The sequence below is a fragment of the Bradyrhizobium sp. B117 genome (genome assembly GCF_038969555.1).
Classification (GTDB): domain Bacteria; phylum Pseudomonadota; class Alphaproteobacteria; order Rhizobiales; family Xanthobacteraceae; genus Bradyrhizobium.
The window spans coordinates 6,651,391-6,707,388 of the sequence record NZ_CP152414.1; the positions used below are offsets into that span (position 1 = coordinate 6,651,391).

Here is a 55,998-nt window from a genome sequence, read left to right on the forward strand (position 1 = left end):
CGGCGGATCGGAATCGGGCCGCTTCCGCCATGCAGCGGGCCGCCGAAATCCAGATCAGTCTCGAGCTTGAGGAAATATGGCAGCACATCGCTCCAGCCCCAGCCGCGCGCACCGAGCTCGTGCCATTCGTCGTAGTCGCGCGGCAGGCCGCGATTGGCCGACTGCACGTTGATGCTGGAGCCACCACCCATCACCCGCCCCTGCTCATAGGCGCGGACGACCGGCTTGCCCTCGGTGTTACGGCCCGCCGCCGCCGACAGGCCAGGCCAGATGTACTTGTCGCCATAGAATAGCGGCATCGGATAGCTGTCGAGGACTTCCGCAGGCGTCGCCTCCGGCGGCGTGTCCATTCCGGCTTCGATCAGCAGCACGTGACGGCGCCCATCGGCAGAAAGCCGCTTGGCGAGCACGCAGCCCGCCGACCCGCCGCCGACGATCACATCGTCGAAATGCAGTCCATCCATTCCAGTCTCGTTGCGCAGTTCGATAGGCCGGCGCGGCCGCTTGTGCAGCCGCGCCGAATTTGGCTCAGCGGAAGTTGCCTTTGGTCTCGGGGATCACGACGGCTCCGATCAGATAGATCACGAACACGCCGACCGCGAAGTAAGCCAGCGACATCGGAATCTGCGCCGGGCTGGCGCTCACCAGCGAGACGAAGGTCGGCATCATGCCGCCCAGCGCAAAGCCGATATTCCAGGACAGGCCCGTGCCGCTCGCGCGCAGCGCGGTCGGGAAGCGCTCGTTCAGGAAGATCAGCACCGGCGCGTAGCCGGCATTGCCGATGAAGGCGATGGCGAGCGCAAGGAGCGTGATCTGCGTCGTGTCCTTGGTGGCCGCGAGGTTGAGGTAGCACAGCGGCAGCAGCACGGCCGCGAGGACGCCGATCAGGAGGAACGTCTTCTTGCGGCCGATCCAGTCGCTGAGCGCGCCGACCAGCACCGCGGAGAAGAACGCCGACACGCTCGCACCCATCAGGATCAGCGACGAGGTCTGGTTCGGCACCGCGTTGATCACCTTCAGGAAGCTCGGCAGATAGCCCGAGGTCAGGTAATAGCCGGCGCCGCCGCCGAACGTGATCAGCAGGTTGACCAGCAGCACGCCGCGATACTCGCCGGAGAACACGTCCTTGACCGGCGCCTTCGAGACCTTCGCCTGCTTGTTGCCCTGCTGGCGCTTGAGCTCCTTGAAGTATGGGGACTCCTCGAGGTTGCGAAAGATGAACCAGCCGAGCAGCGAGCTGAGCAGTCCCGAAAAGAACATGAAGCGCCAACCCCACACCGCGAAGGCATCGCCGGGGAAGACCGAGGACGTGATCAGGAAGATGAAGGACGCGAGCAATGCGCCGATGCCGGCGCCGCCGCCGCCGACCAGGCCCGACATCGCGCCGCGCCAATGCGGTGGCACGGATTCGGTGCCGATCGTGTGAGTGGACGCCACGACGCCGCCGACGAACACGCCCTGCACCAGCCGCAGGATCAGGAACACGATCGGCGCGATCACGCCGACCTGCGCAATGGTCGGCAGCAGGCCGAACGCCGCGGTGCTGAGGCCGACGCCGATGATGGCGATCAGCATGGCCTGCTTGCGGCCGTGCACGTCGGCATAATGGCCGAACACCGCCGAGCCGAGCGGCCGCATCAGCAGCGTCACGGCGAACGAGCCGTAGACGGCCGCCAGCGACAGCGCCGCGTTGCTGGACGGAAAGAACAGCGCGCCGACGACCGGCGCGACGTAGAGCAGAATGAACAAATCGAACAGATCGAGCGCCCATCCGAGCACCGACGCGATGATCGCATTGACCATCTGCTTGTTATCTGCGGATGCTTGTGCACCCGCGACCGGCATATCCATCTCAGCCATGTTGTTTTACCTCCCCCGTTTGAGTAGCGCCGCGGTCCGCGCCATTGCGAACCGCGGCCGTTAGTCCAGTCGCGTATCAGCGACCGACGAATTTCGGCGGGCGCTTGGCATTGAAGGCCTCGACGCCCTCCTTGAAGTCTTCCGACTGGCGCAGGCGGCTGTAGCAATGGCCTTCGAGCTCGATGGCGATGGCGAGGGTCGAATCCTCGGTGTCGTTGAGGAGCTTCTTGGCGGTGCGCTGCGCCAGCGGCGAGAAGGTGCGGAGCTCGTCGACCAGCTTGTCGGTCGCCTTCTCCAGCTCGGCATCTGGCACGCATTCGGTGGCGATGCCCCACTCATAGGCCTGCTTGGCCGAGATGCGCTTGGAGCGCATCACGATGTCCTTGGTGCGGGTGATGCCGACCATCTTCTGCAGGCGAGCCGAGCCGCCCGAGCCCGGGATCTGGCCGAGCTTCTGCTCCGGCAGCGCGTATTGCGTGGTCTCCGACGCGATGCGGAAATCGCAGGCCAGCGACAGCTCGAAGCCGACACCGAAGCAATAGCCGCGGTTGGCGACGATCACGGGCTTGGCGCAGCGCGCCGGCGCGGCGATGTTCCAGGCGAGCTTCGACACGTGTTCCGGGCTCGCCTCCATGAAGCCGCCAATATTGCCGCCGCTGGAGAAATGCTCGCCCTCGCCGCGCACCACGATCACGCGCACGCGCACGCGCGGATCCTCGTCCAGCGTTTCGAAGGTCAAGCGCAGCTGGTCGCGCTGAGGCATCGCCACGACGTTGTAGGGCGGCCTCCCCAAGATGATGTCGGCGCGCTCATGCGCCTCGTCGATCTCGACCTTGAACCCGTCGAGTTTGGCGAGCCGGGGGTCGGTGAATGCATAGGGTGACGGCATCTGTGCTTCCTTCTGTTGATGGGTGATGTTCAGGCCGCGTCCGACGGCGGCAGGCGCTCGGCCTGGTACTCTCCGGCAACGAGCAGTCGCCGCAGCAGCTTGCCGACCGGAGATTTCGGGATCGCGTCGACGAAGACGTAGCGGCGCGGCCGCTTGAAATTGGCAAGGCCCGAGGTGCGGCAGAACTGCTCCAGCTCGACTTCCGAGACCGCGCGATTGCGCTTGACGAAGGCGGCGACGACCTTGCCCCACTTCTCATCGGCGACGCCGACCACCGCGACCTCGTCGACGGCGGGATGCAGCGACAGGCAGCTCTCGATCTCGACCGGAGAGACGTTCTCGCCGCCGGTGATGATCATGTCGTCGACGCGGCCGGTGACGAAAAGATCGCCGTCGGGATCAACGAAGCCGGTATCGCCCGTGAAGTACCAGCCCTCGCGCAGCGATTTTGCGTCAGCCTCGGGGCGACGCCAGTAGCCTTCAAAAGCTTCGTCGCCTTTGAGCGTGGCGATGATCTCGCCCTCCTCGCCGACCGCGGCGAGCTCTGCGACCGACTTCGCGCCGATGCGCACGACCTTGACGTGCTGGTTCAGCCCCGCTTTGCCGGCCGAGCCTGGCTTTGCGGCAGCATCCTGATCGATCGTGAAGGTGTAGATCTCCGAGCTGCCGTAGTGATTGACGAACAGGTTTGGTTTGAACGCCTCGTTCAGCTTCTTCAGCAGGCCATCGGTCATCGACGCGCCGGCAAAGCCGAGCTTGCGCACGCTGGAGACGTCGGTTTTGGCAAAGGCCTCGTGATGGACGAGATCGTGATAGAGCGTCGGCACCAGGTAGAGGTTGGTGATGCCTTCCTGCTCGATCAGGGCCAGCGCCTGGCGGCTGTCATAGCGCGGCAGGCAGATGAAGGTGCCGCCGATCAGCGACATCGCCAGCAGCGAGCGGACGCCCATGGTGTGATAGAGCGGCATCACGCCGAGCGTACGCTCGCCGCGGCCGTAGAGATTTTGCGCGACATGGGCGATCGCCGCGGCGCGCTCGGCACGGTGGCGGCGCGGCACGCCCTTCGGACGCGAGGTCGTGCCCGAGGTGTAAAGCATGATCGACCAGGCATCGGCGCCGACACGCGGCTCGGCATCGGGCGCAGCGTCCTTGATCAAATCGGCAAAGCTGGTGGCCTCGCCCGTCCCGGGATCGACGGACACGCGCAGCAGCTTGCCTGACAGCGCCGAGCCCTGCACCGCCTCGGCGGAGATGTCCTGATAGAAGACCGCGCGGGCCTCGGCATTCTCGATGCAGTAATCGAGCTCGTCGGCCTTGGCGCGCCAGTTGATCGGCGTGATCACGAGGCCCGCGAACTGGCAGGCACAGTGCAGCGTCGCCGCTTCCCAGCGGTTCTGCAGCAGCGTGACGACGTGATCGCCGGGCTTGAGCCCAAGGCGGTCGAACGAGACCACGAGTGCGGAAATCTTGTCGTACCATTGCCGGTAGGTCAGACGGAGATCGCCGTCGACCAATGCAATAACGTTGGGATCGCGCGCGGCGCTGGCCATGAAGCTGCTGGCGAGATCAAGCATCGGACGTCTCTTTTTTGGATGAAGCAAGCTCAGCGGCGGCTTCCAGCGCCGCCTGGATGATCGGGGTGTAGCCGGTGCAGCGGCAGATATGCCCGCTGAGGAGATCGCGGATCTCCGCTTCGGTCGGCGCCGGATGCTTCGCGAGATAATGGTCGAGCGACATCAAGATTCCGGCGGTGCAGAAGCCACACTGGAGGGCGTGGTTGCGGCGGAACGCTTGCTGCAGCACGCCGAGCCGGTCGGCCGAAGGCGCGAGCCCCTCGACCGTCTTGAGCTCGCAGCCATCGACCTGCGCCGCGAGCGTCAGGCAGGACCGCGTCAGCATGCCGTCGACGACGACGGTGCAAGCACCGCAGACACCGTGCTCGCAGCCGACATGGGTGCCGGTGGCACCGAGCTGATGACGCAGGAAGTCGGACAGCAGCACGCGCGGCTCGGCCTCGCCCTCGACCGGCTTGCCGTTCAGCGTGAAGCGGATTGCATGGCGGTGATCAGCCTTGAGACGGGTCATTGCACCACCTCGCCGATCAGATCGCGGCCAATCATGCGCACGAGGTCGCGGCGGTAGCGCGCGGTGGCGTGGACGTCGTCGCGCGCGCCGAGCTCATAGGCGAAGGCGTTGAGGGCATCGTCGAGCGCACTGCCCTCCAGCCGCGGCCAGTCGCGCGCGGTCGGCACGTCGGCGACGCCGCCGACGGCGAGGCGAACGCCGATGGGCGTCTTCATCGCGGCGCAGGCAACGATGGCGAAATCGCCATGCCGGCGCGCGACTTCGCGGAAGGCGAAGCGCGATCCCTTGACGATGGGGAGCGAGATGCCCTCGATCAGCTCGTCGTCGGCGCGCGCCGTCAGCATCATGCCGGCAAAGAAGTCTTTGGCGGCAACGCGTCGGCGTCGTTTGGCGCTGCGGAGCAGCACTTCGCCGCCGAGCGCGACCAGCGCGAGCGGCATCTCGGCGCTGGGATCGGCATGCGCGAGTGAGCCGCAGATGGTGCCACGGCTGCGGGTCTGCATATGTCCGACCCAGGGCAGCGCCAGCGCCACCAGCGGGAGCGCCTCAGCAAGATCAGGCCAGGCCAGGAGATCGGCCTGGCGCACACCGGCGCCGATCACGACGGCATCGCCCTTCCGCTCGATCTGGCGGAGCTCCCTGATGCGCATGATGTCGATCAGCAGATTCGGCTTGGCGAGGCGCATGTTCAGCATCGCCATCAGCGACTGACCGCCGGCGAGCACACGGGCGTCGCCGCCTTGCTGTGCGAGGCCGTCAAGCACATCGCCGACGGTTTCGGCGCGGAGATAATCGAATGCGGGCGGTTTCATCGGCGCCCCCCGAACAGGCTCGCGACCTTCGCCAGCGGCGCGAACAGCGAGAAGCCGCCCCTCTCCGCCCCGCCACCGCCCGCCTTGCGGGCGAGCGCGGTGAAGAACTGGCCGATGATCACGCGCGTCGCGCCATCCAGCAGCCGGCCGCCAATGCTCGCGACCTTGCCGCCGATGGCGGCGTCATAGCTGTAGGTGAGCTTCGTCCCGCCGTTGCCGTCGGGCGCGAGCGTGATGCGCCCCTCGGCGTTGCCGAAGCCGAGCGCGCCAGTGGCGCCGCCGCGCAAGGTGACGGCGTGCGGCGGATCGAGATCGAACAGTTCGACGTCGGCGCGATAGCGTCCGGTGACGGGGCCGATGCCGAGCGTGACGTCGGCGCGGAAATGGGTGTCGGTGATCTTGTCGACGCGCTGGCAGCCGGGAATGACCGATTGCAGCGTGGCGGGATCGAGCAGCATCGCCCAGACCTGCTCGGGCGCCCCCTTGACTGAGGCCTGCCCCTCGCCGCGCAGCCGCCGGTCGCCTTCGCGCGCAGGCGCCGCGGTCGCGCCACCAGCCGGCGGCGGCGGCTCGGCGCCGCGCACGAGGTCCGCAAGCCGCGCCGGCACCAGCGGCAAGGTGATGTCGGCAACGCCGAGCGCATCCGCGACCGCATTGGCGATGCAGACCGGCGTCGACATGCAATTGCCTTCGCCGACGCCCTTTGCGCCGAGCGGCGTGAACGGCGACGGCGTCTCCATGTGGAAGATCTCGGGCTCCGGCACCTCGGTCGTGGTCGGCAGCAGATAGTCGGCGAGCGTTCCCGTCAGGAAGCTGCCGTCCTCGGCATAGGCGTATTCCTCAAGAAGCGCGGCACCGAGCGCCTGGGTGAAACCGCCGCGGATCTGGCCGTTGACCATGCCGGGATGCAGGATCGTGCCGCAATCATGCATGGTGACGTAGCGATCGATCCGCGTCTCCAGCGTGGTCCGATCGACCTCGACGCCGCAGAAGTCGAAGATGAAACCGTGGCAGAGCGAGGAGTTGATGCGGTCGTCATCATCAGGCGGCGTCAATTCCGGCGGCGTCCAGAACACGGTCTCGCGAATGGTCTGGCCGGCATCGTCAGGCAGCGAGCCCGGCGACCAGTGGCTAAGCGCGGCGACGCGCGAGAACGCGATCCGGTTCTCCGGATTATGCTTCGAGGCGACGAAACCCTTTGCGAACACGATGTCGGCGGCCTCGACATTCAGCCGACTGGCGGCGATGCGCGCGAGCCGACCAGCGACGCGTTCGGCGGCGAGCTTGGCCGTGCCTGCCACGGCGGCGGCGAAACGGCTGGCGTAATTCCCTGAGGCGATCGACCAGGCATCCTTGGCGGTGTCGATCTCGGTGTTGACGCGGATATCCTTGGGCTGGAGGCCGAAGACATCGGCGACGACCTGGGACAGCACGGTGCGGTGGCCCTGCCCCTGCGGCACCGAAGCGACATGAACCGTGACGCTGCCGACCGGATCGAGCCCGACGGTGGCGGTCGCCTGCGCGCCGTTCTTCGGCCCAGCCTTGCGGCGCTCGGCCGCCGTCAGCACGGTGGTAATGTAGCCCATGTTGGAGACGCTGGGCTCGACCACCGCGGTGAAGCCGATCCCGTAGAGGCGCCCCTGCGCCCGCGCCGCGTCGCGCTTCGTCTTCAGCTCCGAAAGCCTGCCCTGCTCGACCGCGCGCGCGACGGCATCCTGGTAATTGCCGGAATCGAGCAAGGCGCCGGTCGCCGTTCGATAAGGGAAAGCGCCCGCATCGATCAGGTTGCGCTTGATGACATCGAGCGGATCGAGCCCAAGGCTTATTGCGATCCTCTGAACCAACCGCTCCAGCGCGAAATAGACCTGCGGGCCGCCAAAGCCGCGGTTGAGGCCGGTCGGCGTCTTGTTGGTGACGACGACACGATTGCGGATCTTGACGTGGCTTATGTCGTAGGCGCCGGTCAGATTGCCGTGCATGCGATACAGCGTTGCCGGTTCGGGCGCGCGTAAGTGAGCGCCGCAGTCCTCGACCTGGTCCCAGTCGAGCGCGAGGATCTTTCCATCGGCCGCGACCGCCGCTGCCAGCGTCGTCGCGCGATTGGTCGCCGACACCGATGCGGTGAGATGTTCGAGCCGGTCCTCGATCCACTTCACCGGCCGTCCCGTGAGGCGCGCGGCGGCGGCGATCAGCACGATGTAGGGAAACACGCCCTGCTTGACGCCAAAGCTGCCACCGGAATCCGGCGGCGTGCGCAGCCGCAGCCGGTTGCCCGGCACCTTTAGCGCACGCGCAATCACCGTGTGGATGCTGAACGGACCCTGGAAATTCGCGAGCACCTCATAGGCGTCCTCACCGGCGTCGTGCGAGGCGACGACGCCGTAGGTCTCGATCGGCGTGCAGGAATTGCGGGGATAGCGGATATCGATGGAGAAACGATGCGACGCATCCGCAAAGGCTTTTTCGGGATCGCCATAGCGGAATGAGCGATCGCTGGCGAGATTGCCGGGAAAGCCGTCATGCAGCACCGGCGCGCCGGGCGCGATCGCGCCGAGCGGATCGACGACGGCGCCGCGCGGGCGATATTCGACATTGATGAGCTCGGCCGCATCCTCGGCGCGCGCACGATCCGAGGCGACCACCACGGCGACCGGTTCGCCGACATAGCGCACGCGGTCCATCGCAATGGGCCAACACTCCACGGGCGCCTTCACGCCGACGACGAGGCTCGCGGTGACGGCCTTGACGTCGCTGCCGGTCAGAACCGCCGCGACGCCCGGCAGACGCTTTGCAGCTTCAGTATCGATGGAGAGAATATCGGCATGCGCATGCGGCGAGCGCAGGATCGTTGCGTGCAGCGTGCCGGGCTGGACGCCGAGATCGTCGATGAAGCGGCCGCGGCCAGAGAGCAGCGCGGCGTCCTCGACGCGCTCGATCGAACGCCCGACCCACGGCTCATCGCCTCGTCCTGGATTTGCGGATTTGACCGCCTGCAACATATCCCGGCATACCTCCCGACGCGTTCTTTGACGCGACGGTGACGTTTGTCAGGACTGGGGGTACGCGGGCCATACCGCCCGCTCTCACGACTTACCAAATCGTCTCATTCGAGAGCGTGCAGCGCAATATCAGCCTGCAAGAATTAACCCGCAAGGCGCGAGACGTTGCGAAACTCGCGCGGGCTGACGCCGGCGTGATCGCGGAAGAAGCGCGTGAAATGCGCCGGCTCCGGGAAACCAAACCGCTCGCTGAGCTCGCCGAGCGGCGTGTCCTCGCGCATCACGGCTTCCAGCGCGCGCTCCATGCGGACGACGTTGAGATAGATCTTCGGCGAGACGCCGAGCGAGGTCTCGAACAGCCGGAAGAACTGCGCGCGCGACAGGCCGGCGCCCCTCACGAACTGGTCGACGCTGGCATAGGAATCCTGAGCGCGCATCGCGTCCATCGCGCGGCGGATGCGCCAGTCGCAGCTCACCGCGCTCATGCCACGGATCGAGGTCGGGAAGCTGCGCCAGGGCGTGAAACGCTCGATCACCGCGATCATCAGGTCCGACAGCGTCTCCTCGTGCGTCCGCACCGCATCCGGATTCGCCATCATTTCGGCCGCCAAATGCAGCGTGAGCTGGCGGATGCGCGGCGACACCTCACCCGACGGCCGCTCGAAAAAGCCGGGAGCGCCACTCGCGGCCCAGCCGGGGCGGAACTCCTTCAGCCATTCCGGCTCGATATACAGCGCCATGATGAGCGTGCGCGGGCGATTGACGTCATGCACATAGGCATGCGGCTTCCAGCCGTCGACGAGCACAGCGGCGGTGTCCGTCAGCGGCGTGACCTGGTCGCCGACCATGAAATGCGTGTCGGCGCCCTCGACCTTGAGCAGGACGTGGCAATGATGATGGGCGTGGCGAACCAGCGAACGGTCCATGTCGAGCAGAGCGACCCTGCCGAAAGCGCCATGAGCGATGCGCAGGGCCGTCGACATCAGTTCCTTCCTCCCAGCATTGCGCTGCAAAATGATCGGTTTGTTGGCGCGGCACTATAGGCTGCACCCGCTTCATATTCCAACGGCGCAAACCGACGCAAGCCGGTCATGCCAGCACCTCCGCAAGGAGACGCGCGATGGCGGCGCTGGAGTCGGCCTGCAAGGCGGTGGCGAGATCGACATCCTCCTCGCCCTTGACGCGGATGCGCTTGAAGGCGAGCTCGGGCGCGCCGAGCGGCGCGGTCGCGTCCAGGCCCATCTTGGCGCTGATGCCATTGTCGGTGGTCGGATCGAGCTTCGAGCCGAGCGCGCCTGACACGACCATGAGGTCGCGATCGGCCTGGAAGCGCGTCGCCACCGCCCATTCGATCTCCTCGGACGAGGAGATGTCGACATCCTTGTCGACCACGACCACCTGCTTGATGTCGTAATGCGCGCCGAAGGCGCACATCATGATGTTCTTGGGCTCGCCGTCATTGGCCTTGTCGATCTTGATCGCGAGGTGATAGCGGCAGGTGCCGCCGCGCGTGAGGCGGACGTCGAGCACATTGGGGAAACTGCGGCGCAGATGCTGGAGCAGCGTCGCCTCGCGCGGCACGCCGCCGAGGATGAGATGCTCGAACCCGCCGCCGACGATGGTGTGGAAGATCGGCGCCTTGCGATGCGTGATCGCGTCGACCTCGATCACCTCGCGGTTGGCGCGCGGGCCGTAATACTGGGGGAATTCGCCGAACGGCCCTTCCGGCTCGCGCACGCCCTGCAGAATGCGTCCCTCGATGACGATCTCCGCATGCGCGGGCACGCGGACCGAATTGGTACGGCACTTCACCACATCGACCGGCGAGCCGAGCAGCGCTCCGGCAATGGCCATCTCGTCCTCATCAAGTGCGGCGATCGCCTGCGAGGCCAGCATCAATGCCGGATGCGCGCCGATTACGATGGCTATCTCTAGTGGCTGCCCCAGCTCTTCGGCGAGGCGATAATAGGAGAAGGTATGGCGCGGCAGCAGCAGGACACCGATACGGTTCTTGCCGGAGATCTGGCAACGGTGGATCGAGACGTTCTGCACGCCGGTCTTGGGATTGCGGGCGATCAGCAGGCCAGCCGTGATGTAAGGACCGCTGTCGCGCTCATTATGCTTGGGCACCGGAAGCCGGCGGAGCAGATCGACATCCCTGTGGACGACTTCCTGCACCGGGCCGCTCGCGACCTCATGCGTCGGCAGCGGATGGCTCGCGGCGGCCAGGAACCGCGGCAGCAGTTGGTCCACGGTCACACCGATGGACTCCGCGACCCAGTCACGGCCGGCAAAGAGGTTGGCGACAACCGGAATCTCGTGCCCGTCGGGGCGCGGAAACAGCACGGCGCTATCGCGCTCGAGCCGCTTGGCGATTGCGGCGAGCTCATCGGCGAGGCCAATGCCCTCGCGGGCAATCGCGAGCTTGCCACGCTCGGCGAGATAAGCGAGCCAGGCGCGCAGGTCGGACGGCCCCTTTGCAGCCGTTCTGTCCGGAGTTTCCATTTGCATGTGACGGGTCTTTCCTTAAGCCTTCAGATCAGGGCACGATCTTGCGCAGCGTCAGCGAGCGGCGCTTGAGCGCCTCGTCCTCGCCCCAGCGGCGCACCACGCCGATATCGATGTCGTAGAGGTCGAGCACACGGCCGACGGTGTGCTCGACCATGTCTTCGAGATTCTCGGGTTTCGCGTAGAAGGCCGGCACTGGCGGCGCGATGATCGCGCCCATCTCCGACAGCGCCGTCATCGTCCTGAGATGGCCAGTGTGCAGCGGGGTCTCGCGCACCATCAGCACCAGGCGCCGGCGCTCCTTCAGCACGACATCGGCGGCGCGGGTTAGCAGCGTCGTGGTCACTCCGGAGGCGATCTCGGACATCGAGCGCATCGAGCACGGCGCCACGATCATGCCAGCGGTGCGGAACGAGCCGCTGGAAATTGCCGAGGCCATGTCGTCGATGGCATGGCAGACATTGGCGAGCGCCCTCACCTCGGCAATCTTCAGGTCCGTCTCGTAGGCGAAGGTCTGTTCGGCGGTCTTCGACATCACCAGATGCGTCTCGACGCCGGCATTGCGCAGCAGCTGCAGCAGCCGCACGCCAAAGGTGACGCCCGAGGCGCCGGAAATGCCGATGATCATCCGCTTGGGCGTGGCGTCCTGCATCTTTGGTTTCGCTCCCGGAGGGCGCGCGCCCTTCAGCCGCAAGACTAGGCAATCCAAACCATCACCACAAATAATGATTGATTATATCGTTCATCATCTGGGATGATGGTAACGAGCAAGACCGACGAACGAAGGACAGCCCCGTGGAACTCAGGCAGATGCAATATTTCCTGTGCCTCGCCGAAGAGAAGAACGTCACCCGGGCCGCGCGCCAGCTCAACATCGTTCAGCCGGCGCTGAGCATGCAGATCGCCAAGCTGGAGGCCGAGCTCGGCCAAAAACTGTTCGACCGCAGCGTCCAGGGCATGACGCTGACCAGCGCCGGCGAGGCACTGGTGCGACTGACGGCGCCGATCGTGCGCGATGCCGAACATGCGCGGCAGGAGATGGCGCAGCTCGGCGGGCGCATCTCCGGCCGGGTCTCGGTCGGCCTCATCACCTCGGTCGCGCAAAGCACCATGGCGAGCGCGTCTGCGACGGTCGCCAGCCGCTATCCCGAGATCACGCTGTCGGTCTGCGAGGGCTACACCGAGACGCTGGTCGACTGGGTCTACACCGGCCAGCTCGATTTCGCGCTGATCAACGTGCCGCGGCGGCGGACGCCGCTGGCCGCGCATCACGTCATGGACGAGGAAATGGTGTTCGCCTGCCGCAAGGACAACGCGATGAGGCCGCCAGCGAAACTGCGTTTCGACCACATCGCAGGCTTCGACCTGGTGCTGCCTTCCAAGCGCCACGGCCTGCGGCTGATCCTGGACGAGCACGCCGCGGCGGTCGGCATCGACCTGCGCCCGCGCCTCGAGCTCGACACGCTGCCCGCGCTCTGCGACGTGATCGCGACCACCGATTTCGCGACGGTGCTGCCGACCATCGCGCTCCGGCAATCGCTGGCGGGCGGGACCATCCGCGCGCACCGCTTCGACACGCAGCGGATCGTGCGCTCGATTGCCTGGGTGCATCACCCCAGACGCGCGGTGTCGGTCGCCGCCAAGGCCGTGCTCGATGTCATTAGCCACGATCTCGCGCAAGCCGCCGCCGTGGCGCGCGAATTCGTGGAGCCTGCCTCCAGTGGCATAAGCTCGTCCTCCCGCAAGGCTCGCAGGAAGCCGCGGAGGCGAGCAGGTTAGAACCAATCGAGATTCAATCCGACTGCGTTGAAAGTTTCGATGGCGGCCCGATATTGTTTGACGCACGCCACCGCGTCCGGACCACTCACCGCCCGCCATGCCCTTCTTCCGGCTCAACGACGACCAATTCCTCCCCGATGATCTCGGGGACTTCGACCCCGAAGCCGTGCCGCGCGCCATCGCCGCTTTCGGCGGCCGCATGGTCACCAAGGGCATGGAGCTCGCGATGCACAGGCATCGCAAGGACGAGCTTGTCCTGGCCTTGCGGGGCATCGTCAGGCTGGAGGCCGGACATGGCGTCTGGATCGTACCACCGCATTGCGCTGTGTGGATTCCGGGCGATGTCCCGCACGGCGTGAGCGTCGCCGGCGATGTCGAGATGCATTGCCTGTTCATCGATCCGGATGCAGTCCCGACGCTGCCGCGTCAATGCTGCACGCTGTCGATCTCGCCTTTGCTGGCGAGCCTGCTGGTGCATGCCACCCACATGCCTGTCATGTACGACGTCGACGGGCCCGACGGCCGGATCGCCACGGTGCTGCTCGACCAGCTCGCTGCCGCTCCGATCGAGGAGTTGCGCTTCCCGATGCCTACGGATGCCAGGCTACGCCGGATCGCGAGCGCGATGATCGAAAATCCCTCGGACCGCGCGACGATCGACGATTGGGGCCGGCGCATCGCCGTCGCCCCGCGCACCCTCACTCGCATCCTGCAACGCGAGACCGGCATGAGCTTTGGCCGCTGGCGCCAGCAGCTCCACATCCTCATCGCGCTTCAGCGCCTCGATCAGGGCGCCTCGGTGCAGGCTGTCGCGCTCGATCTCGGCTATGAGGGCGCGAGCGCCTTCGTCACCATGTTCCGCAAGGCGCTCGGCAAGCCGCCGGCGCGATATCTCGCCGAACGCCGCATCAGCGCACACTGACCGGAAATCGCAATCGATTGTCCCGTTCGCGGAATGCGCACCAAGGGACGATTTCGTATCCAGGCTCCGACGCGCCGATGGGCGCATTGCAGGGAGCCGACCAACATGGATTCACTCAGCAGCGGCCTCGTCGCCGACGTCCTCCATCGTCTTCATCAGGAAGCGGAGATCGCCGACGCGCCGCTGATGCAGGCCTTTGTGAATGAGGGCACGAGCCGCGAAGAGATGATCAGCCAGGCGATCGCGGCCGAGAGCCGCGATCTCAATGAGGTCTACCAGAGATTTGCGAACAATTTCCTGAGCGTCTCACCGCGGTTCGGGCGCTTCCTCTACATGTGCGTTCGCGCCAGCAAGGCCAAGCGCATCGTCGAGTTCGGCTCCTCGATGGGGATTTCGGCGATCTACATGGCCGCGGGCTTGCGCGACATCGGCGGCGGCCGCCTGATCGGGACCGATCTCGAACCCGGCAAGGTCGAGCGCGCACGAGCGAACGTCGCCGCGGCGGGGTTGGCGGACCTGGTCTCGTTTCGGGTTGGCGACGCGCGGGAAACTCTCCAAGCCGATCTCGGCGGCGAGATCGACATGGTGATGCTCGATGGCGCCTTCACGCTCTACCTGCCCATCCTCAAGCTGCTGGAGCCGCACTTGAAGCCTGGCGCGCTCATCGTCGGCGAGAACGCGTTCGAGGAAGCCTCGGGCTATATCGACTACGTCCGCGATCCCGACAATGGCTACCTCTCGCTGTCGCTGCCGTTCGATCCCGGCCGCGGCAACGAACTCACGATCAAGACCAGATAATCCGGGAGCCAGGCCTTGAACGATCCCGGGCAGCAGCCGCAAATCTCATCGCAGGCGCCACGAGGAAGGGTCACGCAGATGTTGCGGCGATGGCTGATGCGGTCCGCGCGCATCGCCGCAATCGAGACGCTTTCGCCGCACTTCCGGCTCGTCGAGCTCGAAGGCGAAGCGCTCAAGACCGTCGCCTGGGCGGCCGGCCAGAAGATTCAGGTCGCGATGGGCGCAGGCCTGAGCGCGCGCACCTATACGCCGATGTCGTGGAACGCGGGTAGCGGCCGGACACGCCTGCTCGCCTTCGTCCATGGCGATGGCCCCGGCAGCCGATGGGCGGATGGTTTGCATGAAGGCGACACCTGCCAGTTCTTCGGCCCGCGCCGCTCGCTCGATCTCACCGGCTTCGAGGCGCCCATCGTCCTGTTCGGCGATGAGACCTCGTTCGGTCTTGCGGCGGCATTGCGCGACAATCTGCAAGCCGGCGGTGCGCTCCACATGTTCGAAACCACTGATGTCGCGGCGTCGCGGCAGGTGCTGGAGGCGATCAGCCTCGGTGAAGCACGATTGATTGCCCGCAGCGCGGACGATGTACATCTCGCAGCCGTCGAGGCGGAAATGCTGCGCCTTGCTGCAAACGGCGCGCAGTTCGTCCTGACAGGAAAAGCATCATCGATCCAGCGCATCAGCCGCGCGCTGAAAGCCGCTGGCGTCGCATCGTCGCGGATCAAGGCAAAAGCCTATTGGGCGCCGGGCAAGACCGGGCTGGATTAAAGCGTGTCGCTCAGGTTTTGGTCTGCCTGATCGCACGCTGATATCTCAGCGTCGTCATGGCCGGGCTTGTCCCGGCCATCCACGCCCCTCCACACCGCACAAAGAACGTGGATGCCCGGGACAAGCCCGGGCATGACGGTGGCACTCAGATCTCGCCATCCTATCGCTCGGACGAGATGTCGCGCCTGCCTTCAAAATGAGACGGGTTGGTAAGTTCTGAGACGAGCCGGCATGACGGTCGCATCAAGCGGATAACTACGGTCCAGGCGCAGAAAATCGCGGCCTGGCGCTGATCCCCGACGAATCCTGTCCCCGGGCGATCCCAGGGCGCGCAGAACAAGACAGTCGGGAGATCCAGTCGGAGATGACACGGTTCGGTCGCAGCAAGATCACGAACACCGCTTCCCAGCAGAGCGAGGGATTTCATCTTGACCGGAGATCACTGCTCTCGCTCGGTGGCGGCGCCTTGCTCGCAGCCGCCGGAATGCGGGCCGCGAACGCGCAAGACTATCCCGCCCGGCCGATCCAGGTGCTCGTGCCCTTTGCCGGCGGCAGCGCCAGCGATGTGATCACGCGCATCCTGCTCAACCGCATGTCTACGTCGCTCGGACAAGCGTTTGTGGTCGACAACCGCCCCGGCGCCGGCGGCAATATCGGCACCGCGGCCGCGGCACATGCGGCCCCGGATGGCTACACGCTGCTGATGAGCACATCGGGCCCGCTGGCCGCAAACAAGTCGCTCTACAAGGAGCTTCCTTACGACCCGCTGAAGGATCTCGCCCCGATCGGCCTGTTCGCGACGATGCCGAATGTCATCGTGATCAATTCGAGGCTGCCGCCAAAGTCGCTGCGTGAACTGATCGACTACGCCAAGGCGCATCCGCGCGAGCTGAACTACGGGACCGTCGGCGTCGGCTCGTCGCAGCATCTGTCGGCGGCCTATTTCGAGCAGCTCACGGGCACCGAGATCACCCACGTGCCCTACCGCAACATCGCCGCCTACACGCCGGACTTCATCGCCGGCCAGGTCCCGCTCGGCTTCCAGCTGTTGCCGAACGTTCTCGGCCTGATCAAGAGCGGCGATGCGCGCCCGCTCGCGGTTGCCAGCGACAAGCGCATGACGGCGCTGCCTGACGTGCCGACCGCGGCCGAGGCTGGCCTGAAGGACTACGAGAGCGCCGCCTGGCTCGCGCTGCTCGCGCCGGCGAATACCGACAAGGCCGTCGTCGACAAGCTTTATAAAACGATAGTCGAAGCGGTGAACGATCCGAAGGTGCGCGCCCTCTTCGTCGAACAGGGCGCCGAGCCGCTGGTAATGGACCCGCAAGGCCTGACGAGTTTCATGACCACCGAGACCACGAAATGGGCCGGCATCATCAAGAAGATCGGCATCGAGCCGATGTGAGGATCAGACCAGGCCAATCTTGCTGCGGCTGAGCACCTCGCCGTCGCCGACGGCGACATCAAGGCCCTCGCGTGTCGCCCGCATTCAAGCCGCGAGGGTCGACCGCAGACGGCGCCAGCCGATGACGATGCCGGTCACGGAGAAGACGAGCCCGAACCCACAAAGCCCGACAATCAGGACCTCGCGCAGGCGCGGATGCGCCATCAGGACCGGAAAATCGAGCGTGTGGAGCGCGCTGTAGAACCAGCGATAGGCGCGCCGCGAGGCATCCAACCTCTGCAGCACGCTGCCGTCGGCGCCGTCGATATCGAACCAGACCTCGCCGCATCGGACGCGGTAGACGGGCGCTCCGGGAACGACGGACTGCGCCGGATAGTCGTCAGGCTCAGTGAGAACGGATGGCAACCCGCAGTTCGCGGCAAGGCGCGCCGTGAATTCCTGAATGTCGCGCACACTCAAGACACCTGCTTGTCCATCGCGGGACACATTCCCTGCTCTGACCAACGTCTGGGACCCCTGAGCAAGGCGATCGCGACGATAGAGATTGCCGCCGACCCCGAACCATTCGACTTCGCGGACCGGTGACGCTGGCCGCAGCTGGTCGCGCGATGAAGCCGTCCAGTCCGGCGCGGCATCCGCCACACGCGCTTCGGCGGGCGTCAACTGCCCGCGCGAGAACAGCCGGCCGTGGTCCATGGACAGCCAGCCGCTGAAAATCCATGTCAGCACGAACAGCGTTGCTGCGAGGCCGATGAGATGATGCAGGGCGTGCCAGCCACGGTACGGCGTTGAGATCGCGCGTCCCCGCATCCTGATCCGCACGATCCCGAGCACCGCACCGAGCAAGGCCGCAATCGAGGCCAGCAGCGACAGCGTCCAGACCACGCCGTCCCACAACGCCCAATTTCTCCTCAGCACCGTCGGATAAATCCAATGCAGGACGCTGCCGACCCAATTCCACCCGCGCTCGCTTCGGGTCGTGTCGAGGACGACCTCGCCGGTGCGCGACGAGACGTAGACTTCCGTCCCCGCGATGTCGCCGAGGGCGACGCGAAACAAGGGCCGATGGCGGTCGAAGCCGTTCGGAACACTCCATTGGTCGTAATCCGCGCGTGCGACGATCGCAGCCGGCGCGGGATCGAGCCCTCGCCGGCTGGCGTGCGCCCGGGCAATGGCCAGCGCAATGTCGGCAGACGTCACACTCGCGTCCTGTCCATCGGAGGCGTGGACCGCGCCGAGGTGCGATCGCCCTGACACGACGTAGACCGGCCCATCGCTCCGCTGGATCACCCGCGCGCGCGTCGCATCCGCAACCCCGCTTGCCGCCACGGCTGCGGCGACCGTGATCCTCACCTCCGCAGGATCGACCGGCGCCAATCCGACAAACCGCTCCGCTTCCGTCAGCGACGGATACGGAACGAAGTGCATCACGATTCCGCTCGCGAACCACATCGCGAACAGCAGGCAGAACGCGACCCCGAGCCAGCGGTGCAGCAGGACGATCGCGCCCATCATGGGATCAGCGCCCTACCATTTGAACGCGGCGGAGAGTTCATAGGTGCGCGGCGCGCCCAGGAGGATCTGGTCGGGATAGAACGGATCACCCCAGATCGCGTACCGCTTGTCGGCGATGTTGCGCACGCGGAAGGTCAGGCGCGCCTGATCGACCGCGTTGAAGACCGTCTTCGGGATGTCCACGAAGGCATAGACGTCGGCAATGGTATAGGCCTTCAATGTCACGACATTGGCGTCGGTGTTGTAGCGGTCGCTGACATGGCGACCGGTGATGCCGAGCTCCACCGGCCAGGGCGTGAAGAACCGGTACGACGCGCCGGCATTGGCGACGATGCGCGGCACATTCGGCGGCGTATTGCCGGAGAACGAGCCGCCGACGAAATTGTAGTCGGCATAGCGCGCATCGACATAGGCGATGTTGCCCCAGAGACGCAGCGGCTCGATCGGGCGCACCGCGGCTGCAAGCTCCACACCCTTCGATTCCTGTCGTCCCGCAACGTTGAGCGTCTGGCCGCCGGCTGCCGCGTAGACGTTCTTGCGCAGGATGTCGTAGGCGGAGAACGACCACTCCGCCCTGTTGTCCCAGAACAGGTGCTTGACGCCGGTCTCATAGGTGCGTGCGGTGGTCAGGTCGAGCGGCTGGGCCGGCCCAAGCAGGAAGATGTTGTTGGCGGAAACGTCGGCGCCGGTGGCGTACTGGCTGAAGAAGGTCAGGCCGGGCACGGCATCCCAGGTGTAGCCGATGCGGCCCGTCGTCGGGACCCAGTCCTTCGTGAACGGGAAGCCAGCCTTCACCAGGCCGTTGACGTCGGTCCAGTTGCGGTCAAGCCCGATATGCTCGACGCGGAGGCCCCCGACCAGCGCAAAGCTGCGCGTCAGCTTCAAGCGGTCCTCGAACGACAGCGCCTCATTGTCGATGCGCGCGGTCTGTTGCTGGATCGTGAGCAGGCCGTAATAGCCGCGGGCGGGATCGACGAGCGAAACGGCGTCGCCGGGGAAGTTCGCAGCACCGGGCCTGACAAAATCCAGATAGCTTGACGACAGTGTCGTGACCAGCCGGTTGTCGAAGCCGGCGATGTTCGTGTCCCAGATCAGATCGGTGATGTTGCCGACCAAACGCTGGCTGTGCGCGACGTAAAAGCGCTCGCGATTGACGAGATTCGAGACAGAGTTGAATGCCTCGACCTCGTTGTTGAACCAGGTGCGCTCGGCGCCATAGCCATAGACCTGGCTCTTCAGTGTCAGGTCGGGCGCGAGCTTCAGCTCGAAGCCTCCGCGCAGCCACACTTCTTGCGCGACGTTGCGATTGTCGAAGACGTTGTAGTTGTTGGTATTGAAGGTGCGGTCATCGATGGTGACAGCGCCGAGGTTGGTTCCGTTGTAGTTGGAGACGTAATTGCCCGAAACGATGCCGCTCGTCGCATGCGAGCCGCTGAAGGCGATCGGCACCAGCGGCGCGCCCCAATAGGCCTTGCCGCGATCTTCGCGATACTCGATCGCGCCCCAGATCTTGAGGCTGTCGGAGATGCGGTAGTTGAGCTGGCCGGAGATATCGAGCATCTTGGTGTTGGTGTCGTCGGCAAAGCCGTTGAGCGAGGAACGGCTGATGTCGAAGCGGTAGTCGAGCCCCTGCACGTTGGTGCTGCCGCCCGAGCCGTAGTGGACGCCGAACGAGTTGAGCGAATCCCAAAAGAAGTCAGCCTCATTCCGGATCGGCCCGGTGTGCGGCTGCTTCGTGACCAGGTTGATTGCGCCACCGGCGGCACCTTCGCCGGACATCAGCGAGGCCGGACCTTTCAAAAATTCCACGGCTGCGAGATTGGCCGTATCCGTGATCCGCGAGGTCATGTTCTGCGGACCGATCTTGATGCCGTTGTAGAGCATGTTGATCTGGCTGTTGGTGAAGCCACGCATCGAGAAGGCCGCTGGCTCGGCCGGATTGTCGCCGGAGGTGACACCGACGGCGCCCTGGGCCACCTCCGACACGGTGTGATAGCCCTGCTCCTGCATTGTTTTCGCCGAGATGACCTCGACGGTCGCGGGCGTCTCCTGCACGGTCAGGCCGAGTCGCGAAGCGCTCTCGGCCACCACATTGGTGTTGAGTGGCGTCTGCGCTGCTGCGGCCGGCACGGCGGGCTTGGCCGCCGCCGATGCGGCCGCCGGCCTGCGCGCTGTTGCGCGGCGTGGGCTCTGCGCGTCCCGGCCGGCCGGCTTGGCCTGCTTGCGGGATTGGGCGGGGGAGACTTCAACGGGCGGCAGGGGTTCGCGGGCCTGCTGCGCCAGCGCGGCAGGCATATCGGCGGCAACAAGTGACACGAGCGACGCGGAGGCGAGCAGCAAGGCGCGCGGTCGTACGATACGGATGGAAGACACGGTTTTGGACCTCGGTATGACGTCAGTGGCACGTCACAGCGAACCAAGGTCCCATCATCAGGCTTTGAGCCTTCCGATGAAGCCGAATGTCTGTACTCCCCGACCGACATCTTCGCGTGTGACCACGGCTGACGGCAGGTCTCCTGGCTCGCGGGTCGTGACCGCTTCGTCGCCTTCCCGGGACCGAGGACCCAGTGGCTTCTGACGAAGGATTCACCGCTTACAGTTGCGGGGGCAGCTACGGCATTGGGGACAATGTCCCCGCACCGCATTCCCTTTTCATCCCCTCTCGGGGAAACCGTCAAAGGCATCTAGGATTACGACCAAGACAGAGTCAATGTGCAAGCTGCGGCGTTATTGCCACAGCACCCAATTTCCTTGGAGATGAGCATGGAAGGCGAGACCTTCCTCTGGCTGATCAGACATGCGCCCGTCGACGGCGTCAAAGGGACGATCCACGCCGCCGACGCGCCGGCCGATCTGCGCGATCGCGCACAACTCGAGGCGCTGCGGCAGCGTCTGCCGCGGGATGCTGCGAGCTATTCCAGCCCGTCGCGGCGCACGGCCGAGACCGCGCGGGCGCTGGGGCTGGAGCCGACGCTGGTGAGGGAGTTCAGCGAGCAGGATTTTGGCGACTGGACCGGCCATCGGCATGACGAGCTCGCCGCGACCGGCGGCGAGGCCTATGCGCAGTTCTGGAGCGATCCCGCGCGTGGAAAGCCGCCGGGCGGCGAGAGCTTCGAGGATCAGGTCGCGCGCGTCCGGCTGGGTCTCTCGCGGATTGGCACTGGGTCAGCAGCGCTTGTCGTCCATTCTGGCACGATCCGCGCTGCGCTCTGCATCGCGCTCGACCTGACGCCGCAGGCAGCCCTGCGCTTCGTCATCGATCCGCTGTCGCTGACCCGGATCGACCGGCTTGCCACAGGCTGGCGCGTCGTTTCCGTCAATCAGCGGATCAGCTATGCATGATCCGGAAAAGTGCGCAGCGGTTTTCCGAAAAGATCATGCTCAAACAACACCCTAAAGCGCGATGATCTCATCGCACTTTAGGCCGATCCGGCACGTTGGCCTGCGCGAACGTCGCCATGCCGTTGTGAAGTGCGCAGGCCGACCGAACCAGCGGCAGCGCGATGGCGGCGCCCGATCCCTCGCCGAGCCTCAGATCGAGGCTGATCAGCGGCTGCACGTTCAATGCACGCAGCACCAGTCGATGTCCCTGCTCCGCGGATTGATGCGAGGGCAGCAGGAACGGCTGGCAGGACGGATTGAGCCGCGCTGCCGTGAGCGCCGCGACTGACACGATGAAGCCGTCGATCAGCACGGGGATGCGGCGCTGCGCAGCCGCAATGATGGCGCCGCAAATCGCCGCGATCTCAAGCCCGCCGACGGCGCACAGGATTTTTTCGGGCGCCGCGCTCGCAACGCCGTGGCGTGCAATCGCAGCATCGATCACCCGCGCCTTGTGCGCGCGGCCCGCCGCATCGACACCGGTGCCGCTGCCTGCGATCTCCTCGGCGCTGACGGCGAGCAGGCTCGCGGCGATCGCCGCCGATGTCGTGGTGTTGCCGATGCCCATCTCGCCGAAGATCAGGAGATCGGGTTTGGTGGCCTCCGCGCGCGCGACCGCGCGCTGGCCGGCTTCGAACGCAAACGCCAGTTCGGCAGGCGCAAGCGCAGCCTCGACACTGAAATCGCGGGTGCCGCTGCGCGGCTTGTCGGTGACGACGCCTGCCATCGCCTCCTGCGCCAGCGTGCCCGCGTCAACCACTTCCAGAGTCGAGCCGAGCTCGCGCGCCAGCACCGAGATCGCCGCGCCGCCGGAGGCAAAATTCGCCATCATCGCGATGGTCACTCCTTGCGGATAGGCGGATACGCCCTGCGCGACGATGCCGTGGTCGCCGGCAAAAACGATGATCGGCACCCGCGCGGCGCGCGGCTGCTCGGTCGCCTGCAGGCCCGCAAGCTCGATCGCGAGCTGCTCGAGCCGGCCGAGCGCGCCGGTCGGTTTTGTCAGCTGCGCCTGACGCGCAACCGCCGCCTCGCGATGGACCGCGGAGACGTCAGGGCACTTTTGGTAGACCCACTCGGGGAGCATGCTGCCTCGCTTAACACCCGCGCTTGAGAATATAGCTGTCCATGATCCAGCCATGCCGCTCGCGCGCTTCCTGCCGCGCGGCGACGATGCGCGGGCCGATCTCGGCGAGCACACCGGACATGATGATTTGATCGGGCATGCCGAGATAGGCGCCCCAATAGATATGAAGCCCCGCCGGATCGAGCGACTGGAATGCCGTGCCGCCGTCGAGCATCACCACCACGGTATCGACGCCTTGCGGCCAGCCGCCTTCGCGCAGGCGGCGTCCCGTCGTCACAAGGAAAGGCTCGCCGATCTCGTTGAGCGGCAATGCATGGGCCGCGCACAGCGCCTGTATCGAGGTGATGCCGGGCACGACCTCGATATCAGGCAACGGATTGAGCCGGCGCGCGATGCGCAGCGAGGAATCGTAGAGCGAGGGATCGCCCCAGATCAGCAGCGCAACCTTGCCGTCACGCCCGAGATGATCCGCGATCGTCTGCGACCATGTCGCGGCGACCGCATCGTGCCAATCATCCACGCCCTTGCGGTAATCGGCTTCGCCCGCGTCGCGCACGGGGAGATCGAACTCGGCAATGCGGGTCTTGTCGCTGGTGAGCACATCCGCGCAGATCGTGCGCCTGAGATCGGCGAGATCGGATTTCGCGGTGCCCTTGCGCGGGATCAGGATCAGATCGGCGGCATTGATGGCTTGAATGGCGGCGCGCGTGAGCTGCCCGGGATCGCCGCAACCGATGCCTATCAGGGAGAGCGTGAGCATCGCGAGCGCGAGGGGCGGCCATGACGGCCGCCCCTTAATCTCTTACGCCGCGTTGTGCAGGCGCGGAGTGACGAGGCCCGGCGCCGTAACACCGCGCAGCGACTTCGCCAGCGCTAGCACCGCGAGATCGGCAAGCGGCTCGATCACGATGACCAGCGCATAGGACGCCGCGAACGTCGCGATATTGGCGAGGTTGCTCATCGCAAAGCCAGAGCCATAGAGCGCCCAGAATGCCACCCAGGCGATCACACCGGCCTGGTAGGTCGTCGAGAGCGCCAGCGCCTGGCGATACCTGAGGTCCACATAGGCGGTGTTGCGCGAGATGATCCGCGTGGCGATCGCCTGGATCCCGAACAGCGGCACCAGCAGCGTCGTGACGTTCATGCCGTATTGCGGCAGGTCGGCGGGCTCGAAGAACACGCCCTGGAGCAGCAGGCCGAGCGCGAGACCGAAGGCGGCGGGCGCAGCGCCGAACAACAGGAACAGGGTCGAACCGAGGATGAAGTGCACCTCGGAGACGCCGACCGGGAAGTGCGGCAGGATCTCGAAGAAGGTGAAGACGAGGCCGGTGGTGGCGAGCGTCCGCACCGCGAACGATACGACGCCCTGCTCGCGCACGGTCTCGGCCGCGAGCTTCAAGGCAACGCCGCCTGCGGCGATGCCGGTTGCGTAACTCAATACGAGCTTGGCGCCGGTCACGACGCCGGGTTCGATATGCATGGCTCAGTTCCTTCCTGCCGTCACACCCGACGGCCTTGGCCTCAAAACATGCACGGCCGGTCTCCTGGCTCGCGGTTCGCTGGGGTTCTCCGGCCTTCCCGGACCTTGCGGCCCAGTGGCTGATCGGAGCCCCTCACCGCTTACAGTCGCGGGGGCGGCTGGGGTTTTGGGCGCCGCAACTGGGTCCGCCCATCCCCATTCCCGATTATGCTCCGGCGCTTTGCGCCGCGTTGAGCACCATGCCTCTCCTGTGTGCCCCTTCCGCCAGCCGGGCGTCAAGGGCCGAGAGGCAGCCCGGGCCATCATGACGGATAATCCCCCGCCAGCGCGCCGAACAGGATAACGGCCGCCGTGGAAGCCGCCCCGCCCCGCGCAAGCTGCTCGGCAAGCTCGGCAATCGTGGTGCGTACCAGCCGCTCGTCGGCGCGGCCAAGGGATTCGGCGAACAGCGCGGGGGTATCAGGGGCGAGACCGTGCGCGATCAATTTTGCGGCAAGATCCGGGAAGGTGCGGCGGCCCATATAGACCACGGTCGTCGCTTCGGGGTCGGCCAGCGCCGTCCAGTTGAGATTTTGGGGCAGCTCGCCGGTGACGTCGGCCCCGGTGACGAACTGCACCCGGCGCGAGGTATGGCGCCGGGTCAGGGGAATGCCGGCTTGCGCGGCGGCGACGCAGGCCGAGGTGACGCCGGGAACGATCTCGTAGCCGATGCCGGCATCGCGCAGAGTCTCCAGCTCCTCCTCAAGCCGGCCGAAGATGCCGGCATCGCCGGACTTCAACCGCACCACGCGCGCTCCGGTTGCGGCGTAGTCGACCAGGAGTCGGTTGACGTGGTGCTGCCTGGTCGAGGGCCGCCCTGCCCGCTTCCCCACCGCAACGAGATTGGCGCCGGGCCGCGCCAGATCGAGGATCGCGCCGGAGGCAAGGTCGTCATAGAGCACGACGTCAGCCTCGCGCAGCCGCGCGGCGCCCTTCACGGTGAGGAGCTCGGGATCGCCGGGGCCGGCGGAGACGAAGGAGACAAAACCGCTCACCGGTCCTCCGCGATCAGATGAAAGAACGTGCCGGTGGCGTGGCCACGCCGCGAGCCGGTCTCGGCGATGACCGCGCCGGTTGCATCATGCACGACCGCCAAGGGCGTGTCAGGCTGCGCAAGGATCGTCGAATAGTGGAATTCGTGACCGCGCAAGCGCGCACCCGCCTGATGCCCCGGCATGGGCACTGCGAGCGCGGCGAGACGATAGCCGAGATGCATGCGGCGCCTGGCAAAGCTCGTCTCCAGGCCAAGCAGGCCCGTCATCTCGTGGCGGACGCCGTCGGCATCGGTCAAAGCGGTGCCCAGCACCATATAGCCTCCGCATTCGCCGTGCACCGGCCGTGTTTCGGCGAAGGCGCGCAAGCCGCTGCGAAACCGCGCACTGGCCGCGATCGTGCCGGCATGGAGCTCGGGATAGCCGCCGGGCAGCCAGCACACATCGGCGCTCATATCAGGGCCTTCATCGGCGAGCGGCGAGAATGTCGCAATCTCCGCGCCAGCCGCGCGCCATGCTTCCAGCATGTGCGGATAGACGAAGGAGAACGCGGCGTCGCGCGCCAGCGCAATGCGCTGGCCGGGCGGCGTCACGTTGAGGCCGTTCGACGCGGCTTGCGGCGACCAGCTCGCTGCCGATCGCAGCACCGCATCGAGATCGACATGCTCGGCGACGAAGCGCGCGGCCTCGTCGATCAGCTTGCCGATCTCGGCCTGCTCCTCGGCCTGAACCAGGCCGAGATGCCGCTTCGGCAGCGAGATCTCGGCGTGGCGCGGCAGCGCGCCGAACACGGCGATGCCGGCATCGTTGAGCGCACGGCGCACCAGGTCCTCGTGGCGCGGGCTGGCGACACGATTGAGCACGACACCGGCAAGCCGCACGCCGGGGCGATAGTCGCGCAGACCTGCGGCGATCGCCGCCGCCGTCTGCGCCTGGCCGGAGGGATCGATCACCAGCACGACCGGCCAGCCCAGCATCTCCGCGATGTCGGCGGTGGCGCCGGTGCCGGTGACGCCGCGCGCGGCGACGCCGTCGAACAGGCCCATCGAGCCCTCCGCGAGCACGACATCGGCATCCGCACCGCGGCTGACGAGATGGGCGATCGTGCCACGATCCATCGCCCAGCTATCGACATTGACGGAAGCGCGGCCCGTCGCGGCGGCATGAAAGGCGGGATCGATATAGTCGGGCCCGCTCTTGAAGCATTGCACGTTCAATCCGCGATGGCGCCAGGCGCGCGCGAGCGCCAGCGTCAGCGTGGTCTTGCCGACGCCGGAGGCCGGCGCAGAGATGACGAGGCCTGCGGCCATCACGACACCTCCGGAAAGCGCGGCTCGGCGCCGACGGGACGATAGCGGCGGTCGTAATCGACGGCATAAAGGCGGCTCTCGTCGAAATCCGCAGCACCAAGCGTCCTGCCGACCAGGATCAACGCGGTGCGCTCCATCTCGGCACCCACAGCAGCATCGAGGGTTGCGAGCGTGGCGCGCACGATGCGCTGGTCCGGCCAGCTCGCGCGCCAGACGATCGCGACCGGGCAGTCCGCGCCGTAGTGCGGCGAAAGCTCAGCGACGACCTTGTCGAGCAGATGGATCGACAGATGGATCGCGAGCACCGCGCCGGTCGCGGCGAACGCAGCGAGCTTCTCGCCTTCAGGCATGGCGCTGGCCCGGCCCGGCGTGCGCGTCAGCACCACGCTCTGGGCAAGGCCGGGCAGCGTCAGCTCGGCCTCCAGCGCCGCCGCGGCGGCCGAGAAGGACGGAACGCCCGGCGTGACCGTGAAGGGAATGCCGAGCGCGCGCAAGCGGCGGAGCTGCTCGCCCATCGCCGACCAGATCGAGAGATCGCCCGAATGCAGCCGCGCGACATCCTTGCCCTCGGCATGGGCCGCAGCGATCTCCGCGATGATCTCGTCGAGCGACAGTGGCGCGGTGTTGACGATGCGCGCGCCGGACGGGCAATGCGCCAAAACGCCTTCAGGCACCAGCGAGCCGGCATAGAGGCAGACCGGACAGGCCTCGATCAAATCGCGGCCGCGCAGCGTCAGCAAATCTGGCGCGCCCGGCCCGGCGCCGATGAAATGCACCGTCATGCGCCATCTCCTTCCGCGATCGCGGCGGTCGCGGTGCGATCCTGCGAGACTACGCGCGTCGCAACCAGGCGCGCGCAAGGGCCAGCGGCGGCGAGTGCAGCCGCCTCGGCAACCGAGCCCGTGCCAAACATTTCCCCGACGAGCTTCGACTGCGTTGGCGTGTCGATGCTCGTAAGCACATCAGCGGCGACGGCCTTGATCGGCACACCGCATTCCCGCGCGAGCTGCTTCAGGACCTCCGCGTCGGCCTTGTCGCTGACAGTTGCCACCGCCGCGAGGCCTTCAGTGCCGCCAGCGGCCAGCAACGCCTCGCGCAGCGAAGCCAGCGTGACATCCTTCTTGAATCCGAGCCCGGCGACCTTCATCGCACTGTACTCCACTGCACAACCGGCCGCGCTGCCTCCCAGGAGCGATAGCGGCCGAGCGGGGCTGCATGCGCGATCTCGACCCGCATCAGCTCGCCGCCATGGCGCTGATGCAGCTCGCCGAGCAGCGCTTCCGTCTCAAGCGTGACTGAATGCGCAACGAGCCGCGCACCCGGCGAGAGACGGGACCAGACAGCATCGAACAACGCGCGATCGAGACCACCGCCGATGAAGACGGCATCCGGCACCTCTTGGCCAGCAAGAGCTTCAGGCGCCTTCCCCGTAACGACGGTGATCCGATGCGCCAGTCCAAATGCGGCTGCATTGCTGCGGATGTTCGCCGCGCGGTCTTCGCGCGCCTCGATCGCGATCGCCGTTCCCCCGCACAGCGCCCACTCCACCGAGATCGAGCCCGAACCGGCGCCGACATCCCACAGCCGTTCCCCGGCACGCGGCGCCAGCGCCGAGAGCGCGAGCGCGCGCACCGGCCGCTTGGTGATCTGGCCGTCGTGGACGAAGAGATCGTCCGAAAGTCCGGAGCTGCGAGGAATGCCTCGCCCGCCTCTCGCCTCGACGGCAATTGCGACCAGATTTCCGGCGAGATCGCCCGCAAAGCCGTCGGCGCGATGTTCAACGATGCTTTCGCGCGGCCCACCGAGCGCGGCGAGCGTCCAAAACGCCGAGGCGCCCCATCCGCGCTCGCTGAGCCATTTCGCGAGGTCGCCGGGCGCCTTCCCGTCACGCACGAGGCAGAGGATGCGAGCATCATTCGCCAGATGCGGAATGAGACGCTCGAATGGTGCGGCGTGGAGGCCGAAACAGGCAGCAGTTTCGAGACGCCAGCCTAGCCGCGCGGCGGCAAGCGAGAAGGTCGACGGCGCGGAATGCGCGGTCCACTCTCCTGCATCGAGCTTTTCGGCAAGGCTTGCGCCGGCGCCGTGCCAGAACGGATCGCCCGAAGCGAGCACCGCCGTCGGCCGGCCGCGACAGCTCAGCACGACATCTGCATCGAACGGCACCGGCCAGGGGTGGCCGCGGCTGCCAACGTCTGCAAGCGAGAGGTGACGCTCGCCGCCAAAAACAGTTTCCGCTTTGGCAAGCGCGTTTCGGCTTGCCTCCGACAGCCCGTCAAGGCCATCTTCGCCGATACCGATGATGGTCAGCCAGGGATCAGCCATGATACGCGCCCTCATACTGGGCGGAACTGCCGATGCGAGCGTGCTCGCGGCGGAGATCGCGCGCACACAGATCGACGCCGTCTATTCCTACGGCGGCCGCACCCGCACGCCCGCCGATCAGCCGCTGCCGACCCGCATCGGCGGGTTCGGCGGCGTCAGCGGGCTCGCCGACTATATCCGCAGCGAGGCCATCACGCATGTGATCGACGCGACGCATCCCTTCGCCGCCGAGATGAGCCGCAACGCGGTTGCGGCGTGCGTCGAGACCGGCACGCCGCTGATTGCGCTCGAACGTCCACCCTGGACGAAAGTGCCCGGCGACAACTGGATCGAGATTCGCGACGTCAATGCGGCGGTCGCCGCGTTGCCCGACGCGCCGGCAAACGTGTTCCTTGCCATCGGCCGCCAGCACATCGCCCCGTTCGCGAGCAAGCCGCAGCATGCCTATACGCTGCGGTTCGTCGACCCGCCCGAAGCGCCCCTGCCCTTCGCAGCCGATGTGATCGTGTCGCGCGGACCGTTTACGCTCGAGGGCGAGCTCGAGATGCTGCGCGGTCGCGGCATCGCCTGGATCGTCGCCCGCAATTCCGGCGGCGACGGCGCCCGCGCCAAGATCGACGCCGCCCGCACGCTCGGCCTGCCCGTGATCATGATCTCGCGACCGCGCCTGCCTGAAAGGCCTTGTGTGGAGAGCGTGGCCGAGGTGATGGAGTGGCTCGGTCATTCTACACGCCTCGGTGCGTAGACCCAGCGGCCGACGCGGCGTGTCTGCGAATTGCCGATGATCACCAGCGTACGCATGTCAGCCATTTCAGGCGTCGCCTCGTTCAGCGTGACAGTCTCGATCTTCTCGTCGGCCGAGCTGATCGCGCGCGCGAAGATGACCAGGCGGTCGCTACAACCAGCATCCCTCAAAACTGCGAGCGCGCGACCAAATCCCTCCGGCCGGCTCGCCGAGCGCGGATTGTACATCGCAATCGAAAAGTCGGCTTCGGCCGCGAGCCGCAAGCGTTTCTCGATCACCGCCCAGGGCTTGAGATTGTCGGAGAGATTGATCGCACAGAAATCATGGCCGAGCGGCGCGCCGGCGCGCGCCGCCGCCGCCAGCATCGCGGTGATGCCGGGCAGCACGCGGATCGGCAGTTTTTGATATTGCGGCGCCTGCTCCAGTGCCTCGAACACGGCCGAGGCCATCGCGAACACGCCGGGGTCGCCGGAGGACACGACAACGACATGGCCGCCTTCGGCGGCAAGCCGCAAGGCGTCGCCGGCACGCTGCAACTCCTCGCGATTATCCGACGGATGCAGCGTAAGTCCCGGCCGCAGCGGCACGCGCGCGACATAGGGCGCATAGCCCAAAATATCGGTCGCGGCGGCAAGCGCGGCGGAGACCTCGGGCGTCACCAGCGCATCGCTGCCCGGCCCGAGGCCTGCGATGGTCAGCGTGCCCGTCATTCGGCCGCGTCCAGATGCCGGCCCTTGCCGTGCACCAGCACGATAGCAAAGTAAGGACAATCGGCGGCATCGATCTCGGCGAGCCGCACCACGCGCTCGCCGGGCATGGTGCCGCGCTCGACCAGCCAGGCATCATCGAGCCGCCCGGCGGATGCGAGCGCACGGCGCACCTTTGCGAGATTGCGCCCGGTCTTCATGATGACCAGCGCATCGGAATCGCGCATGCGGCGTTCGAGCTCATCCTCGGGAAGCGTGCCCATCAGCACCGTCGTCACGTCGTCGCCGAGCGCGATCGGCTGGCCCACGCCGTTCCAGCAGCCGACCATGCCGGGAATGCCCGCGATCACCTCGATCTCGACGCGCCCTTGCAGCCGCGAGTACAGGTGCATGAAGGAGCCGTAGAAGTAGGGATCGCCCTCGCAGAGCACCACGACGTCGACCGCGCGCGAAAGCCGCGCGAGGCGCTCGGCCCATTCGTCGTAGAAACCGCCCAGCAGCTGAACGTATTCACGGCTGTCGAACGCAATTTCTGTCGTGACCGGATATTCCATGGGATATTCGGTGACGTCGGCCGCCAGCATGCCCTCGACGATGCGCCGCGCCTGGCCGGGCCGGCCCTTCTTGCGGAAGTAGGCGACGTGCTTGGCGCCGCGCACCGTGCGATCAGCGCGCACGCTCATCAAATCAGGATCACCGGGGCCGAGACCGCAGCAGATGATGCGTCCCATCTCTATTCGCTCCGGCTCGCGAGCGCGTTCACGGCGGCAACCGTGATCGCGGAGCCGCCGAGGCGGCCCTCGACCGTCAGCGCCGGCACCGGCGGATCCGCCATCAGCGCCGCCTTGGACTCGGCCGCGCCGACAAAACCGACCGGGCAGCCGATGATCGCCGCGGGCCGCGGACAGCTTTGGTCCTCCAGCATGTTGAGCAGATGGAACAGCGCGGTCGGAGCATTGCCGATCGCAACGATCGCGCCTTCGAGATGCGGGCGCCAGAGCTCGAGCGCGGCGGCCGAGCGCGTGTTGCGCATGGACTGCGCCAGCGCGGGAACGGCCTCGTCGCCGAGCGTGCAGATCACGGCGTTCGCCGCAGGAAGTCTGGCGCGCGTAATCCCTTCCGAGACCATGCGCGCGTCGCACAGGATCGGCGCGCCCTTCTGCAAGGCGGCGCGCGCGGCGGTCGCCATGCCTGATGTGAAACGGATATGCGCTTCCAGCCCGACCATGCCCGCGGCATGGATCATCCGCACCACGACCTGCTCCTCGTCGGGTGTGAACCGCGCAAGATCGGCTTCGGCCCGGATGGTCGCAAAGGACTGCCGGTAGATCGCCGCGCCGTCGGTCTCGTAAATGTGCGGCATCAGTGCCCTCCGACCAGAATGGAGGGATCGCTGACGATGTCGGCACAGTTCAGACCGCGCAGGACCGGCTCGTCGCGGGTCGAGCCGTTCCGCACGAGATCGAAGCCGGCGCTGGTCGCAACCAGCGTCACCGGCGACGCTCCGGAGCGGGCGCAGCCCTTGGCGCAGCCGGAGACATGGAGCTTCGTGTCGAGGGCGATGCGCGGTGCCAGCGCGGCCGCCAGCGCGCGCGTGTCGGCATGCGCTTCGCGGCAGCGCGGCGCGCCGCTGCAGGCGATCACGCGCAGCGCCGGATCGTGAGGCTCGGTGATGAGGCCAGCCGCGGTCGGCATCTCGCGCTTGCCTTCGCTCAGCACCATCCGCCATGGCGTCATGCGTAGCGCATGACCGCAACCGGAAAACTGATGCAGCGTGGTGTGCAGCATCTGCCCGAACGCAACGCCGACCAGGGCGCCATGCGGATAATGGCCGGGCCGCGACGCCGCCATCACGGGCGCCGGCTCGGTCTCGCCGCGCAAGGCCGCGGGCAATGCCGCGCCGGCCGCGATGTGGGCGGCCATGCGCCCACGTCCGCCCTTCGCGCCGCCGGAGGCGATGAACCAGCCTGCGAGCGCAAGCGCCGCATTCACCGCCTCTCCGCGCGCGACGGAACAGCCAAACCTTGCGCCATCGGCCCGCACCAGCAGATGGCCGCCGTGATCGCGCTCGATCCGCACGTCGGCGGAATCGCCGGCGAGCACACGCGACTTGCCGTCGTCGATGGCGAAGCCGAATTTGGTGGGAAGATCGAGCGCGCTGTCGGCGAGCGCTTCTTCAAGCTCCGCGGCAAGCGCCTGCGTCTCGTCACCGGCAGTCCAGAACGGCGTCACCAGGATGTTGCGGCGGGCTTCGATGTCAGCGTCGGGATCGAGCAATTGCAACCGCGCAAGGCCGTCGATCAGCGGCCGATGGCTCTCCTCGCTCACACCCCTGATCTGGAGGTTGGCGCGGCTGGTCACGTCGATGAGACCGTTGCCGTGGCGCTCGGCGAGCTCGGCAAGCCCGGCGATCTGGTTTGCCTCGAGCCGTCCGCCGAACGGTCGCACGCGGACCACGAGCCCATCGCCCGATTGCATCGGGCGCAGCGCGCCGGGGCACCAGCCCTTGACCATCGATGCGCTCATGACGCCTCTCGCAGCGCAGCCGCGATCGAATTGCGGCGCGTTCGCCAGAGCGAGGCCTCGTGCAGGCGCGTGAAGCAGATCTCCATGGCGGCGAGCGCCGCCGGGTTTTCGTGGGCCATGAAGGCGCGAACGTCGGCATCGCCAAGCGTCGCGTCATAATAGAGATCGAACAGATGCGGCGGCACGGCGCCGGCCAGATGCGCGAAAGCCGCCATGTGCTCGAGTGTCGCGGCGATCTCGGCGGCCCCGCGAAAACCGTGACGCATCATGCCGGCGATCCAGGTTGGGTTAGCCGCGCGCGCGCGAACCACGCGCGAAATCTCTTCCGTCAGCGTGCGCGCATGCGGCTGCTCGGGGCGCGTCGTGTCGAGGTGATAGAGCGAAGGTCCGGCCTCGCCGAGATGCGCGGCAGCCGCCGCGACGCCGGCTTCGTGCGCGGCATAGTCGGCGGCGAGCAGCAGATCGGTCTCCGGCAAATCCTGGACGTGAACGAAGGCATCGGCGGATGCCAGTCGCTGCTCGATGCCGGCGCGATCGGGCTTGATCTCGCCATCGGCGGAGAATGCCCAGGACGATGCCGACAGCCAGGCTTCGCCGGCGGAATCGCGCGTCTCTTGCGTGAAAGCATCGGGGATCGCCGAGAGGCCAACGCCGTATTGTCCGGGCCGCGGCGCGAACACGCGCGAGGCGCGCTGGCGGTACGGATTCTCGTCGCCCTCTTCGACGCGCGATGCGAGCGCCTCGGATGCCGCCTCGAACAATTGCGCGAGGCCCGAAAAGACATCACGGAAGAGTCCCGACACCCGCAGCGTGACGTCGATGCGGGGACGGCCGAGCTCAGCCGGCGCAATGATGTCGTAGCCGGTGACGCGGCCCGACGCATGATCCCAGCGCGGCGCGAGACCGGCCAGATGCAGCGCCATCGCAAACTCCTCGCCCGCGGTGCGCATCGTCGCCGAGCCCCAGAGATCGACGACGAGGCCTTTCGGCCAGTCGCCGTGATCCTGCAAATGGCGGCGGAGCAGTTCTTCAGCGAGTTTTACCCCCTGCGCATGTGCCGACGGGGTCGGCACCGCGCGCGGATCGACGGCGAACAGATTGCGCCCCGTCGGCAGCACGTCCTGACGTCCGCGATAGGGCGAACCCGACGGCCCCGGCGCGACGCGCTGCCCTGCGAGCGCGGCGCGCAGCGCGCCCCGTTCCGCCTCGCCGCAGGCGCCCCGACCAAACACATGCAGGCCATCGCCGAACTGGCTTTCCTTGAGATCGCAAACGAAGCGGTCGATGCGCGGAATGGCTTCCGCCGGTGCAGCCGATGCATCGAGACCGAGATCGTCTTCGAGGCCCGCTGCACGGGCCTCGTCACGGATCGCCGCGATCAGGCGCTGGCGACGGGCGGGATCGAGACCATCGGCGGTCGAATATTCGTCGAGCAGGCGTTCGAGCCGGCGCAAACCTTCCGGCACCGTGGATTGCTCGAGCGGCGGCGGCAGATGGCCGATGGTGACAGCACCTATGCGCCGTTTGGCCTGCGCAGCCTCGCCGGGATCGTTGACGATGAAGGGATAGATGACGGGGAGATCGCCGATCAACGCTTCCGGCCAGCATTGCGACGACAGCGCCACGGATTTCCCCGGCAACCATTCCAGCGTCCCGTGCGCGCCCATGTGCACGACGGCATCAATCCCCTGCTCGCGGAGCCAAAGATAGAACGCGACATAGCCGTGGCGCGGCGTACGGGCGAGATCGTGATAGTCGGTATCACGCGTGGTCACGTCGCCGCGTTCCGGCTGGACCGCGATGATCGATTGGCCGCAAGCGATGGCTGCGAAATGGAATGCGCCATCGCGACAGCCTGGATCACTCTCCGGCGCGCCCCAGGCTTGCGCGAGATCGTCCTGCAGGGTTTGCGGCAGGCGCACGAGTGCCGCGCGATAATCGGCGACACTCCAGGTCGAATGCTGTTTCAGCAGCGTCTCGGCGAGCAGATGGACCGGCGCAACATCGAAGCCGGCCGCCGCGAGGTCGGACACCAAGGCCTCGACCGAAGCCAGCGCATCGAGCCCAACCGCATGCGCGATCTGGTGCGGCCGGCCCGGATAGTTCGAGAGCACGATGGCGACGCGCTTCTCGGCAGCCGGCTTCTCCGCAAGATTCCGCCACGCCGCAACGCGCGCGGCGACTGCCTTCACGCGATCCTCGTCCGGCCGATGCGCCAGATGCGAGAATTGCAGATCCGGATCGCGCTCCGCCGCCGACTTGAAGCTCACCACGCCCGCGAACACGCGGCCATCGACCTCGGGCAGCACCACGTGCATCGCCAGGTCGCCGGGCGACAGGCCGCGCAGCGATTCCGACCAGTCCTCGCGCCGCGCGGTGGAGAGCGCGACCTGGAACACCGGACACGGCGCGGCATCGAACGGCGTCGTGCCGTCATCGCCGACGGCAGAGAACGCCGTCGCATTGAGGATCGCCGCCGGAGGATGCTGTGCGAGATGCTCCCGTAGCCAATCCGCGGCGCCCGGGGCCTTCAGTGAGGTGACGAACACGCCATAGACGTCAAAGCCCTTCTCGCGCAGCGCGGCGATCAGGGCATCGACCGGGCCGGTGTCAGCGGCAGTGAGGTAAGAGCGATAGAAGGTCACCAGCGCGAGCGGCTTCCCCTCGCCCGACGCCGGCGCGGCAATGACACCACGCGCGGGATCATAAAAGCCCATTTCGGGCACGGTCATCTCGCCGACGACTGGACCGGCATAAAGGCCCGAGGCCAGCGCGAGCTGAGCAATCGCGGCTTGGGCTGCAACGGGACCGCCGGTGTCACAGAGCACCTTCAGCCGCCGCAGTGTCGAGACCGGCAAAGTCGAGTAGGCATCGAGCCGCGTGTCGTCGCGGCCGTCGGCCGGCAGCACGGCCAGCACGATGCTGCGATCCTTGGCGAGTTGCTGGAGCGCCGCAAGGCCATAGGGCCAATAAGATTCCCCGCCGATCAGACGCACCAGAATGCCGCGCGCCTGCGACAGCGTGCGCTCGATATAGGTGTCGACCGAGAGCGGATGACGCAGCTCCGCGAGATTGGCGAGCCGCAGCGACGGCAGGCTGCTACGGCCGCGCCGCCAGCCCGCCGCGAACGCGGCAAGGTCGGAATCCGAGTACGAGAGCACCACGAGATCGGCCGGGTCCTGGCCGATGTCCCTTGGTGTCGCGGTCTCCTCGAGACCCCGGCTCTCGCGGAAGACGACGTGCATCAGACTCCCAATCCCGCCTTGATCGCGGCCTCGTCGATATCGCCATGCTCGCCGATCACGACGAGTTTTGACTGCCTGAGGCCCGCGCCCCAGGGCTTGTCGAACTGGTGGCGAACGCGCTCGCCGACGGCCTGCAACAGCAGGCGCATCGGCTTGCCCGCGACCGCGATATAGCCCTTGGCGCGCAGCACATTCTGTTCGCGCGCGAGCTTCTGCACTGACGCGACCAGCACATCGACATCCGCAACTTCCGGAAGGTCGATCACGACCGATGCGAAATCATCGTGCTCGTGCTCTTCCTCGCCGTCATGGTGCGAGGGGCGCGCGGCGAGATCGTTCTCGGCGGCAGCGCCGAGCCCGAGGATGACGCGCGCGTCGATCGCGCCGTCGGTGACGGGAAGCATCGGCACGCGGCGCGGCATCTCGGCGGCGATCGCGGCCTTGGCGGCTTCGATGCCGGCGCTACCGGCGAGATCGGCCTTGGTCAGCAGCACGATGTCGGCGCAGGCGATCTGGTCCTCGAACACTTCCGACAGCGGCGTCTCGTGATCGAGATTTTCGTCGGCGGCGCGCTGGGCTTCGACCGCATCCGGATCGGGCGCGAAGCGACCGGCGGCAACGGCCTCGGCATCGGCGAGCGCGATCACGCCGTCGACGGTGATGCGCGAGCGGATCTCCGGCCAATCGAATGCCTTCAGCAGCGGTTTTGGCAGCGCCAGGCCCGAGGTCTCGATCAGGATGTGATCGGGCCGCACCGGCCGCGCCAGCAGCTGCTCCATGGTCGGAATGAAATCATCGGCGACGGTGCAGCAGATGCAGCCATTGGCGAGCTCGACGATGTTCTCCTCCGGGCAATTGGCGTCGGCGCAGGACTTCAAAATCTCACCATCGACGCCCTCGCTGCCGAACTCGTTGACGAGCACGGCGAGCTTCTTGCCATTGGCATTGCTGAGCAGATGCTGGATCAGCGTCGTCTTGCCGGAGCCGAGGAAGCCCGTGACCACCGTCACAGGGACTTTTGCGAGCGAGTTCATTCGGCGGCCTCCGGCAACACGGCAATGGGGGGAATGCGGGCAAGCGACTGCTTGCGGAAGATTTCGGGCCGGCTGCGCCAGGGCACGAGGCCGTCGGGCGCGGCCGCATAGGCCGCAGCACCGGCGATCACGTCTTGCGCATTCGCATCCGACAGGCGGCCATAGACATAGGACCAGCGCCCCGGCGCGCTCAGCGCGACCGAGCAGCCCTGGCTGCATGCAGAGAGGCATTCGACGGGAACCACGCGGACGCCCTCGGGCACGCCGGCCTCGAGGATCGCGCCGTGCAGGCGCTTGCCGGGCGTCGTCTCGCCCTCGCCAAGCGTCTGGCCGGCGCGGCAGGTGATGCAGACGTGAAGTGTGACGGTCATCGCCTCTTCCAGAATAACAGCGGGAGGCGAAGAGGCACACGGACCATTCTCCTGAAGGCCCGTTCCCCCGTCGCGGAACACCCCGTCCGCCGGTCCAAAACTCGTCCGCGCTGGCAGGTCTCCCGGCTTGCGGAGCAGGGTTTTGGCCCTTCGATCCCCGCCTTCCCGATCCCGGGGGATCAGTGGCTTCGGGCATCTCTCCGGTCACGGTCGCGGGGGCGGCTGCATTTTGGACCCAAATCTTGCCGATTCGGACCCTATCGCATTCCCTCTTCGCCTGTCATAGGACAGGAACCAGTGCCGGGCCACCATTTGCCCCCGGCCGCCTCTTGTCAAGCCGAAGGACCGGGACCAATGACGCCTGAACCGGATACCCAACCAGCTGAGGAAACCGACGCCCGGCACGCCCAGAAAATGGCGAAGAAGAAGGCCGCCCGCGACAAGATCATGGCGACCAAGAGCGGCGAGAAGGGCCTCATCATCGTCCACACCGGCGCCGGCAAGGGCAAGTCGTCGTCGGCCTTCGGCATGATCGTGCGCTGCGTCGCCCATGGCTTCCCCTGCGCCGTGGTGCAGTTCATCAAGGGTGCCTGGGACACCGGCGAGCGGCGCCTGCTCACCGGCCATTTCGGTGAGCTCTGCCAGTTCCACGCCATGGGCGAAGGTTTTACGTGGGAAACGCAGGACCGCGCCCGTGACATCGCGGCGGCGCGCGCCGGCTGGGAGAAGGCCAAGGAGCTGATATCAGACGAGAACCTGCGCATGGTCGTGCTCGACGAGATCAACATCGCGCTGCGCTACGACTATCTCGATATCGCCGAGGTCGTCGAGTTCCTGACAACCTCGAAGCCGCCGATGACGCATGTCGTGCTCACCGGGCGCAACGCCAAGGACGAGCTGATCGAGATCGCCGATCTCGTCACCGAGATGACGCTGGTCAAGCATCCGTTCCGCTCCGGCATCAAGGCGCAGGCCGGCGTCGAGTTCTGAAGTCGATGGCACGCGCGCTGATGATCCAGGGGGCCGGCTCGGACGTGGGCAAGTCGCTCATCGTCGCCGGTCTCGCGCGCGCCTTCACACGGCGGGCCTTGCGCGTGCTTCCCTTCAAGCCGCAGAACATGTCGAACAACGCGGCCGTTACCGTCGATGGCGGCGAGATCGGCCGCGCGCAGGCATTGCAGGCGCTCGCCGCCGGCGTCGAGCCGCACACCGACATGAACCCGGTGCTGCTGAAGCCCGAGACCGACGTCGGCGCGCAAATCGTCGTGCATGGCAAACGCATCGCGACGGCGCGGGCGCGCGAATACGCCGCGATGAAGCCACAGCTGATGGGCGCCGTGCTGGAGAGCTTTGAGCGGCTCAAGGGGCGTGCTGATCTAGTGCTGGTCGAAGGCGCCGGCAGCCCGGCCGAGGTGAATTTGCGCAAGGCCGACATCGCCAATATGGGCTTTGCGCGCAAGGCCGATGTGCCGGTCGTGCTCGTTGGCGATATCGACCGCGGCGGCGTCATCGCCCAGCTCGTCGGCATCAAGACGGTGATCGACCCGGATGATGCCGCGATGATCCGGGGCTTTGTCATCAACAAGTTCCGCGGCGATCCCACGCTGTTCGACGACGGCTACAGGCTGATCGAACAGAAGACCGCGTGGCGCGGCCTCGGCGTGCTGCCCTGGTTCGCCCGTGCGGGCGAACTGCCGGCCGAGGATGCGCTGGGCCTCAGTGACGCGCGCAAGCCCGGCCAGTGCAAGATCGCCTGCCTTGCGCTCTCGCGCATCGCCAACTTCGACGATCTCGATCCGCTCAAGCTCGAGCCTGGCGTTGACTTGGTGATGGTACGCCCGGGCGAAGCGATCCCCGGCGATGTCAGGCTCGTGATCATCCCCGGCTCAAAGTCCACCCGCGGCGATCTCGCCTTTTTGCGCGCGCAGGGCTGGGACATCGATCTCTTGGCGCATCATCGCCGCGGCGGCCATGTGCTCGGCCTCTGCGGCGGCTATCAGATGCTGGGCCGCAGCGTTGCCGACCCCGATGGCATTGAAGGCCCCGCAGGCGACACGCCGGGCCTCGGGCTTCTCGATGTTGAGACGGTCATGAGCCCGCAGAAGACGTTGACGCGGGTTGTAGCCGTCCACGCTGCGACGGATCAGCCGATCGAAGCCTACGAGATCCACATCGGCCGTACCGAGGGGCCCGATCGTGCCCGGCCGTTCGCGAAACTGAACGGCGCGCCGGAAGGCGCGATCTCCCGGGATGGCCGCGTGCAGGGCAGCTATCTGCATGGCCTGTTCACGTCGGATGATTTTCGCAAGGCGTTTTTGACGAAGCTCGACATCCCCGCCGGAGACGAGCCATATCAAGCCCGCGTCGAAAGCGCGCTCGACGCCCTCGCCGATCACATCGAAAAACATCTCGATGTCGAGGGCCTGCTCGCGCTAGCGCGCTAGGATTTCGGCGAGGCGCATCCACTCGGCTTCGCTGCCGGGAAGCCCGAGCCGCAGCCATGTCGGCTCTTTCGCGAACACGCGCGACCAGACATGGCTACGCGCAAGTTTCTCCTGCGCCGCGAGTGCATCTGGCGTCTCGTAGAGACGAAACAACGGCGCGCCACCAACAAGCGTCCATCCTTGCCCGCGCGCCATCTCATCGAGACGGACACAATCGCGAACAAGCCGCGCCGATGTCGCCTCGGCCCACGCGTCGTCACGCAAGGCGCGGCTGCCGATCGCGATGGCTGCGCCCGACACCGGCCATGGACCTGATGCCGCCGCCAGCTTGCCGATGTCGGCCGCATTGCCGATCGCGAACCCAAGCCGCAGGCCGGCAAGACCATAGAACTTTCCGAACGAGCGCAGGATCAGCAATCCCGACCGATCCGCTTCCGGCGCCAGCGACAGATGCGGAACGGCGTCGACAAAGCTCTCGTCCACGATGAGACGGCCGACGCGCGGCAGCAAGGCCAGCAGATCCTCTGGCGCAAAGCTTCGGCCATCAGGATTATTGGGATTGACCACGATGGTAAGGTCCGCGCCCGCCAGCGCGTCGAGTTGCGCGACCTCCTGGACGTTCCAGCCCGCGGCCGACAGCACGCCGGCATATTCATTGTAGGTCGGCGTGAGGATACACGCGCGGCCGGGCACAGCGAGTTGTGGCAGCAATTGAATGGCGGCCTGCGCGCCGCCCATCGCGACGAGCGGTGCGCTCGTATGGTAGGCATGCCGCGCCGCCTGGTGCAACGTCTCGATCTCGGCCCGCGACGGCAGCGCACTCCACGCACGCGCGCTCACCTCGCCCACGGGATAAGGCAGCCGGTTGATCCCGGTCGACAGATCGATCCAGTCCTCGGCGCGGCCGCCGAACCGCTGCTGGGCCAGATCGAGATTTCCACCGTGCTCGCGCATGTCCCGTTCTTTCACGCGAAGGCGAGGATCGCAAGCAGGCCGGCGAGCAGCAGCATGGCGCGGCGGTAGACATTCAGTCCCTCGCCGATGTCCGCGGGACGCGGATCGCGCGCGCCTTCGTTGAGCCAGGGCTCGTTCGTGACGCTGCCATGGTAGATCCGGGGGCCGCTGAGCCGCACACCGAGCGCACCGGCCATCGCCGCTTCCGGCCAGCCGGCGTTGGGAGAACGGTGACGGCGCGCATCGCGCGTCATGCACGCCAGCGCCTCGGATCGGCGCTGTGAAAGCAGCACGAACAGAAACCCGGTCAGGCGCGCCGGAATGAAGTTGGCGACATCGTCGATGCGCGCCGCGGCCCAGCCGAAGGCCTCGTGCCGTTCGCTGCGATGACCGATCATGGAATCCAGCGTGTTGATCGCCTTGTAGCCCAAAATGCCGGGCAGGCCGAACAGTGCTCCCCAGAACACCGGCGCGACGATGCCGTCGGAGGCATTTTCCGCAAGACTCTCGATCGCCGCGCGCGCGATACCGGCTTCATCGAGCGCCGCTGGATCGCGACCGACGATGCGCGAGACCGCGTCGCGCGCAGCGGCGATGTCACCGGCCTGCAGCGGCTGCGCGACGGCGGCGACGTGATCATGCAACGAACGCAACGCGACCAGCGGCCAAGCCAGGATGCCCACTAACACGATCTGAATCCAGCTCGAGCGTACCAAGGATTGAAGTACCCAGCCGACCGCGACCGAGAGCGCAATCACCACGAGCGCGCCGGCAATACCCGCAGCGCGGCGGAGCGCCGGCGGGTCGGAATCGCGATTCCAGGCCGTGTCGATGGCACCGATCAGCCGGCCCAACCAGGTCACGGGATGGCCGATCCGCGCGAACAGCCATGACGGCCAGCCCGAAAGGGCATCCACCGCCATCGCCACCACCATCGCACCCGCAAAGCCCAAGCCTGCCTCCTGTCCCGCCCCTGTTGCGCAAAGCGAGCGGCGAGCGCAAGCCCCTGCCCGCCTGATTTCGGCTTTGTCTTTGGCCGCGTTTGGTGGTTAGTCAGGCCCAAGGAGAATTTGATGGCCGTCATCTTGATCACCGGCGGAGCGCGATCGGGCAAGAGCAAGCGTGCGGAAATGCGCACGCGCGCCTTTCCGGGGCAGCCCGTCTATGTCGCGACGGCCGAGGCGCTCGATGCGGAAATGGAGGCGCGCATCGCAAAACATCGCGAGCGGCGCGGAACAGACTGGATCGAGCGCGAGGTGCCGCTCGATCTCGTGCCCGCACTACTCGCAACCGATGGCAGCGGCGCAAGGCTGGTGGACTGCCTGACGCTGTGGCTCTCAAACCTGATGCACGCAGAGCGCGACTGGGAACGTGAAGTGAGAGAGCTCGCCGGCGCCCTGCCCCGCCTGAAAAGCCCCGCCGTCTTCGTCACCAACGAGGTCGGCCTCGGCATCGTCCCTGACAATGCGCTGGCGCGCAGCTATCGCGACGCCGCCGGGATCATGAACCAGACCATCGCCGCTGTCGCCGACGAGGTCGAGTTCGTCGTTGCCGGCCTGCCGATGAAACTGAAATGATTCCGCGCGCCGAATTGTTGAAAGACATCATCGCCGATCTCAGGATGGCGGCGTCATTCGTCACGATCCTGCCCGTGGCATCGTCAAAACCCGCGGGCGACGGGGCGGTCGCGCGCGCAACCTGGGCCCTCCCCGTCGCGGGACTGCTGGTCGGCCTTGCCGGCGCCTTGGTCTACAAGCTCGCCATCCGCTTCGGGCTGACACCGAACCTTGCCGCCCTGCTCGCGCTGGCTGCGACCACACTCATCACCGGCGCGCTGCACGAGGACGGGCTTGCCGATACCGCCGACGGGCTCGGCGGCGGCCGCACCCGCGAGCGCAAGCTCGAGATCATGCGCGACAGCCGGATCGGCACCTATGGTGTCTGCGCTCTCATCCTGTCGTTCGGCCTGCGCTGGAGCGCGCTCGCGGCGATCGCCAGTCCCGCGGCCGTCACGCTTGCGCTCTGCGCCGCGCATGCCGCGGCGCGCGCGGGCGTGCCGGCGTTCATGTCGCTGGTCCCGCCGGCGCGGGCGGACGGATTGTCGGCCAGCGCGGGAGTGCCGCCGGGCCGCAGCGTCGCTATCGCCTTCGCGTTTGGAACGCTCGCGCTTGCTCTGGCGTTGGGGCCGGGCAAGGCGCTGGTCGGCCTGATCCTGCTCTCGCTCGCCGGGCTGCTGCTGGCACGGCTTGCGATTCGCCAGATCGGCGGGCAGACCGGCGACATTCTCGGCGCGTTCGAGCAGATCGGCGAAATCCTGATCCTGCTGGTCGCCGCAGCCTTTCAGATCGGACGTTGAGGCGATGGTCGAGTTCGACGACACCTTCCGCCGGCAATTGCACGAGCTGTTTGTGTGGCGCCGCGACGTGCGCCGCTTTCGCAGCGATTCCTTGCCGGACGGCGCCATCGACCGCCTGATCGAGACCGCCTGCCTCTCGCCCTCTGTCGGCCTCAGCCAGCCCTGGCGCTTCGTCACCGTCGACGATGCCGCCCGGCGCGGCGCTGTGATCGACGATTTTAGGGCGTGCAACGCCGATGCGCTCGGTGCGTATGCCGGCGAACGCGCCGCGCGCTATGCCACGCTCAAACTGTCGGGGCTCGAACAGGCGCCCGGCCACCTCGCCGTGTTCGCCGACAAGGCCAGCGACATCGGCCACGGCCTCGGCCGCGCCACCATGCCCGAGACGACGGAATATTCCGTGGTCGCGGCGATCACCGCGATGTGGCTCGCCGCGCGCGCCGAAGGCATCGGCCTCGGCTGGGTATCGATCCTGAATCCCGATCGCATACACGCCATTCTCGACGTGCCGGACACGTGGAAATTCATCGCCTATCTCTGCGTCGGCTATCCGGAAGCTGAATGCGACCAGCCTGAGCTCGAGCAGGCGAAATGGGAGCATCGCCGCGGCGCGGGCGAGTTCACGCTGCGGCGCTAAGGCCGCACTCTCCGTCGTCATTGCGAGCGTAGCGAAGCAATCCAGAGTCCCTCCGCGGAGGGAATCTGGATTGCTTCGTCGCAAGAGCTCCTCGCAATGACGACGGAGAGAGACAATCTTTCGCTACGACTTGCTCTTGCCGGCCGCCACCGGCGCGGCGCTTTCCTGTTTCTGGAACATCAACAGCGGCCGCAAGATGACGCGGCCATAGGCCTCGTAATGGTTCTGGGTCGAGACGGCCATCCTCAGCGGCGTCGCGTAATTCGCTTCGAAGGTCATGAACGGCGCGTAGGTCCAGGAGAAGCCGACGCCGACCGAGGCCATTTCGGTGATGCCGGGGAAGGTCGAATACACTGCACCCCAATCGGTGAAGATGTAGGTGTCAAAACCGCTCAGCCATTGCGACCAATTGTAGTGCAACTCGGCGTTGAAATAATAGCCGCTGTCGCCGGACGCCGCGTTGGAGGGATAGCCGCGCACGGTGGTCGGGCCGCCGATCGAGAAAATCTGGTCGCCCGGCAGCAGCTTTTCCTGCGTGTATTGCCAGCTCGCCAGTGGCCGGTGTTCGATGTCGCCGCGATCAGGCTGGCGGATCCATGGGCATTGATCGATCCCCCCGCCAGCATGCCGGTAGCGGCGATGATGCCGACGGCGCCGGCATCGCTCGGCGCGCCGTCGGTGGTGAGCTGGCTGAACGTCACGTTCTGCCGGGCCTGCAAGGTCATGCTGCCGCCGCTATGGGCCGTATCGAGCGTGATGCTGCTGCCGCTCGAGGTCATCGCGAGCGAGGCTCCGGCGGCGAGCGTGTTCCAGTTCACGAGGCCACCGCCGGTGATCGCGCCGGAGCCGGTGGCTGCGGTCAGCACCCTGCCGGTGTTGGTCGTGCCGGCGCTCAGCGAGGCCGAGCCATTGGCCGCGACCGAGCCCTGCGTCGCCGTCCCGTTCACCAGGACCGTCTGCGCCAGGACGAACCCGTTGGTCGCCGTCACCGCGATATTGCCGGCGTCGGTGCTGGTGCCCGTTGCGGCCAGACTGTTGAAGGTGATGTTCTGGCCCGCCCGAATGGTCTGCGTGCCTGGCCGCGTAGGCTTACGGTATCGGGCTGCCAAAGGCTGCGAATGAGCATTCATAAACGCAGTTTTTCATCAATTGTGGTTGCTGGCCTTTCGGGATATGCACTGCGTCAGGGACAATTTTTGCGAAACATTTCATGATTGAGCGGCCCGCTTCTGCCCGCGCTGTGCCGGCGGTCGCCCGCCGCGATTTCCTTCGCCTCGCCGGCGCAACTGCCGCGGGCTTCTTCGCGCTCGGCGCAACGCCGGATCGCATGCGTATCGTCGCCACGCTGACGGCATTGGCGCTCGACGACGAACTGACGAGGCGCAGCATGACCGAAGCTGCGACCACCCGGCTCGGTGGTCTCATCGCAGGTCTGAGGCAACGCGGCTGGGTCGAAGGGATCAATTACCGCTTCGAGCTCCGCTCGAGCTTCGGCGGACCCGACAAGTTGAAGACGGCGATCCAGGAGCTCATCGATCTCAAGCCCGACGTCATCCTGACCGGCTCGACAGGTGAGACCGCGGCCGTGCTCGCGGCGACCAAGACGATCCCGATCGTGTTCGCCACCTCCAACGATCCCGTCGGCAACGGCTTCGTCGAGAGCCTCGCCCATCCCGGCGGCAACGTCACCGGCTTCACCAGCAGCACGCCCGAGATGGGCGGCAAATGGCTTCAGCTCATCAAGGAGGCCGTGCCCGACATCGCGCGTGTCGGCGTCCTGTTCAATCCGGCGACGACGCCGCGCGCCGGGCGCTACTATCTCGACTCCCTCGAGGCAGAGGCCGTGACATGCGGGGTCGAGGTGGTGCTCGTCCCCGTCGGCAAGGCCGCGGAGATCGAGAGCGCGATCAGCCGCTTTTCCGAGCCGCCCAGGGCCGCGATGATCTCGCTCGTCGACAGCTTCCTGGTGGTGAACCGCCAGGCGATCGTCGCGGCAACTTCAAAATATCGCGTCCCGATGATCTATCCGTTTCACTACTTCATGGACGCGGGCGGGCTGATGAGCTACGGGCCGACGCTCGAGGTGCGCTCGGCAGACTATGTCGATCTCATCCTGCGCGGCACCAAGGCTGGCGACCTGCCGGTCCAATCGCCGCGCAAATACGAGCTATTGATCAACCGCAGCGTTGCCAACACACTCGGATTGAGGATTCCATTCACGCTGCTGGCGCGTGCCGACGAGATCCGCGAGTGAACGATCAGGTCGACCAGGGACATTTGCGGACGCCTCCCGGCCGGCTGTTCCGCAAATATCTCGTCTCGATCGTCGCCCTCGCCTTCGCCGCGCTCGCCATCAACACCGGCTTCGACGTCTGGTTCTCCTATCGCGAGCAGAAGCAGCTGCTCGCGGCGATCCAGCGCGAGCAGGCCGCAAGCGCGGCGATCCAGATCGGCCAGTTCATCGGCCAGATCGAAAACCAGATCAGATGGCTCTCGCGCCTGCCGCCGGAACTGTCGACCAACGAAGACGATCGCCTCAACGCCATCCGCCTGCTGCGCCTCTCGCCCGCGATCGCGGAGATCGCCGAGCTCGATGCACAGGGCCGCGAGCAGGTGCGCGTGTCGCGTCGCATCGCCGACAGGATCGGCAGCAAGGCCGATCTCTCGACGTCACCCGCCTTCCGCGGCGCCAATGAAAGCCGGGCCTATTACGGGCCCGTCTACTTCTTCGGCGACACCGAGCCGTTCATGACGATCGCCACGCGCGGCACCGGCCGCAACCCCAATGTGGTCGTCGCCGAGGTCAATCTGCGCTTCATCTGGGACCTCGTCGCCGGAATCAGGGTCGGCAATACCGGCAAGGCCTATGTGGTCGACCGCGAGGGGGTCTTGATCGCGCATCCCGATCTGTGGCCAGCACTGCAACGCAGTGATCTCTCTCGGCATGCGGATGTGCGCACCGCGCTCGACGGAGTGGGACCGCCCTCGGGGGGCCTCGTCAAGGAGGACCTGTCGGGCCAGCGCGTGCTGTCGACTTATGCGACGGTCCCCTCGCTCGGCTGGCTGGTGTTCGTCGAGCTGCCGCTCAGCGAGGCCTATGCGCCGATCTATGCATCGATCGGGCGATCAACCTTTTTGCTTGTCATCCTGCTCGCCGGTGCGGTGCTGGTCTCTCTCTTCCTCAGCCGGCGCATGACCGTGCCGATCCAGATCCTGACGCAGGGCGCACGCCGGATCGGCAGCGGCGATCTCGGCCTGCGGCTCGCGATCAAGACCGGCGACGAGCTGGAAGCGCTCGGCGACCAGTTCAACCGCATGGCCGCGCATTTGCGCGAATCCTATGCGACGCTGGAGCGCAAGGTGATCGAGCGCACCTCCGAGCTGGAGAAGGCGCGCGATCAGGCCCTTGCCGAGCACGATGCCGCCGAGCGCGCGCGCAGCGCGGCGGTGGCGGCCAACGAGACCAAGTCGCGCTTCCTCGCCGTCGTCAGCCACGAGCTGCGCACGCCGCTGAACGGGGTCATGGGCGTGCTGCAACTGCTCGACGACGGCGGCCTCAGCGAAGCGCAGCGCCGCCAGCTCGCGACCGCGGCCGCATCGGGCGAAACGCTGATCGCGCTGGTCGATGCCATCCTGGAATATGCGCGCCTGGAGGCCAGCACCGAGACGCTGGAGACACGCGATTTTCGTCTGGACCAACTGATCGAAGCCGCGGCCGACCTGATGCGTCCGCAGGCCTTCGGCAAGGGCCTCGCCTTTGACCTCGCCTGCGGGGCCACGGCCGATATCTCGGTACACGGCGATCCCGTCAGGCTTAACCGCATCCTGCTCAACCTGATCGGCAACGCGATCAAGTTCACCCCGCACGGCGGGATCGCTGTCAGCGCAGCCGCCGAGCAGCACGACGATCATGTGCTGCTGCGCGTCACCGTCCGCGATACCGGCATCGGCATCGCCCCCGACATGCACGAGCGGATCTTTGAGGATTTCGTGCAGGCGGACGACAGCATCGCGCGCAGGTTCGGCGGCACCGGCCTCGGCCTTGCGATCGCACGGCGCCTCACGCGCCTGATGCGCGGCGAGCTGACGGTGGCGAGCACGCCGGGCGAAGGCAGCACGTTCACCCTCGAAGTGCCGCTCAGCCGCGCCGCGAGCGGTGTCGCGCAAGGTGCAATTCCGCCGCCGTCGCGGCAGCTCAGCGTGCTGCTGGTGGACGACGATCCCGTCAATCGCGAGGTCGGGGAAGCCATCCTGAACCGGCTCGGCCACCACCCCACCCTCGCCGACAACGGCGCCTCGGCCATCGCGCTTGCCCGCGATCAGGCCTTCGACGTCATCCTGATGGACCTGCACATGCCCGACATGGATGGCGTGGAGGCGGCATCAAAGATCGGCAAGCTGGCCTTGCCGAAGATGCCGCGCATCATCGCCGTGACCGCCGACGTCTCGCACAGCGCCCGCGAACGGCTTGCAGGCGCAGGAATCGCCAAGGTGGTCAGCAAGCCGATCCTGATCAATGCGCTGCGCGAGGCGATCGAGGACGATCTCGAGGCCGAGCCGGCGGAAGTGCAGCTCACCGCGGGCGCATTGATCGACCGGCATTTCCTTGACGATCAGAAAGAGCTGCTGGGCGCCGCGCAAATCGCAAAGCTCCACCATCTGCTGGAAGACACCAGCGCAGGGCTGATCGATGACATCGCCAAGGCCGCGGCGATTGGTGACCGCGCGCAGCTCGCGCGATCCACGCACCAGCTCGGCAGCGCCGCCGGCGCGCTCGGCCTTGTCCATCTGTTCGAGCGCTGCCGCGAGGTCGAGCTGGCAGCACCGTCGATGTCCCCGCCGGAGTGCCGGAGCGCAGCCCGCGATCTCGCCGCGCTTCGGAAGGCCTCGATGAGCGCGCTGGACGACTTGCTCCGGCCTGCAGAGCAAGGATCAGTCCGCTAGCGCGCCGCCTGCTGGATGGGGTTGCTATCCCATCCAATGTGGGGTGGGCAGATTCTTCTTGCGCAAAAATTCCGGGTTGAACAGCTTGGATTGATAGCGCTGTCCGCCATCGGCGAGGATGGTCACGATGGTCTTGCCGGGGCCGAGGTCGCGCGCAAGTCGCATCGCTCCGACGATGTTGATGGCACTCGATCCGCCAAGCACCAGCCCCTCATGCTCGATCAGATCGAACAGGACGGGCAACGCTTCCTGGTCCGTGATCTGATAGGCCGCATCAATTGGCGTGCCCTCCAGGTTCCTGGTCACACGCACTTGCCCTATTCCTTCGGTGATGGAGTCGCCTTCGCTCGTCAGCTCTCCCTTTGTGAACCAGTTGTAGAGCGCGGCTCCCATGGGGTCGCTGAGCGCAATCCTGACCGCTGGATTGCGCTCCTTGAGGGCGCGCGCAACCCCACCCAAGGTCCCGCCGCTGCCGACGGCACAGGTAAAGCCATCGATCTTTCCGCCCGTCTGCTCCCAAATCTCGGGCCCGGTCGTGCGGTAGTGGCCCTCGCGATTGGCAGTGTTGTCGAACTGGTTGGCCCAGAATGCACCGAGTTCTTCGGCAAGCTGACCCGAATAGCGCGCGTAATGACCGGGATTTGAATAGGGAACGGCGGGGACCAGTCGCAGGTCCGCACCACACAACCGCAACATGTCCTTCTTCTCCTGACTTTGTGTGTCAGGCATCACGATCACGCTGCGATAGCCGCGTGCATTCGCGACGAGCGCGATGCCGATACCGACATTTCCCGCCGTGCCTTCGACGATGACGCCGCCCGGCTTGAGCCTGCCGCTTCGCTCGGCATCGTTGACCATGGCGAGAGCCGCGCGATCCTTGATCGATCCGCCGGGATTGAGAAATTCGGCCTTGCCGTAGATCTCGCAGCCCGTGGCCTCCGACGCTCTTCGCAGCCTGATCAACGGCGTATTGCCGATGGAGTCCAAAAATCCCGTTCGGATAGCGTTCATCGCCCCCTCACTTTCGCTCCCCAACCTTAGGCTGCCGAGCGGACAATTTCGTTCTCTAGTTCAGGCGATACGGGCAACAACTTTGGCGTTCAACCGACCGGATCGGCAATTCCATTCCCTGCACTGTGCATCCACCGGCGAAGTTTCCGCCGATGATGGGAGCGCGCCGGTCTGGTCAGCGTCGGTGGCCTTCCCTAGACTGTCTATATCCGGTGGATCAAAGCGCGAGCAGTTCAGATGGCGATGGAGCAGAGGGGTGCGACAGGTGCGGGATTTGCGACCATTTCGGCCGACGGCCGCGTCCTGGATTCCTGGTTTCTTCAGTTGCGCCTGAGTGCGGAGGCAGGCCGAGCGGCGACGGCGCGGTTGACGGAGCAGGAGATCAGGGGATCATTGGGCGAGCCGGCAGGTGGATATGCGCGGCACGACGATATTCGCAACGTCGACATCGTTCCGATCCGTACCGAGATTGGGTCGCTCGCATCCGCGCCCGTTGACGTGCACGACGCGTACCTTCGGCTCCACCTGCTTAGCCATCGGCTTGTCGAGCCCAATCGCCTGAACCTCGAAGGGATTTTCGGCCTGCTGCCGAACGTTGCCTGGACCACTCTCGGTCCGTGCGAAAGCTCTCGTGTGCCGGAAGCGCGCATGGAGGCACGAAAGCGCGGCCTCAATTTCGAGGTGGCCGGCGTGGATAAATTTCCGCGCATGACCGACTATGTGACGCACGCGGACGTGAGAATTGCAGATGCGGATCGCGTGAGGCTTGGAGCCTATTTGGCACCGGGCACGACCGTCATGCATGAAGGCTTTTGCAATTTCAATGCAGGCACGCTTGGTCACTGCATGGTCGAAGGCCGGATCAGTGCCGGTGTGGTCGTGGGGAGCGGCAGCGACATTGGTGGCGGAGCGTCGATCATGGGGACGCTGTCAGGAGGAGGAAAAGAGAGGATTACAGTCGGCGAGCGCTGCCTGATCGGAGCCAATGCCGGCATCGGCATTTCACTGGGCGATGATTGTGTGGTCGAAGCAGGCTGTTATGTCACGGCAGGCGCCCGCATCCTTTTGGAGGACGGTCGAGTGGTGAAAGCCAGAGAGCTCTCGGGTCAGAAGGGCCTTCTTTTTCGTCGGAACTCGCAGAGCGGCGCTCTTGAGGCAACCAGACGCACACCCAATTGGAACGGCCTCAACTCGCAGCTTCACAGCTAAAGCCTGATCCGGACCCGGAGGGCCGCGTTAGCGCAAAGTGCGCAGCGGTCTCCCGAAAAGATCATGCACTTACAACAAGCTAAAGTGCGATGACGATTCATCCTGATCTCATCGCGCTTGAGGCGGATCGCGCGAAGAATTCGTCGGCGACCATTGTGGCGGGGTTAGCCCGCCTTCTCCTCGCGCCCAAAGCTCGGGAAATTCACTGCGAACTCTAAGGGTATGATCGGATCATCATTCGGAACGCTGAAGTTATAGTTGGTAACCCAAGGGAGCACAGGTGAGCACTCACCCAACGAGCAGTACAGGAGGACTCCGATGTACCGTATTCTGTTTGCTGCGGTCTCCACCATTTTGATCCTGGTCACGGTCGGATCACTCTCGCCCGCGGTCGCGGCCGCAGATCGCTACTGCCTGCAAGGCCGCCGCTGGGGCCATCCCGGCAACTGCCAGTTCGCGACCCTCCAGCAGTGCAGGGCGGCTGCCTCCGGCACCCATGCGTCCTGCGGGGTCAATCCGCGCCATGCATTCGGACGCTCGCAGCAGGGCAGACAGTGATTGAGCGCCGCGGGCGCAGCGGACGAGGCTCTCGCTTGAGTTCGGCTCCTGGCCCTTGGTCGACTTGCGTCAGTTTCGGCTGAGGCACGCGTGCGGCCTGATGATTGAGAAAATCGTCGACCTGGACGAAGTCCGTCTGCCTGACTTTCAAGGAATCAAATGGAGGGATGAGAATGTCGGTCCCCTGCAAGCTCGAACGCAGCCTCCTCAGCCACGAAGAATATGAGACGATCCGCCTCACGCACCATCCCGCCATCTATGACGTCGACATCGCTGAGCTTGAGACCATGCGACCCCGCTTGCGCAAGATGCGCGACAAGGAGCGAACGCTCGGCCGACAAAGGCAGCGAGAGGGGCGCGGAAAGGCCGAGGCTCGCGGAGCCAGCTTTCCGGGAACCGCCGCGCATGCATCAGAACGCAAGCAAGTCTTCGCCGCGGCGCTGAAGCGGTTGAACAACGAGCTTAGGCGTCTTCACAACCTGGCAGCTCGGACCGCGCATGTCGAAGCGGCGCGAAAGGCTCTCGCGCTGCATCGCGCCGCGAACTTCACGACCTATCCCCCAGCCGGAGCTAACGCGAACGAAGGCATGGTGCCGAAGGCAAGCACACGCCGAAGAAAGATCATTGCAGGCGCAAAGATCGGACGAGTGTCGCAGGCGACGAAAGTCGCGCAGGCAGTGCGCGACGCGCGAGGTGGATGAGCCCAAGGCATGATCCGGAAAGGTGCGCAGCGGTTTCCGGAAGGATCATGCTCAATGAACAACCTAAAGAGGATGACGATTCATCCGAATCTCATCGCGCTTTAGGCCGACCATCTGATCCGAACGTGGTTTCCGCTTGTGATCCCGTGTCTGACCTTAGCTCAGAGCGCGAGTTCTGCTTTCTGAAGGTGACCCGAACAGGGCAATGCGGGTGGGCCAAGGCAGCTCTTGATCATTGTTGGGCCGGCCGAGGGCGCGGACGAACGTGGCCGCGCTTTGAGCCGTCGCTTGCAATAACGCGATGACACGGGATCGATGGGTCGTCATTCGTGCGCATGATGGCACCAACCGCGCGTGCAGCTTTCGGATTGCCGGCTTTGGCAGCGACGGCTTTGAACGTCATGGTGTTCCCCTTTGGGATCTTGCGCACGATGTCGCGGACTTTATCCGAAAACGTTTTCATGGGCCCTCAATGTGCGGCCAGCTTTCTGTATGCCGCGATGGCGCGCTTGAGATCGTCATATTCCTGGCAAGGAAGAAGGAGGCAGAGATTTTCCAATGCAGCCAGATGTTGCTCAGCTTTGGTGGGCTCGCCGAGCACCAGATAAGCCTCGCCAAGATGCTCGTGCGCGCTGCGGTGACGCGGATTTAGCATGAGCGCCTGCTGATAGTGTCCAATAGCCGGCCCGAGTTGGCGCAAGCGTCGATAGGAATAACCGAGGTAGTTCTGGATATCGGCATTGAGCGGGTCACGCAGGGCGGCGCGCGTGAACGATACAATGGCCCCATTCCAGTCCGCAGCGGCAAGCGCCCTCTTGCCCGCCTTGAAATCGGGATCGAGCTCCACCCACTCGGCTTCCGCCGCCACCGGTACCATCGTGGTGCAGATCGGCCAGGCTTCGGGCGTGACTGCGGTCGCCCCTTTGCCGGTGGACCCGCTGACCAGCTGTATAATCCTCCATTCCGTCCGGTCATTCCCGTAGACGGCGAAATAGGCGACAAGCCCACCGAGCACCGTCGCGGCAGCAATTGCCGGGATCAGCCTTGTCATTCCTACATTGACGGCGCTCTTGGGCATGGTCGGACAGCCGAAGCATCATTGTCGTGAAGTACCCACGGTGTCGTTCCGCAGTTGTGCTTTGGCTTCACGGATTTCCTGCCGCTCCGTATCGGCGTTCCTGGCGAGCTCTATCAGCTTGCTATAATACTCGGTTGACTTCTGACGGTCGCCGGAGCGGTCGGCAGCGCGCGCGGCGCCCCAGAACGCGCGGAAGCGATTGGGAGTTTGCTTGAGTGCGGTCTCATACTCGTTCAGTGCGGCTGCGGGCTGTCCTGCCTCCAGGAGCAATTCCGCCAACAGTTCGCGCAACGGAAAGAGGCGGTTCTCCATGGCCACGTGTTTGACACTGCCGTCTTCGCTGTCGGCGGCTGCCCGCATTAACTTGAGGGCCCGATCGTGGTCGCCTTCCTTCAGTGCCACCCACGCGGAAACCGCAAGCATTTGCTCTTCGGTGCGTTCGGCCCAGTAGGATTGGTCAGCCCCCTGCAGCGTCGTGCGCAACACTTTCATCTCCTCGATCTCTTTATTGGCGCCGGCGATATCGCCGACACGCGCCATGCCGAGACCGCGCGTGAATCGGATCAACGAATCCGCCATGGGATATTTGGTCGGCGTCATCGCCAGGTTGGCAGCGCCGGCCCAGTCGGCACGCTCCAAGACATAGCGCGCCGGCATGGCGGCCTTGGCTGTGAAATTGACGAAGTTGATCGGTCGGTCGCCGCGATCGGCGGTGGCCAGCGACTTTTTGATCATCGCGTCGGCTTTGGCGTCTTGCGCGAGCTGCAGATGCGCATACACCGTGAAGTCCGATGCGTGATAGTAGTCGGGCTGAATCTCAAGCGCCAAGGCGTTTGAGGCGATGGATTCCTCCCAGAGCCCGACCATGGAATAGATGTGAGACGGCATGTGCCGCGCATGCGGCACCGCCGGAGCGATGCCGGCGTAGCGACGGGCTGATGCAATGCCCTTTTCGGCAAGCGGAGCAAAATCGTAGGCGTGAATGAGGTAATGCGTCACACCCGGATGTTGAGGGTTCTCTTCGAACAAGCCTTCCAGAAGTGCCGCGGATTTCAGCTGGTTGGTGTATGAGAGGTCGTTCTTCTTCGCGGAAGCTTGCAGCGTGAGAGCGTAGTACGCCTTCGCCTCGTAGTCGTCAGGATAGGTCTGCACCACGCGCTCCATCGCAGCATTGTAGGCCGTCAGACGGGCATCAACGGGAACCTTATTGTAGTCGCGAAAATATGCGCTCAGCGCCTCGATCCAGTCCCGCTCACGTTGAGTCTTCGCCCCGACCGATCGTGCCTTTTCAAGTGCATCCCAGGCTGCTTGTGCCTCGGCATTTGATGGCGTGGTCGCAAGCGTGTTGCCAAGGAGGTCCATCGCCACACCCCAATATGCCATGGCGCAGCCGGGATCTTGTTGCAGTATCGCTTCGAATTTTCGGCGGGCGATCAGGAACCAATATGAATGCAGCATGGCGACGCCGCGGTCGAACTCGGCTTGTACACCGGGATCGCAGGAGGTGGGGAACGTCACCTTACCGAGCTGTTGGTCTTGCTGACCAATTGCACCGCTCGTGATGGCAGCACCTAGCAGGGCTGTCGCAAAAGATATCCTTATCGAGTGAGTCCTCATCTAACTCTCCTCTCCAGAATGCACGCGGTGACGCGCGTGACCTGCCGCGTGCAAAGTTGCGACAAAGACCAAGCCCAGGGAGGCGTATTGCTGAATTGGTTGAACTCGATCGGAGCTTACTACACGCGCCACTTCCTTAATAGGACAGCGAAATTTCCGTTATTGAGCCCATCAGCGAAGTGGCGACACTTTCATTGAGGTCCGCTTGGTGGGGTAGAGCGGACTGACTTTGCTCACTCTATTCTTCGCATCTTGACCCGAGTCGGTCCTGCACGCGGATGGCGCGTTGTTGCTTGCGCCATCCGCTCCCACAATCGATCTCTTGCGAAGAAACGAGCGTTAAGCCTTCAGGTCGGTGATCCGCATAATCGCGACCACATTCCCGTCGTTGAACGCCTGTTCTTTTGTTTCCTTGTTGCAGGTCCAGACAAAATTCTTCTTGCCCGTAAAGGCTTTTCCCTCCTGCTCAAGCCGAAGCTCCCCTTCGGTGATATGGCAGACCATGGCATTCATCATCGGGGGCCCCATGGTCTTCGACCCCGGCTGCATAATGACATCGCGCATCGAGACGGTCTTAAAACCTGGGATCAGCGATGGTGTTTCGCCTTCATATTCACGCACCACGACACCTGGCCAAGGCGTCGTATCCTTGTAGCTTGTGGCTTGAGCGGCGGCTGGCTTGACCATGGCAGCCGAAACTGCAGCCAACCCGATTCCCAGTGCGGACCTTCGATCGACCTTGTCCATCGATTTCCTCCCGATATTACTCGCACGAGCCGCCGCAAACGCAGCGCGCAAAGTTCGTGATGAACGGTGATGCGAAACCGAAGAAAGAACGGTCTCTAAGAGGAGTGTGCCTGCCGATGGCACCAGTGCTGCTCGTTTGCCCGGACGGTGATTTCGGCACGTC

General features: G+C 65.8%; 53 protein-coding genes and 3 riboswitches (1 of these 56 only partly in view). Of the genes, 18 read left to right on the plus strand and 35 right to left on the minus strand.

The features are described 5' to 3' along the window. From AAFG16_RS32360 to AAFG16_RS32405, 10 genes are all read right to left on the minus strand, one after another. A protein-coding gene (locus AAFG16_RS32360; RefSeq protein WP_342731809.1) for a GMC oxidoreductase crosses the window boundary here: on the minus strand, window positions 1–464 show its start. It extends 1,234 nt beyond the left edge of the window; 464 of the gene's 1,698 nt are visible here — the first part of the coding sequence; it begins with the start codon at window positions 462–464; its stop codon lies beyond the left edge, outside the window. A 64-nt stretch (window positions 465–528) separates the two neighbouring features. Then, window positions 529–1,860, minus strand: coding sequence for an MFS transporter (locus tag AAFG16_RS32365; protein ID WP_342731811.1), 1,332 nt, complete (start codon window positions 1,858–1,860; stop codon window positions 529–531). 76 nt (window positions 1,861–1,936) lie between these two features. After that, window positions 1,937–2,749, minus strand: a complete 813-nt coding sequence (locus tag AAFG16_RS32370) for an enoyl-CoA hydratase-related protein (protein ID WP_342731813.1) — start codon at window positions 2,747–2,749, stop codon at window positions 1,937–1,939. A 29-nt stretch (window positions 2,750–2,778) separates the two neighbouring features. After that, window positions 2,779–4,323, minus strand: coding sequence for an AMP-binding protein (locus tag AAFG16_RS32375; protein ID WP_342731815.1), 1,545 nt, complete (start codon window positions 4,321–4,323; stop codon window positions 2,779–2,781). Then, window positions 4,316–4,834 carry a (2Fe-2S)-binding protein gene (locus tag AAFG16_RS32380; protein WP_342731817.1) on the minus strand — a complete coding sequence of 173 codons (519 nt, stop codon included), beginning with the start codon at window positions 4,832–4,834 and terminating at the stop codon, window positions 4,316–4,318. Before AAFG16_RS32380 ends, AAFG16_RS32375 begins: the two co-directional genes overlap by 8 nt. After that, on the minus strand, window positions 4,831–5,646 hold the full coding sequence (locus AAFG16_RS32385) for an FAD binding domain-containing protein (RefSeq protein WP_342731819.1): 816 nt from the start codon (window positions 5,644–5,646) through the stop codon (window positions 4,831–4,833). The genes AAFG16_RS32380 and AAFG16_RS32385 overlap by 4 nt, the downstream gene beginning before the upstream one ends. Continuing rightward, window positions 5,643–8,645, minus strand: a complete 3,003-nt coding sequence (locus AAFG16_RS32390; RefSeq protein WP_342731821.1) for a molybdopterin cofactor-binding domain-containing protein — start codon at window positions 8,643–8,645, stop codon at window positions 5,643–5,645. Before AAFG16_RS32390 ends, AAFG16_RS32385 begins: the two co-directional genes overlap by 4 nt. A 143-nt stretch (window positions 8,646–8,788) precedes the next feature. Then, the gene (locus tag AAFG16_RS32395; RefSeq protein WP_283080530.1) at window positions 8,789–9,628 is read right to left on the minus strand and encodes an AraC family transcriptional regulator; all 840 of its coding nucleotides are present in this window, start codon (window positions 9,626–9,628) and stop codon (window positions 8,789–8,791) included. 106 nt (window positions 9,629–9,734) lie between these two features. After that, window positions 9,735–11,156: a UbiD family decarboxylase gene (locus AAFG16_RS32400; protein WP_342731824.1), complete on the minus strand. Its 1,422-nt coding sequence runs from the start codon at window positions 11,154–11,156 to the stop codon at window positions 9,735–9,737. Between the two features lie 28 nt (window positions 11,157–11,184). Then, window positions 11,185–11,805, minus strand: a complete 621-nt coding sequence (locus AAFG16_RS32405; protein WP_342731826.1) for a UbiX family flavin prenyltransferase — start codon at window positions 11,803–11,805, stop codon at window positions 11,185–11,187. Window positions 11,806–11,963: 158 nt separating this feature from the next. On the opposite strand from AAFG16_RS32405, the gene AAFG16_RS32410 reads away from it, so the two are divergent. From AAFG16_RS32410 to AAFG16_RS32430, 5 genes are all read left to right on the plus strand, one after another. Continuing rightward, a complete protein-coding gene (locus AAFG16_RS32410) occupies window positions 11,964–12,932 on the plus strand; it encodes a LysR family transcriptional regulator (RefSeq protein ID WP_342741006.1) in 969 nt (322 codons plus the stop codon). 97 nt (window positions 12,933–13,029) lie between these two features. Further along, on the plus strand, window positions 13,030–13,854 hold the full coding sequence (locus AAFG16_RS32415) for a helix-turn-helix transcriptional regulator (RefSeq protein ID WP_342731828.1): 825 nt from the start codon (window positions 13,030–13,032) through the stop codon (window positions 13,852–13,854). 105 nt (window positions 13,855–13,959) lie between these two features. After that, window positions 13,960–14,652 carry a class I SAM-dependent methyltransferase gene (locus AAFG16_RS32420; RefSeq protein ID WP_342731830.1) on the plus strand — a complete coding sequence of 231 codons (693 nt, stop codon included), beginning with the start codon at window positions 13,960–13,962 and terminating at the stop codon, window positions 14,650–14,652. A 96-nt stretch (window positions 14,653–14,748) separates the two neighbouring features. Beyond that, on the plus strand, window positions 14,749–15,417 hold the full coding sequence (locus AAFG16_RS32425; protein WP_342731832.1) for a siderophore-interacting protein: 669 nt from the start codon (window positions 14,749–14,751) through the stop codon (window positions 15,415–15,417). 364 nt (window positions 15,418–15,781) lie between these two features. After that, window positions 15,782–16,822: a tripartite tricarboxylate transporter substrate binding protein gene (locus AAFG16_RS32430; RefSeq protein ID WP_342731834.1), complete on the plus strand. Its 1,041-nt coding sequence runs from the start codon at window positions 15,782–15,784 to the stop codon at window positions 16,820–16,822. A gap of 84 nt (window positions 16,823–16,906) precedes the next feature. On the opposite strand, the gene AAFG16_RS32435 is transcribed toward AAFG16_RS32430, so the two are convergent. Both AAFG16_RS32435 and AAFG16_RS32440 read right to left on the minus strand, forming a co-directional pair. After that, window positions 16,907–18,337, minus strand: a complete 1,431-nt coding sequence (locus AAFG16_RS32435) for a PepSY domain-containing protein (RefSeq protein ID WP_342731836.1) — start codon at window positions 18,335–18,337, stop codon at window positions 16,907–16,909. Window positions 18,338–18,349: 12 nt separating this feature from the next. Continuing rightward, window positions 18,350–20,710, minus strand: a complete 2,361-nt coding sequence (locus AAFG16_RS32440) for a TonB-dependent receptor (protein ID WP_342731838.1) — start codon at window positions 20,708–20,710, stop codon at window positions 18,350–18,352. A gap of 115 nt (window positions 20,711–20,825) precedes the next feature. Beyond that, window positions 20,826–21,028, minus strand: a riboswitch (cobalamin riboswitch). 72 nt (window positions 21,029–21,100) lie between these two features. Between AAFG16_RS32440 and AAFG16_RS32445 the strand changes: the two genes are divergently transcribed. Then, entirely contained in the window at window positions 21,101–21,679 is a 579-nt protein-coding gene (locus tag AAFG16_RS32445) for a histidine phosphatase family protein (RefSeq protein ID WP_342731840.1), read from the plus strand. Window positions 21,680–21,746: 67 nt separating this feature from the next. On the opposite strand, the gene cobT is transcribed toward AAFG16_RS32445, so the two are convergent. From cobT to cbiE, 8 genes are all read right to left on the minus strand, one after another. Then, a complete protein-coding gene (cobT, locus tag AAFG16_RS32450; RefSeq protein ID WP_342731842.1) occupies window positions 21,747–22,805 on the minus strand; it encodes a nicotinate-nucleotide--dimethylbenzimidazole phosphoribosyltransferase in 1,059 nt (352 codons plus the stop codon). A 10-nt stretch (window positions 22,806–22,815) separates the two neighbouring features. Further along, entirely contained in the window at window positions 22,816–23,565 is a 750-nt protein-coding gene (gene cobF / locus AAFG16_RS32455) for a precorrin-6A synthase (deacetylating) (RefSeq protein WP_342731844.1), read from the minus strand. 42 nt (window positions 23,566–23,607) lie between these two features. Beyond that, a complete protein-coding gene (locus AAFG16_RS32460; protein ID WP_342731846.1) occupies window positions 23,608–24,285 on the minus strand; it encodes an energy-coupling factor ABC transporter permease in 678 nt (225 codons plus the stop codon). Window positions 24,286–24,321: 36 nt separating this feature from the next. Continuing rightward, window positions 24,322–24,542, minus strand: a riboswitch (cobalamin riboswitch). A gap of 45 nt (window positions 24,543–24,587) precedes the next feature. Further along, the gene (gene cobA / locus AAFG16_RS32465; RefSeq protein WP_283080542.1) at window positions 24,588–25,319 is read right to left on the minus strand and encodes a uroporphyrinogen-III C-methyltransferase; all 732 of its coding nucleotides are present in this window, start codon (window positions 25,317–25,319) and stop codon (window positions 24,588–24,590) included. After that, window positions 25,316–26,626: a cobyrinate a,c-diamide synthase gene (locus AAFG16_RS32470; protein ID WP_342731849.1), complete on the minus strand. Its 1,311-nt coding sequence runs from the start codon at window positions 26,624–26,626 to the stop codon at window positions 25,316–25,318. Before AAFG16_RS32470 ends, cobA begins: the two co-directional genes overlap by 4 nt. After that, window positions 26,626–27,408: a precorrin-4 C(11)-methyltransferase gene (cobM, locus tag AAFG16_RS32475; RefSeq protein ID WP_342731851.1), complete on the minus strand. Its 783-nt coding sequence runs from the start codon at window positions 27,406–27,408 to the stop codon at window positions 26,626–26,628. The genes AAFG16_RS32470 and cobM overlap by 1 nt, the downstream gene beginning before the upstream one ends. Next, window positions 27,405–27,773, minus strand: coding sequence for a cobalamin biosynthesis protein (locus AAFG16_RS32480; RefSeq protein WP_342731853.1), 369 nt, complete (start codon window positions 27,771–27,773; stop codon window positions 27,405–27,407). Before AAFG16_RS32480 ends, cobM begins: the two co-directional genes overlap by 4 nt. Beyond that, complete coding sequence (gene cbiE, locus AAFG16_RS32485) at window positions 27,770–28,951, minus strand: precorrin-6y C5,15-methyltransferase (decarboxylating) subunit CbiE (protein WP_342731855.1); 1,182 nt, start codon at window positions 28,949–28,951, stop codon at window positions 27,770–27,772. Before cbiE ends, AAFG16_RS32480 begins: the two co-directional genes overlap by 4 nt. On the opposite strand from cbiE, the gene AAFG16_RS32490 reads away from it, so the two are divergent. Continuing rightward, complete coding sequence (locus AAFG16_RS32490; protein ID WP_342731857.1) at window positions 28,950–29,696, plus strand: cobalt-precorrin-6A reductase; 747 nt, start codon at window positions 28,950–28,952, stop codon at window positions 29,694–29,696. The two genes, cbiE and AAFG16_RS32490, sit on opposite strands and share 2 nt — an antisense overlap. Here AAFG16_RS32490 and cobJ read toward each other — a convergent pair. From cobJ to AAFG16_RS32525, 7 genes are read right to left on the minus strand one after another with little or no spacing between them, the layout of a single operon-like run. After that, window positions 29,672–30,406 carry a precorrin-3B C(17)-methyltransferase gene (gene cobJ, locus AAFG16_RS32495; RefSeq protein WP_342731859.1) on the minus strand — a complete coding sequence of 245 codons (735 nt, stop codon included), beginning with the start codon at window positions 30,404–30,406 and terminating at the stop codon, window positions 29,672–29,674. The two genes, AAFG16_RS32490 and cobJ, sit on opposite strands and share 25 nt — an antisense overlap. Beyond that, window positions 30,403–31,134 carry a precorrin-2 C(20)-methyltransferase gene (locus AAFG16_RS32500; protein ID WP_342731861.1) on the minus strand — a complete coding sequence of 244 codons (732 nt, stop codon included), beginning with the start codon at window positions 31,132–31,134 and terminating at the stop codon, window positions 30,403–30,405. The genes cobJ and AAFG16_RS32500 overlap by 4 nt, the downstream gene beginning before the upstream one ends. A gap of 2 nt (window positions 31,135–31,136) precedes the next feature. Further along, window positions 31,137–31,766, minus strand: coding sequence for a precorrin-8X methylmutase (locus AAFG16_RS32505; protein WP_342731863.1), 630 nt, complete (start codon window positions 31,764–31,766; stop codon window positions 31,137–31,139). Beyond that, complete coding sequence (gene cobG / locus AAFG16_RS32510) at window positions 31,766–32,929, minus strand: precorrin-3B synthase (protein WP_283080551.1); 1,164 nt, start codon at window positions 32,927–32,929, stop codon at window positions 31,766–31,768. Before cobG ends, AAFG16_RS32505 begins: the two co-directional genes overlap by 1 nt. Beyond that, window positions 32,926–36,174, minus strand: a complete 3,249-nt coding sequence (gene cobN / locus AAFG16_RS32515) for a cobaltochelatase subunit CobN (protein ID WP_342731865.1) — start codon at window positions 36,172–36,174, stop codon at window positions 32,926–32,928. The genes cobG and cobN overlap by 4 nt, the downstream gene beginning before the upstream one ends. Further along, the gene (cobW, locus tag AAFG16_RS32520) at window positions 36,174–37,208 is read right to left on the minus strand and encodes a cobalamin biosynthesis protein CobW (RefSeq protein WP_342731867.1); all 1,035 of its coding nucleotides are present in this window, start codon (window positions 37,206–37,208) and stop codon (window positions 36,174–36,176) included. The genes cobN and cobW overlap by 1 nt, the downstream gene beginning before the upstream one ends. Next, on the minus strand, window positions 37,205–37,579 hold the full coding sequence (locus tag AAFG16_RS32525; protein ID WP_235547757.1) for a DUF1636 domain-containing protein: 375 nt from the start codon (window positions 37,577–37,579) through the stop codon (window positions 37,205–37,207). Before AAFG16_RS32525 ends, cobW begins: the two co-directional genes overlap by 4 nt. A 94-nt stretch (window positions 37,580–37,673) precedes the next feature. After that, window positions 37,674–37,893: riboswitch (cobalamin riboswitch) on the minus strand. Window positions 37,894–37,933: 40 nt separating this feature from the next. Here AAFG16_RS32525 and cobO point away from each other — a divergent pair. Then, window positions 37,934–38,569: a cob(I)yrinic acid a,c-diamide adenosyltransferase gene (gene cobO, locus AAFG16_RS32530; RefSeq protein WP_342731870.1), complete on the plus strand. Its 636-nt coding sequence runs from the start codon at window positions 37,934–37,936 to the stop codon at window positions 38,567–38,569. Between the two features lie 5 nt (window positions 38,570–38,574). After that, the gene (locus tag AAFG16_RS32535; RefSeq protein ID WP_342731872.1) at window positions 38,575–40,023 is read left to right on the plus strand and encodes a cobyric acid synthase; all 1,449 of its coding nucleotides are present in this window, start codon (window positions 38,575–38,577) and stop codon (window positions 40,021–40,023) included. Here AAFG16_RS32535 and cobD read toward each other — a convergent pair. Together cobD and cbiB are read right to left on the minus strand one after the other, a co-directional pair. Then, the gene (cobD, locus tag AAFG16_RS32540; protein WP_342731874.1) at window positions 40,012–40,977 is read right to left on the minus strand and encodes a threonine-phosphate decarboxylase CobD; all 966 of its coding nucleotides are present in this window, start codon (window positions 40,975–40,977) and stop codon (window positions 40,012–40,014) included. The two genes, AAFG16_RS32535 and cobD, sit on opposite strands and share 12 nt — an antisense overlap. Before the next feature lie 11 nt (window positions 40,978–40,988). Continuing rightward, on the minus strand, window positions 40,989–41,930 hold the full coding sequence (gene cbiB, locus AAFG16_RS32545) for an adenosylcobinamide-phosphate synthase CbiB (protein WP_342731876.1): 942 nt from the start codon (window positions 41,928–41,930) through the stop codon (window positions 40,989–40,991). 120 nt (window positions 41,931–42,050) lie between these two features. Here cbiB and cobU point away from each other — a divergent pair, with 120 nt between their 5' ends. The 3 genes from cobU to bluB are packed head-to-tail and all read left to right on the plus strand — an operon-like array spanning window position 42,051 to window position 43,970. Next, window positions 42,051–42,554 carry a bifunctional adenosylcobinamide kinase/adenosylcobinamide-phosphate guanylyltransferase gene (gene cobU, locus AAFG16_RS32550; RefSeq protein WP_342731878.1) on the plus strand — a complete coding sequence of 168 codons (504 nt, stop codon included), beginning with the start codon at window positions 42,051–42,053 and terminating at the stop codon, window positions 42,552–42,554. Beyond that, complete coding sequence (cobS, locus tag AAFG16_RS32555; RefSeq protein WP_342731880.1) at window positions 42,551–43,333, plus strand: adenosylcobinamide-GDP ribazoletransferase; 783 nt, start codon at window positions 42,551–42,553, stop codon at window positions 43,331–43,333. Before cobU ends, cobS begins: the two co-directional genes overlap by 4 nt. A gap of 4 nt (window positions 43,334–43,337) precedes the next feature. Continuing rightward, the gene (gene bluB, locus AAFG16_RS32560; RefSeq protein WP_342731882.1) at window positions 43,338–43,970 is read left to right on the plus strand and encodes a 5,6-dimethylbenzimidazole synthase; all 633 of its coding nucleotides are present in this window, start codon (window positions 43,338–43,340) and stop codon (window positions 43,968–43,970) included. 123 nt (window positions 43,971–44,093) lie between these two features. Here the strand turns inward: bluB and AAFG16_RS32565 are convergent, their stop codons facing one another. Beyond that, window positions 44,094–44,582: a ShlB/FhaC/HecB family hemolysin secretion/activation protein gene (locus AAFG16_RS32565; RefSeq protein WP_342741007.1), complete on the minus strand. Its 489-nt coding sequence runs from the start codon at window positions 44,580–44,582 to the stop codon at window positions 44,094–44,096. Between AAFG16_RS32565 and AAFG16_RS32570 the strand changes: the two genes are divergently transcribed. The 3 genes from AAFG16_RS32570 (at window position 44,574) to AAFG16_RS32580 (ending at window position 48,914) form a co-directional block, all read left to right on the plus strand. Beyond that, a complete protein-coding gene (locus AAFG16_RS32570; RefSeq protein WP_342731884.1) occupies window positions 44,574–45,092 on the plus strand; it encodes a hypothetical protein in 519 nt (172 codons plus the stop codon). The genes AAFG16_RS32565 and AAFG16_RS32570 overlap by 9 nt on opposite strands. Window positions 45,093–45,180: 88 nt before the next feature. Beyond that, a complete protein-coding gene (locus tag AAFG16_RS32575) occupies window positions 45,181–46,224 on the plus strand; it encodes an ABC transporter substrate-binding protein (RefSeq protein WP_342731886.1) in 1,044 nt (347 codons plus the stop codon). Further along, entirely contained in the window at window positions 46,221–48,914 is a 2,694-nt protein-coding gene (locus AAFG16_RS32580) for an ATP-binding protein (RefSeq protein WP_342731888.1), read from the plus strand. Before AAFG16_RS32575 ends, AAFG16_RS32580 begins: the two co-directional genes overlap by 4 nt. 24 nt (window positions 48,915–48,938) lie before the next feature. On the opposite strand, the gene AAFG16_RS32585 is transcribed toward AAFG16_RS32580, so the two are convergent. Then, on the minus strand, window positions 48,939–49,925 hold the full coding sequence (locus AAFG16_RS32585; RefSeq protein WP_342731890.1) for a cysteine synthase A: 987 nt from the start codon (window positions 49,923–49,925) through the stop codon (window positions 48,939–48,941). Window positions 49,926–50,162: 237 nt separating this feature from the next. Here AAFG16_RS32585 and dapD point away from each other — a divergent pair, with 237 nt between their 5' ends. The 3 genes from dapD to AAFG16_RS32600 all read left to right on the plus strand — a co-directional run bounded on the left by dapD (window position 50,163) and on the right by AAFG16_RS32600 (window position 52,393). After that, window positions 50,163–51,134, plus strand: coding sequence for a 2,3,4,5-tetrahydropyridine-2,6-dicarboxylate N-succinyltransferase (dapD, locus tag AAFG16_RS32590; RefSeq protein ID WP_342731892.1), 972 nt, complete (start codon window positions 50,163–50,165; stop codon window positions 51,132–51,134). A gap of 318 nt (window positions 51,135–51,452) precedes the next feature. Beyond that, window positions 51,453–51,692 carry a DUF3551 domain-containing protein gene (locus tag AAFG16_RS32595; protein ID WP_342731894.1) on the plus strand — a complete coding sequence of 80 codons (240 nt, stop codon included), beginning with the start codon at window positions 51,453–51,455 and terminating at the stop codon, window positions 51,690–51,692. A gap of 173 nt (window positions 51,693–51,865) precedes the next feature. Then, window positions 51,866–52,393, plus strand: a complete 528-nt coding sequence (locus AAFG16_RS32600; RefSeq protein WP_342741008.1) for a hypothetical protein — start codon at window positions 51,866–51,868, stop codon at window positions 52,391–52,393. Window positions 52,394–52,625: 232 nt separating this feature from the next. Here the strand turns inward: AAFG16_RS32600 and AAFG16_RS32605 are convergent, their stop codons facing one another. The 4 genes from AAFG16_RS32605 to AAFG16_RS32620 form a co-directional block, all read right to left on the minus strand. Then, complete coding sequence (locus AAFG16_RS32605; protein WP_342731896.1) at window positions 52,626–52,856, minus strand: MGMT family protein; 231 nt, start codon at window positions 52,854–52,856, stop codon at window positions 52,626–52,628. 6 nt (window positions 52,857–52,862) lie between these two features. After that, entirely contained in the window at window positions 52,863–53,471 is a 609-nt protein-coding gene (locus tag AAFG16_RS32610) for a tetratricopeptide repeat protein (protein ID WP_342731898.1), read from the minus strand. Window positions 53,472–53,489: 18 nt separating this feature from the next. Continuing rightward, window positions 53,490–55,088, minus strand: a complete 1,599-nt coding sequence (locus AAFG16_RS32615) for a hypothetical protein (RefSeq protein WP_342731900.1) — start codon at window positions 55,086–55,088, stop codon at window positions 53,490–53,492. A gap of 339 nt (window positions 55,089–55,427) precedes the next feature. Then, a complete protein-coding gene (locus AAFG16_RS32620; protein WP_342731902.1) occupies window positions 55,428–55,835 on the minus strand; it encodes a hypothetical protein in 408 nt (135 codons plus the stop codon). Window positions 55,836–55,998: the final 163 nt, after the last annotated feature.

Excerpts from the sequence above, each read along its gene's own strand:
- bluB (WP_342731882.1), top strand. The coding sequence starts at position 43,338 with ATGGTCGAGTTCGACGACACCTTCCGCCGGCAATTGCACGAGCTGTTT.
- AAFG16_RS32420 (WP_342731830.1), top strand. The coding sequence starts at position 13,960 with ATGGATTCACTCAGCAGCGGCCTCGTCGCCGACGTCCTCCATCGTCTT.
- cobD (WP_342731874.1), bottom strand. The coding sequence starts at position 40,977 with ATGCGCGAGCACGGTGGAAATCTCGATCTGGCCCAGCAGCGGTTCGGC.
- cobJ (WP_342731859.1), bottom strand. The coding sequence starts at position 30,406 with ATGACGGGCACGCTGACCATCGCAGGCCTCGGGCCGGGCAGCGATGCG.
- AAFG16_RS32435 (WP_342731836.1), bottom strand. The coding sequence starts at position 18,337 with ATGATGGGCGCGATCGTCCTGCTGCACCGCTGGCTCGGGGTCGCGTTC.
- AAFG16_RS32445 (WP_342731840.1), top strand. The coding sequence starts at position 21,101 with ATGGAAGGCGAGACCTTCCTCTGGCTGATCAGACATGCGCCCGTCGAC.
- cobU (WP_342731878.1), top strand. The coding sequence starts at position 42,051 with ATGGCCGTCATCTTGATCACCGGCGGAGCGCGATCGGGCAAGAGCAAG.
- AAFG16_RS32610 (WP_342731898.1), bottom strand. The coding sequence starts at position 53,471 with ATGCCCAAGAGCGCCGTCAATGTAGGAATGACAAGGCTGATCCCGGCA.
- cobF (WP_342731844.1), bottom strand. The coding sequence starts at position 23,565 with ATGCTCACGCTCTCCCTGATAGGCATCGGTTGCGGCGATCCCGGGCAG.
- AAFG16_RS32490 (WP_342731857.1), top strand. The coding sequence starts at position 28,950 with ATGATACGCGCCCTCATACTGGGCGGAACTGCCGATGCGAGCGTGCTC.
- AAFG16_RS32600 (WP_342741008.1), top strand. The coding sequence starts at position 51,866 with ATGTCGGTCCCCTGCAAGCTCGAACGCAGCCTCCTCAGCCACGAAGAA.
- cobT (WP_342731842.1), bottom strand. The coding sequence starts at position 22,805 with ATGCTCCCCGAGTGGGTCTACCAAAAGTGCCCTGACGTCTCCGCGGTC.
- AAFG16_RS32535 (WP_342731872.1), top strand. The coding sequence starts at position 38,575 with ATGGCACGCGCGCTGATGATCCAGGGGGCCGGCTCGGACGTGGGCAAG.
- AAFG16_RS32505 (WP_342731863.1), bottom strand. The coding sequence starts at position 31,766 with ATGCCGCACATTTACGAGACCGACGGCGCGGCGATCTACCGGCAGTCC.
- AAFG16_RS32385 (WP_342731819.1), bottom strand. The coding sequence starts at position 5,646 with ATGAAACCGCCCGCATTCGATTATCTCCGCGCCGAAACCGTCGGCGAT.
- AAFG16_RS32380 (WP_342731817.1), bottom strand. The coding sequence starts at position 4,834 with ATGACCCGTCTCAAGGCTGATCACCGCCATGCAATCCGCTTCACGCTG.
- AAFG16_RS32605 (WP_342731896.1), bottom strand. The coding sequence starts at position 52,856 with ATGAAAACGTTTTCGGATAAAGTCCGCGACATCGTGCGCAAGATCCCA.
- cobO (WP_342731870.1), top strand. The coding sequence starts at position 37,934 with ATGACGCCTGAACCGGATACCCAACCAGCTGAGGAAACCGACGCCCGG.
- cbiE (WP_342731855.1), bottom strand. The coding sequence starts at position 28,951 with ATGGCTGATCCCTGGCTGACCATCATCGGTATCGGCGAAGATGGCCTT.
- AAFG16_RS32585 (WP_342731890.1), bottom strand. The coding sequence starts at position 49,925 with ATGAACGCTATCCGAACGGGATTTTTGGACTCCATCGGCAATACGCCG.
- AAFG16_RS32595 (WP_342731894.1), top strand. The coding sequence starts at position 51,453 with ATGTACCGTATTCTGTTTGCTGCGGTCTCCACCATTTTGATCCTGGTC.
- cobM (WP_342731851.1), bottom strand. The coding sequence starts at position 27,408 with ATGACGGTGCATTTCATCGGCGCCGGGCCGGGCGCGCCAGATTTGCTG.
- AAFG16_RS32395 (WP_283080530.1), bottom strand. The coding sequence starts at position 9,628 with ATGTCGACGGCCCTGCGCATCGCTCATGGCGCTTTCGGCAGGGTCGCT.
- AAFG16_RS32500 (WP_342731861.1), bottom strand. The coding sequence starts at position 31,134 with ATGGGACGCATCATCTGCTGCGGTCTCGGCCCCGGTGATCCTGATTTG.
- AAFG16_RS32410 (WP_342741006.1), top strand. The coding sequence starts at position 11,964 with ATGCAATATTTCCTGTGCCTCGCCGAAGAGAAGAACGTCACCCGGGCC.
- AAFG16_RS32575 (WP_342731886.1), top strand. The coding sequence starts at position 45,181 with ATGATTGAGCGGCCCGCTTCTGCCCGCGCTGTGCCGGCGGTCGCCCGC.
- AAFG16_RS32400 (WP_342731824.1), bottom strand. The coding sequence starts at position 11,156 with ATGCAAATGGAAACTCCGGACAGAACGGCTGCAAAGGGGCCGTCCGAC.
- AAFG16_RS32405 (WP_342731826.1), bottom strand. The coding sequence starts at position 11,805 with ATGCAGGACGCCACGCCCAAGCGGATGATCATCGGCATTTCCGGCGCC.
- AAFG16_RS32480 (WP_342731853.1), bottom strand. The coding sequence starts at position 27,773 with ATGAAGGTCGCCGGGCTCGGATTCAAGAAGGATGTCACGCTGGCTTCG.
- AAFG16_RS32430 (WP_342731834.1), top strand. The coding sequence starts at position 15,782 with ATGACACGGTTCGGTCGCAGCAAGATCACGAACACCGCTTCCCAGCAG.
- AAFG16_RS32375 (WP_342731815.1), bottom strand. The coding sequence starts at position 4,323 with ATGCTTGATCTCGCCAGCAGCTTCATGGCCAGCGCCGCGCGCGATCCC.
- cobS (WP_342731880.1), top strand. The coding sequence starts at position 42,551 with ATGATTCCGCGCGCCGAATTGTTGAAAGACATCATCGCCGATCTCAGG.
- AAFG16_RS32460 (WP_342731846.1), bottom strand. The coding sequence starts at position 24,285 with ATGCATATCGAACCCGGCGTCGTGACCGGCGCCAAGCTCGTATTGAGT.
- cobG (WP_283080551.1), bottom strand. The coding sequence starts at position 32,929 with ATGAGCGCATCGATGGTCAAGGGCTGGTGCCCCGGCGCGCTGCGCCCG.
- AAFG16_RS32470 (WP_342731849.1), bottom strand. The coding sequence starts at position 26,626 with ATGGCCGCAGGCCTCGTCATCTCTGCGCCGGCCTCCGGCGTCGGCAAG.
- dapD (WP_342731892.1), top strand. The coding sequence starts at position 50,163 with ATGGCGATGGAGCAGAGGGGTGCGACAGGTGCGGGATTTGCGACCATT.
- AAFG16_RS32425 (WP_342731832.1), top strand. The coding sequence starts at position 14,749 with ATGCGGTCCGCGCGCATCGCCGCAATCGAGACGCTTTCGCCGCACTTC.
- AAFG16_RS32615 (WP_342731900.1), bottom strand. The coding sequence starts at position 55,088 with ATGAGGACTCACTCGATAAGGATATCTTTTGCGACAGCCCTGCTAGGT.
- AAFG16_RS32415 (WP_342731828.1), top strand. The coding sequence starts at position 13,030 with ATGCCCTTCTTCCGGCTCAACGACGACCAATTCCTCCCCGATGATCTC.
- AAFG16_RS32390 (WP_342731821.1), bottom strand. The coding sequence starts at position 8,645 with ATGTTGCAGGCGGTCAAATCCGCAAATCCAGGACGAGGCGATGAGCCG.
- cobW (WP_342731867.1), bottom strand. The coding sequence starts at position 37,208 with ATGAACTCGCTCGCAAAAGTCCCTGTGACGGTGGTCACGGGCTTCCTC.
- cobN (WP_342731865.1), bottom strand. The coding sequence starts at position 36,174 with ATGCACGTCGTCTTCCGCGAGAGCCGGGGTCTCGAGGAGACCGCGACA.
- AAFG16_RS32370 (WP_342731813.1), bottom strand. The coding sequence starts at position 2,749 with ATGCCGTCACCCTATGCATTCACCGACCCCCGGCTCGCCAAACTCGAC.
- AAFG16_RS32525 (WP_235547757.1), bottom strand. The coding sequence starts at position 37,579 with ATGACCGTCACACTTCACGTCTGCATCACCTGCCGCGCCGGCCAGACG.
- AAFG16_RS32365 (WP_342731811.1), bottom strand. The coding sequence starts at position 1,860 with ATGGCTGAGATGGATATGCCGGTCGCGGGTGCACAAGCATCCGCAGAT.
- AAFG16_RS32620 (WP_342731902.1), bottom strand. The coding sequence starts at position 55,835 with ATGGACAAGGTCGATCGAAGGTCCGCACTGGGAATCGGGTTGGCTGCA.